This is a genomic window from Hymenobacter cyanobacteriorum (assembly GCF_022631375.1).
Taxonomy (GTDB): Bacteria; Bacteroidota; Bacteroidia; order Cytophagales; family Hymenobacteraceae; genus Hymenobacter; species Hymenobacter cyanobacteriorum.
Window position 1 is genome coordinate 172,183 of the sequence record NZ_JALBGC010000007.1, and the last position, 57,671, is coordinate 229,853.

Genomic DNA, 57,671 nt, shown 5'->3' on the forward strand with positions numbered 1-57,671 from the left:
CGCTACTTATTAAGCTCAACAATAGCGCAAAGCGGGGTATAAAATTTTGGCGTCGATTCGTCATAAAAGGAAAAATAGTGAACAGGAAGCTGGTCAAAAGTACCCAATATGGGCTTTGATAACACCGGTTTGGCCGGATTATGGCTAGGCGCGCCGGGGCAGCTAACAAAAAAGTATTCCAAGCATAACACTTCGTTGGCCATTCCCGTAAAGGGAGCCCGTTTACTTTGCAGTTGTTCAGCGCGCCCAACCGGGGCCGCTCACAGTCAGCAAGAAAGCTTCCACTATCCCGGCCGCGAAAATATTTGCATTGGGCGAGCATATTGGGCTTTTGAACGGTTTTGTTGAACAAACCTCAGTTGCGTCGTACCTTTGTCGCCGCGATATCTACTATTATTATGAAATCTCTGTTTAAGTTCGCTCTTTTATCCGCACTCATTGTTGGTGGCAGGTTGGCCAAACAGCCCGCTCCAGCGACCATGGCACAGGCTACGCCAGTTGCTAATAACGGGTCGGTAGTGCTGGTGCATCAGGTGCTCACTTCGGAGCCCGTGCCGCCAGCCCAAGAGCAAAACCAGCCGCAGCACAGCGGCAACGGCCTAATCGCCGAGCTGTTTTAGCCAGCTTGGAGAACGACTTTTTTAAAGGTCGTTTTTTTTTGCCCACCCCAAAACGATTGCGGAACTTCTTTAGCTAATCCGACTCCAGTTCACCGCTGTGGCAGGCAGGCTTTCGATATGATGGCGGATGGCGGCATTGGCTGGGTTCGTCAAGTCAGGGTCGTTAGTCAGAATGGTTTGAGCCGCCGCCCGGCTCTCGCTCAGAATGCGGCCGTCTTTGGCCAGGTCGGCAATCAGTAAATCCAGCACGCCGCTTTGCTGGGTGCCCATCAGGTCGCCGGGGCCGCGCAGCTTCAGGTCGATGTCGGCAATTTCGAAGCCGTTGTTGGTCCGCACCATCGTTTCGAGGCGGGTCCGGGCATCCTTGCTCAGCTTGAAGCCCGTCATCAGGATGCAATAGCTCTGGTCGGCCCCGCGGCCCACGCGGCCGCGCAACTGGTGCAGCTGCGAGAGGCCAAACCGCTCAGCCGATTCAATCACCATCACCGAAGCGTTGGGTACGTTCACGCCCACCTCAATCACGGTGGTGGCCACCATAATCTGGGTTTCCTTCTTGATGAAGCGCTGCATCTCGTAGTCCTTCTCCTCGGCCTTCATGCGTCCGTGCACGATGCTGATTTGGAACTCCGGAAAGGCCCGGCTCACGCTCTCGTAGCCGTCGGTCAGGTCCTTATAGTCCATCGTTTCCGACTCTTCAATCAGCGGGTACACGATGTACACCTGCCGGCCAATCTTCACCTGCTCCCGGATAAACTCGAATACTTTCAGGCGGTTGGCGTCGAAGCGGTGCACCGTCACGATGGGTTTGCGGCCGGCGGGTAGTTCGTCAATCACGCTCACGTCGAGGTCGCCGTAGAGCGTCATGGCCAGGGTGCGCGGGATGGGCGTGGCCGTCATCACCAGCACATGCGGGATGATGTGGGGGTTTTTCTGCCATAGTTTCGAGCGTTGCGCCACGCCGAAGCGGTGCTGCTCGTCCATAATTGTCAGGCCCAGGTTGCGGAACTGCACCACGTCTTCGAGCAGGGCGTGGGTGCCCACCAGCATGTGCAGGGTGCCATCGCGCAGGGCCTCGTGCAGCACGCGGCGGTCTTTGGTGCGGGTACTACCCGTGAGCTTGCCAATCTGGATGCCCAGCGCGTCGGCGTACTGTTTCAGGCCCACGTAATGCTGGTCGGCCAGAATCTCGGTGGGGGCCATGATGCAGCTTTGCGCGCCGTTGTCGGCCGCCATCAGCATGGCGATGAAGGCCACGATGGTTTTGCCCGAGCCCACGTCGCCCTGCAACAGCCGGTTCATCTGCTTGCCCGCACAGAAGTCCTTGTAGATATCGTGGATAACGCGCTTCTGCGCCCCGGTCAGGTCAAACGGCAGGTGGTTTTTGTAGAAGTCAACCAAGGTCGGCACCTGGTTGAAAATCTGTCCGGCCAACGTCACCTTGCGTTGGTCGCGCTGGCGCAGCAACTTCAGCTGCACGTAGAACAGTTCCTCGAATTTCAGCCGGAACTTAGCCGCGGCCAGCAGCTCGTTGCTCTGCGGAAAGTGAATCTGCTGCATCGCCTGGGCCTTGGGCATCAGTGCATAATGCTCAATCAGGGCCGGCGACAGCGACTCGGTGATGTGGGGAATAGCCAGCTTCAGTAGCTCGCCTACCATGCGCATAATAGCCTTGCTATCGACGCGGTGGTAGTTCTTAAGCTTCTCGGAAGTGTTGTACACCGGCTGCAGGAAGCTCTGGCCGGGTTTGTTCTCGTTCACTTCCTCCAGCTCCGGGTGCGCCATCTGCGGCCGCCCGTTGAACATCGTCGGTTTACCGAAAACGATGTATTCCTGGTTGTTGCGGGTGTATTGCTGCACCCACTTCACCCCCTTAAACCAAACCAGCTCCAGCTCGCCGGTACCGTCGCCCACTTTGGCCGTGAGGCGCTGTTTGGGCCCTTCGCCTATAAGCTCCTTGCCGCGCAGCATGCCACGCACCTGCACGTAAGGCAGGTCGTCGTTGAGGTCGGCTACATTATATATCTGCGTCCGGTCGAGGTAGCGAAACGGGTAGCGCTGAATCAGGTCGCCGTAAGTGAACAAGCCCAACTCTTTGCCCAGCAACTGGGCCCGCTGGGTGCTGCCCACCGAGCGCAGGTGTTCGAGCCGGGTATTGAAAAAGTTACTCATCCTTAGAAGAATGAGGAATGAGGAATGAGGAATGAGGAATTAGTACTGCTGACTCAGCAGCGACAATTCTTCATTCCTCATTCCTCATTCCTCATTTATACTTGAGCGTGTTCAGCATGTGCACCATATCCGTTTTCACGTACTCAATCACGGGGGCCAGCGAGTCATTATCGGTAGCCGTGCGGAAGTAGAGCGCCCCGCGCAGGAAATGGTGCGTGCTGTCCGTTGTGTAAAACTGGAACTGGCTGGGTACCTCGCCCGACAGCTCAAATACCGAGGCGCGCATGCCGCTGGGGGTCTTCAAAATGCGCTCATCGATGGCGGTTGCCTTGATTTCGTGCTTGCCTGTGAGCTTGCGCGCATCTTCCATCATCTTATTGTAGAGGCGGCGGTCGCGCTGCACGTCCATGTACGTAATCTGCACGTTGGCGTGCAGCCTGGGGTAATACACGTTAATCCAGTTCGGCTGGGCCAGATACGAAGAATCCCGTTTGATTACGGCTTCCTTCGAATACTCAAACGAATACGGCCGGTTGCCGGGCAGCTCCTGAAAGCGGTGTGGAGGCAGGTCGATGCGGTTGTAGCCTTTGGGCTTGGGCGTGAAGTCGGGGGCCGACGAGCAGCTTGCCAGCAGCACTACACCCATCAGCAACGGCAGCAGGGAAAAATATCTCATGTAGAAAGCGGCTGGGCCAGAAAACGGCCGAAGCCTTCGTAATCTCAAAGGTAACTGGCAACACAACGAAAAAAGCCCCGGCACAGTGCCAGGGCTTCGTTGCGATAACCGATTTGGCCAGCTGCAGCCAGAAGGCCACGGGCCTGGCCGCCGGCAGTCAGAAGGGCAGCTGGTCGAGTTCCGGCTCCTGCCGAAACGTGTGCTGCGGCTCGGCCACGGCACCAGCAGCCTCGGGCGCGTTGCCCGGCCCCTGCGGACGGCCGCCCAGCATCGAAATCTCATCGGCGATGATTTCGGTGATGTAGCGCGTCTGCTGGTCCTTGTCCTGGTACTGGCGGGTGCGCAGCTTGCCTTCGATGTACACCTGCTGGCCCTTTTTGAGGAATTTATCCGCCATGTCGGCCAAACCGCGCCAGGCCGAGATGTTGTGCCACTCGGTGCGCTCGACGCGGTTGCCTTGCTTATCCTTGTAGTATTCGTTGGTGGCGAGGGTAAAGTGAGCCACGCTCACACCGCCTTCCAAATGGCGCACTTCGGGGTCTTTCCCCAGGTTGCCTACCAAAATCACCTTGTTCACACCGGCCATATTATTGCACGTTAGGAAATACAGAATCAAGAAAGCCACCCGGCTTGCTCTTGCTTCAAAGGTAAGAACTTAAATCGGGTTTCCAAACTATTTTACTAATAATTTTTGCTGAAAAATCTAAAAATATTGGGAATGGCCTGATTATAGGTTTTGCTCAACATAATTAGCAATCAGCTTGGGCTTTGGCAGCGCTTCAACTTGGGTGGCTGAGTACGCCCGCAGGCCCAAATCGCGCAGCACGGTGGCGGACAGCGGCTGCGTGAGCGGCAAATCGTGGAAGCGCGCTTCCAGTTTTTGGTGGCTTAGCACGTGGCGGTAGGCAGCGCTGGGCTCGGCGGCCTGGCTGGTATCAAACTGCGCGCCTAGGGCATCGAGGTGCCGTACTAGTTCGTCGGCAGGTAGTTCGGGCGTGTCGGTTTCGGCCAAGGCGAAGTCGTAAAGCCCCTGCCAAATGTCTTTTTCCCGCCGCTCACGCAGATACACTTGGTCGTTGTGGCGCAGCACGAAGTAGTGGAAGTAGCGCGTGCGGGCCTTCTTGGCCTTGCTTTTCACCGGCAGCAGGGCCACTTGCCCGTGTTGAAAGGCCCAGCAACTAGCCTGTAGCGGGCAAAACAGGCAGTCAGGCTTGGCCGGCGTGCACTGAATGGCCCCAAACTCCATAATGGCCTGGTTGAAATCGGCCGGTACGCTGGCCGGAATGTGCTGGTCGGCCACGGCCTGGAACTCCTTGCGTGAGCTGGGCGCGGCAATGTCGGAGTGCAAGCCGAAAATGCGCGCCAGTACCCGGTACACGTTGCCGTCGAGCACGGCCACGGCCTCATCGAAAGCAAACGAAGCAATGGCTGCGGCTGTGTAGGGCCCAATGCCGCGTAGCTTCAGCAGTTCAGCGTAAGTGCCGGGAAATTTACCTCCGTTTTCGGCCACTACCTGCTGGGCCGTGCGGTGCATGTTGCGGGCCCGGGAGTAGTAGCCCAAACCCTGCCAGTAACGCAGTACTTCGGCTTCGGGCGCGGCGGCCAGGGCTTGCACGGTAGGGTAGGCCGCCAGGAAGGTTTCGTAGTAGGGAAGGCCCTGCGCCACCCGGGTTTGCTGCAGGATGACTTCGGACAGCCAGATGGCGTACGGGTCGCGAGTATGGCGCCACGGTAGGTCGCGTTGGTGGCGTGGGTACCAGGCCAGCAGCGCGGCGGCTAGAAAGGAAGGTTGAAGCGTTTGATTTGCCAAAATTTTGAAAGCGAATAATTTGGGTCAGCCCGTTGTTTCAGAGGGTTGATTGGTAAAACGAAAAAATGGGGTTACCTTTGTGGCCCCAATTCAAGGGCGAACCGCCTACGAGGCAAAGGCTTACGCTGGAATTAGGGACTTTTTTTGCCTGCAACTGTATTTTTTTCAACCACCTAAGTACCATACCAACGTGACGAAAGCTGAGGTAATCGCCGAAATCTCCACGAAGACCGGCATCGAGAAAGCTGATGTATTGATGACTGTTGAAGCCTTCTTCAAAGTCGTGAAAGATTCGATGACCGAGGGCAACAACATTTATGTACGCGGCTTCGGCTCGTTCGTAAACAAGAAGCGCGCTCGTAAAGTAGCCCGCAACATCTCGAAAAACACGTCGCTCATCATCGAGGAGCACTACATTCCGAGCTTCAAGCCGTCGAAAACCTTCGTGGCCAAGATTAAGAACAGCAAGAAGGTTAAAGCCACCGCGGCCAAAGCCTAGTTCATGTAATGGTGAATGGTTAGCGGGGGAATGATAAACAGCGCTTGTTGTTTACTAATTACCCTCAACCAGTAACTATTTAAAAATTGCCGGCCGTGCCGCCGGTGTCTTTTCCGACAGGGAAAGCCCGGCGGCCGGTTTTTTTCAGCCCATGGCAACTACCAGCTCCGCTTCGCATCAATTGGTTCTCGTCGCCGCCGCACTCGTGCTGGCGGGCGGCTTATTTGTGTTGCCCAAAGGCATCATGAAGCCCAAAGAAAGCAAGTCGGAGTTGAGCAAGGACGCCGCGGCAACCGCCAACCGCGACGGCGGCGGCATGGCCACCAACGGCTCCAAAACCGAAGCCTCTTCGGGCCCGGTGCCGGCCACAGCCACCGACAACAACGGCCCCAATGCCGCGGCTCCGCATACCACGACTTCGCCCGCCCAGCGGCAGGAGCTGACGCGGTTGTTGGCCGAGTATAAGGCGGCGCCAAACGCGGCGGCCAAAGCCACGGTGGCGACCACCCTGGCCCGTCGCTACAACAGCGTAGAGCGGTTCGACAGCGCCGGCTACTACCTGGAGCAGGTGGCGTTGTCCAAACCCAGCGCCCAAAACTGGCAGCAGGCCGCCGATGCCTACTTCCAGGCATTCAGCTTCGCGGCAACCGATGAGCGGGTGAAACTGCTCGGTGGCAAGGCGCGGGAACTGTACGCCAAGGTATTGAAGGAGCAGCCCGGCAACCTCGACGCCAAAACTAACCTTGGCATGGCCTACATGGCCTCCGATAATCCCGTGCAGGGTATTTCGTACCTGCGCGAAGTACTGGAAGCCGACCCTCGCAACGAGAAAGCCCTGTATAACATGGGAATACTCGCGGTGCAAAGCAATCAGTACGACAAAGCCGTGACGCGTTTCCAGGATTTGGTGAAAGTCAATCCGAAAAATGTGAACGGACAGTTTTACCTCGGCGTAACTTTGGCCCGCACCGGCGCCAAGGAAGAAGCCAAAAAAGCCTTCCTCACTGCCAAAAGCCTCAGCAACGACCCCTCGCTGGCCGCTTCGGTAGAGGAGGAAATTGCTAAGCTGAAATAGTTGTTAATTGCTTGTTGTCAGTTGTTAGTATTTGAAAGAATACATAATTGCCAACTAGAAACTAACAACGGACAACCAACAACTGACAACGAATACATCAACAACTTAACCCCCAAGCATCATGCCCTGCGGTAAAAAAAGAAAGCGTCATAAGATTGCCACCCACAAGCGCAAGAAGCGCCTGCGCAAGAACCGCCACAAGAAGAAGTAAGCCTCACGGGGCGTAGCGGCGGCCGGCAGTTTTCCTAACGGGAAGGGAGCCAGCCGTCTATCTCTCACGTAGCCTCCCGAGTGGGGCCGCGCAAGTGCTTTTCCCGTGGCTCGCGAGGGAAGCCAGAACCATGCGGTTCTGGCTTCCCTTTGCCGGTTTCGGGGTAAGCGGTTGGCGGTTTGCTGGCGAGGTTACCTTAACTAAATCAAGGCTTTGAGTAATGAATTAGTCATTAATTCTACTCAGGAAGGCGAGCGCATTGCGCTGTTGCAAGACAAGCGGCTGATTGAATATCATTTCGACCGCAACGACACCAACTATTCGGTTGGCGACATCTTCCTGGGCACCGTGAAAAAGGTGATGCCCGGCCTGAACGCAGCTTTCGTAGACATTGGCTACGAGAAAGACGCGTTTTTGCACTACGGCGACCTCGGCGAGCAGTTCCCTTCCTTCACGAAGTGGGCCCGCACGGTACAGAGCGGCCGGGCGCCCAGCGCCGGGCTGGAAAAATTTACGTTTGAACCCGTCCTCGACAAAGTGGGGAAGGCGGAAAACGTGTTCAAGAAAGGGCAGCAAATCGTCGTCCAGATTATCAAGGAGCCGATTTCGACCAAAGGCCCCCGCGTGAGCACCGACATTTCGATGGCCGGGCGCTATGCCGTGCTGATGCCGTTTTCGAACACCATCAGCGTCAGCAAGAAGATTGTGAGCAAGGCCGAGCGTGACCGGCTCAAACGCCTCATTGCCAGTATTAAGCCCGAGAACTTCGGCGTTATCATCCGCACCGTGGCGGAGGGGCGCGAAGTGGCCGAGCTCGACAAGGACATGCAGGACATGGTGGCGAAGTGGGAGCAGCTGTACAGCACGCTGCGCACCGCCAAGCCCAACGACAAGGTGCTCGGGGAACTGGGGCGCACGTCGTCGATGGTACGGGACATGCTGAACGAGTCGTTCGACAGCATTACCGTGGATGCCCCGGCGATGTACGACGAAATGCGCGACTACCTGCAGAAGATTGCGCCCGACAAGCTCGGACTGCTGAAATTGCACAACTCGAAAATCAAGATTTTTGAGCAAACCGGCATTGAAAAGCAGCTGAAAACGCTGTTTGGCAAGACGGTGACGGTGCCCGGCGGCGGCTACCTTGTGATTGAGCACACCGAGGCCCTGCACGTTATCGACGTGAACTCGGGCAGCAAGAGCAACCAAGAAAACGACCAGGAAGCTACTGCACTGATGATTAATATGCTGGCAGCCAAAGAAGTGGCCCGTCAGCTGCGTCTGCGCGACATGGGCGGCATCATTGTGGTCGACTTCATCGACATGCGCTCGGCTGAAAGCCGCAAGAAGGTAGAAGACGCCGTGCGCGACGTGATGAAGCACGATAAGGCCAAGTTCACGGTGCTGCCTATTACCAAGTTTGGCCTGCTGCAGATTACCCGGCAGCGGGTGCGGCCGGCCGAGAACATCGTGACCGGCGAGGTGTGCCCCACCTGCGGCGGCACGGGCAAGATTTCGGCCTCCATCCAGGTGACGGACGACATTGACAACAGCATCGACGACCTGCTGGTGAACCAGAACCAGTCGGGCATTACGCTGTCGGTGCACCCATTCCTGCACGCTTACTACACCAAAGGGCTGGTTTCGCGCCAGATGAAGTGGTACCTCAAGTACTACAAGTGGGTGAAAGTGGTGAAAGACAGTAGCCTGGGCCTCACCGACTACCGCATCGAAGACGAACGGGGCGAGGAAATCCAGCTACGCTCGTCGGCCGCCGCCATGAGCCGCCTGCAGGACCGCGAGGTTGAAATCGTGGATTAAAGCAGCCGGTTTCGGTCGTGACTTGAAACACCAAAAAGCCCCAGCCTCGTGAGAAGCTGGGGCTTTTTGGTGGTGTTTTATTTTAGGCTAGAATTTTATGCCGAGGTCGAGGCCGAACGAGCTGTTTTTGATGGTTACGTCGCTCATGCCGCGCTTGCTTTCGAAGTAGTGGTCGATGTCGACCAGACCGCGGTGGTAGCCGAGGCCGGCGAAAAGCTTGGTGCTTTGGCCCAGCGTATATTCAGCCCCGGCAGCTATTAGTGCGTCGGCGTCGAAGAAATAGACGTAGTCGCCGGCTTTATTTTCGGTCCCATTGGCCGGGTCGGTGTAGAATTTGCTGCCGTTGATGCGCGTGCCGATGGGCACGTTCAGCGAGCCGCCCACCTGGAAATAAAGGCGCGTGGCAGGCGCGATTTCGTTAGTGAAGAGTTTTACTGTGAGCGGTACCTGCAGGTACTGCGTGCTCATTTTGTAAGAGGTCTGGAATGGATTGCCGTTGCCCACGCCGTTGTTGTAGTAATCGGTGTAGCGCACGGTGCCGCCTTTCCCAGCCAGTTCCAGACCAGTGCTGAAGGCGTAATTTTCGCCAAAGAAGTAATCGACCACTAGGCCGCCGCTGAAGCCGAGCTGGCTGCCGTCGCTGGCGAAAGCGTTTTTCGTAGTCGACTCGGCCCGCAGGCTGGTGATGGCGGGCGATACTTTCAGGCCGATTTCGACCTGAGCCGAAACGGTGCCAACAGTGGCGACGAGGGCCAGCAGGGCCAGAAATACTTTTTTCATATGAAACGGATAGTACAATTGCAGAGTAGAACGACGGAGTGCCGGTCGGTTTTGGGCTAATTTTACTCCAAAGTAACGCGCGTGGATACGAATAATTTTGCCTGGCGGCGCTGGCTGCCCATCTTTCTGATTACAGGCCTGGGCCTGACCGCCTGCAAAAGCGGCCCAGCCGAAGGCTGCCGCCCCGATGCGGCCGCTGATGCCGCAACCGTTCCGGTGAAGCTGCAGCGGCTGGAGCCGGCATTTTTCCGGTTGAAAACGCCGGCTGAGGCGCTGCAATTTATGAATGCAGCCCCCCGGTTTGCCCGCTACTACCTGCAGCGGCAGCCCAGCAAAGAGCAGGAGCTAGCGAAAACCCTGGTGCAGCTGGCGACCAACCCGGCGCTGCAGCAGTTAGGCCGCGAAACAGCAGCGGCTTTCCCCGACAGCGCGGCGCTGCGGCACGACGTGAGCGAGGTGTTCCGGCGGGTGCACCATTACTTTCCGGATTTTAGGGTGCCGGCCAGCTACACCTACGTGAGCGGGTTTCTGGCCAAGGACATTTATGTGAACGACAGCTTGTTGGTGATGAGCCTGGACTGGTTTGTGGGACCCAAGGCCAGCAAACGGCCCGACCTGCCGCAGTACATGCTGCGCCGCTACACGCCGCGCGGCCTGATGCCGCTGCTGGCGCAGGACGTGGCCAGCAAGTATAACAAGCACGAGCTCACGGCCAATACCATGCTCGATGCGATGGTGCACGCCGGTAAAACGCTTTACTTCGCCAGCCAGATGCTGCCCTGCACGCCCGATTCGGTGCTGATGGGCTACACCGGCCGCGAAATGATTGGGCTGGAGGGCAACGAAGCCCGCGTGTGGGGCCATTTTCTGGAGAAAAACCTGCTGTATTCGACCACGCCGTTTTTGCTGCAGAAGTACGTGGGCGAGCGGCCCAACGTGCCCGAAATCGATAAAACCTGCCCCGGTCGGGTGGGCCAGTGGGTGGGCCTGCAAATTATTCGCAAGTACGTGGCCGAGCACCCCAACGTGCCGCTGGCCCGTCTGATGGCCGAAACTAACGCCCAGCGCCTGCTGAACGACTCGCACTACCGGCCGAAAAAGCCGTGAGTGAATGGCTGAATGGGTGAATGGATGAATCGCTAAATGTTGCGCATCCATTCACCAATTCACCCATTTACCCATTCAGCCATTGCCTTCATGCACGTTGCCGTTTTCAGCCAGTACCACACCAACCCCGACTGCCCGGCTACCAGCCGGCACTACACGTTGCTGGCGCACCTGGCGAAAACTCACCGCGTCACGCTGCTGACTACGCCCGCCTGGAAAGGGCAGCGGCTGACGCGGGAGTTTCCGTGGGTGCCGGAGGGTGTGGAAATACGGGAGGCAGCTATTCCGTACGAGAATAAGATGGGGCCGGCGCGGCGGGCGCTGGCATTTGCCCAATATGCTGCCTGGGCCGTGCGCGAAGGGCTGCGAATCGATAAACCCGACGTCATCTGGGGTATTAGTACGCCGCTCACGGCGGCTTGGGCGGCGGCGCAGGTGGCGCGATGGCGTCGCGTGCCGTGGGTGTTCGAGGTACAGGACTTGTGGCCGGCTTTCCCGATTGCGATGGGCGCAGTGCCTACCGCGCTGGCCCGGCAGCAGCTCTACCGGATGGAAAAGCGGCTGTACCAAAGCGCCCGGCACATCCTGCCGCTCTCGCCGGATATGACGCGCTACGTGACGGATTTGGGCATTCCGGCTGATAAAGTCATGACTGTGCTCAACGGTACTGACTTGGACTTAGCCGCCCGCGCTACACCCGAAGCGGTGGAGAAGCTTCGGCAGGCGCAGAGCTTGGCCGGTAAGCGGGTGATTCTATACGCCGGTACTTTTGGCCGGGCTAATGATATTCCGACGCTGGTAGCGGCTGCCGAAGCTGTAGCCGCCGAAAACTCAGATGCGGTGTGGGTTTTTCTGGGCCACGGGTTTTTTGAGCCGTTGGTGGCGACGGCGGCAGCGCGCTGGCCGGGGCGTATTCGGCTGGTAGGCGGGCTGGCGCGGCACGAGGTGTTTGCGTGGTTTGCGCTGGCCGATGTTTCGGTGGTATCGTTTCTGGGCCTGCCGGTGCTCGATGCTAACTCGCCAGCCAAGCTCTATGACTCGCTGGCCGTGGGCACGCCAGTCGTTGTCACCAATGCTGGCTGGACAAAAGCGCTGGTTGAGAAGCACGCCTGCGGCTGGTACGTGTCGGCTGGCGATGCCCGGGCCCTGGCCGCGCGGCTGAGCGAATTATTGCGGAGCCCTGAACAACTAGACGCCGCCGGAAGAAACGGCAGAACCTTAGCCAGTCAGGAGTTCGACCGCCGGCAACTGGCTGCGCAGGTGCAGCAGATTCTTGAAGCAGCAGCCCAATAGTTTTGTGCTGGGCGTTTCGGCTTTTGTACTGCCTAGCACCACAGATTGAACTATATGTACTGAAAAACGGCTCTGATATCGCAGCAAGGCTACTTTTCTGGAATAGGTACAAACGCGGCAGCTTTGCCGAATTGCTTCTCGAAGTAGGCGCAACTGGGAGCCAACGGGCAAATACTGCACTTCGGTGAGCGCGCCACGCAGATGTAGCGGCCGTGCAGAATCAGCCAGTGGTGAGCTTTATTGACGTATTCCTCGGGAATGTATCGCACCAGCGCCTTCTCCACGGCCAGCGGCGTAGTGGCCGTTTTCGGCACCAGCCCGAGCCGGTGCGATACTCGAAAAACGTGCGTGTCCACCGCCATCGCAGGCTGGTTGTAGATGACGGAAGCTACCACGTTGGCCGTTTTGCGGCCCACGCCGGGCAGACGCTGCAGCTCGTCAATCTGGCTCGGGACTTCGCCGCCAAAATCATCGGTGAGCATGCGGCCCAGGCCGGCGAGGTGTTTGGCCTTGTTGTTCGGGTATGAAACGCTGCGGATGAAGGGGAAGATGTCATCGGCCGTAGCCGCGCCGAGGTGGGCGGCAGTGGGAAACTCGGCCAGCAGCGCGGGCATCACCAGGTTCACGCGCTTGTCGGTGCACTGCGCACTGAGCACGACGGCCACAATCAGCTCGTAGGGGTTGCCGTAAGCCAGCTCGGTTTTGGGCTCGGGGAAGTTGGTGGTGAAATAGTCGAGGAAGTATTGGAACCGGGCGGCGCGAGTCATGCGGTGGGGGAGTGGGCGGAGCGCAAAAGTAGGTGCATCGTAACCGCTCAAAGAAAGCACGTCATGCTGAACGCAGTGAAGCATCTTGACCGCAATAGTAATTTGATTTACTACTGCGGTCAAGATGCTTCACTGCGTTCAGCATGACGTGCTGCTCTGCAACCAAATTACGCCCGCCAGCGCGGGGTGTGCAACGGCCGCCACAAAAAATCGAAGGGGCTCAGGACTTGCTTAAAAAGGTGCGCGAGTAGCGCAAAATGGCCTCGGAGGTTTCGGGCCGCGGGTTCCGACGTACGCCGTCGAGCGCCCGCTGGGCCAAAAGGAGGTCGGCGCAGCTGGCGGCCAAGTCCGGGTCGTGCTGCAATGCCTCCTCTACCTCGCGCTGCCTTTCAACCGGCAATTCGTTGTATACATACTGGAGCAGGGTCGAATACGGTAAAGTTTGAATCATAATGATGCAGGGAATTTGCGGTCATCTTCTTCCGCAGGTTAATCAGCGCGTAGCGCATGCGGCCCAGGGCCGTGTTGATGCTCACGCCGGTCGCGTCGGCAATTTCCTGGAAGCTCATGTCGCCGTAATGGCGCATCAGCAGCACCTCCTTTTGGGCGGCGGGCAATTCCTGGATTAACGCGCGCAGGCGTACATGGGTTTCTTCGCGGGCCAGCACGTCGTCCGGGCCGTCGTCGGCAATGGTGAGGGTGTTGGCCAGCCGGTCGTTGTCGGACAAGCTCACGTGCGGCGTGCGCTTGTTGCGGCGGAACGAATCGATGGCCATGTTGTGGGCGATGCGGCAAATCCAGGGGGCAAACTTGCCCTCTTCGTTGTAGCGCCCGCTTTTCATGGTGTGGATGGCCTTGATGAAGGTGTCCTGCAACAGGTCCTCGGCCACTTCCTCATCGCGCACGATGAGCAGAATGGTCGTGAACACACGGCTGCGATGGCGCTCCAGCAGGAGGGCGAAAGCAGATTCCTGGCCGGCCAGGTAGAGCGAAATGAGCGCGGAATCGCTCGGTTGCAAGAGGTCCATAAAGGGCTACGGTGAGAAGGGAACGTAGAGCTTTAGGCCATAGTATGCAGTTACCGGTAAATTTTTGGGGAGGCCCGCGGGGACTTGACTGTCAGGCCGCTGGAATCTTTCCAAATGTAGAGAAATGCCGCGCACTTTCGCAATACCCATTGCCGAAAAAATGACAAAATATTTTAGCCAATTGCAAGCAACCTTCCTCAAAACTTCATCTAGGCCATTTTTTTGGTTTTGGCCGTAGGCAAATCGACGAAAAAAAGTTTCTGATTGGCGAAAAAGATTTCGGCCAATTGCCCGTTTCATTCGGCCAGCCATTGATAAGCCGCCGCTTCGTCGGTGAAAAGCGCGGTGAGGTAGCCTTGCTCAATCCGCGATTTGGCGCTGATGGTGGCTACCGAGCTATCGGAGGCCTGCTGCTGCGCGCGTAGCGGAGATGCCAGGAAGGCAATGCGCACGGGCGCAGGGTAGCGGCCCACCAGCCGCGGGAAAAAGTCGTGGTTCATCCAGTAGGTGAGGGCGGGCGTGGCCAGCTCTTCGCGGCGGCGCAGGTCGAGCAGCCAGCGCCAGCAGCCCAGCGCATCGGCGGCGGCGAGGATGGCGAAATAGCCGTCGTGTAGTTCCGTTTCGCTGATTTCGCGCTGCCAGCGGGCTACCACGGCCGGCAGGTCGGGGCGGGGCGTGATGTCGAGGCCGAAGTCGGGCATGGGCGGATGAATGAGCGAGGGGAACTGTGCAAGATAGCCGAAACGCCCGCGCAATACCAGGCTGCGCCGGGGCCGGGCCTACCTTTGCCAGCGGCCGCCGTATGAGGGGGCTTTGCTGCCTATGTTGCCATCCGCTGATTCGGCCCCGGCCCACGACCCTTACGCGGCGCTGCGCGTGCCCGATTTTCGCCGGCTGGTGTCGGCCCGCACGCTGCTTACGGTGGCCACGCGGGTGCAGGGCCTGGTGGTGAGCTGGCAGATTTACCACCTCACCAACAACCCGCTGGCGCTGGGTTTGATTGGCTTGTCGGAAGCCGTGCCGAGCATTGTAGTGTCGCTGTACGCGGGCTACGTAGCCGATTCGGTGCGGCGCAAGAACATTGTGGTGGTGGCGCTGGCGGTGCTGCTGCTGTGCGCGGTGGCGCTGGCGGTGCTGGCCAGCCCTTATGGCATTGGCCTGCTGGCCAAGGATGCGCTCTACACGCTGCCGCTGTACGCGGTGATTTTTGTGAGCGGTATTGCACGGGGCTTTATGGGGCCGGCGCTGTTCTCGTTTATGCCGCAGCTGCTGCCCGACCGTGCGCTGCTGCCCAACGCCATTACCTGGAACAGCACGACGTACCAGGCGTCGTCGGTGCTGGGGCCGGCCATTGGCGGCTACCTGATTGCCGCGCTGGGCGTGGCCAACTCCTACATTGTGAGCACGACGCTGCTGGCGCTGGCGCTGGTGCAGTTTGCCCGCATCGCGGGCCGGGCGCTGCCGCCAATGGAGGGCGAAAAGCTAAGCCTGAAAGACAGCGTGCTGAGCGGGCTGCGCTTCATTTTCAGCAACCAGCTGGTGCTGGCGGCGCTGTCGCTGGATATGTTCGCGGTGCTGTTTGGCGGGGCGGTAGCGCTGCTGCCGGTATTCGCGTCGGATATTCTGAAAGTTGGCGCTACCGGCTTCGGGCAACTGGAAGCGGCCCCGGCCATTGGCTCGGTGCTGATGGCGGTTTTCCTCACCTACTTCCCGCTGAAGCGCCGGGCCGGGCGCAAGCTGTTGTGGGCCGTGGCGGGCTTCGGACTGGCCACCATTGGCTTCGCGCTGTCGAAAAACTTCTTCCTGTCGCTGTTCCTGCTGTTCCTGACGGGCGTGTTCGATTCGGTGTCGGTGATTGTGCGCTCGACGCTGATTCACATCTACACGCCGGAGTATATGAAGGGACGGGTGTCGGCGGTAAATAACATCTTCATCGGTTCGAGCAACGAGATTGGGGCTTTTGAGAGCGGTGGGGCGGCGCGGCTGCTAGGCACCGTGCGCTCGGTGGTCTTCGGTGGGCTGATGACGCTGCTGGTAGTGGCCATCACAGCCTGGCGGGCCGACAAGCTGCGCAAGCTGGAATCGGGCACGAAGTAGGCGGTAGGAAGCACCGGCCCACGGCCGCGCCCGGTGGTCAGAGCCTTCGGCGCATTTGTCCGGCGGCAGTGCCCTATTTTTGCTGAGCTACTGGTTTAGTCGCAGATGGTGGGCAGGTCGGGGTTGGTTGCAAATTGGAACATGGTTTCGAGCTGCGCGAGGGTGACCCGGTCGTTGGAAAGGGGTAGAGCAGACAACTCGGAGCGATGTACCCAACGGGCCTGCGCGGTTTCGGCGGTTTCGGCTTGCAGGGTGCCGCCCGTGGCCTGGCATAGCACGAAGGCCTTGTACACGTACCAGGGCTGCGGTGGGTGGGCGTGGCGCTTCTTGTCGAGCAAGGCCAGCAGGCGCACGGGTTGGGTTTTGAGGCCGGTTTCTTCCCAGGTTTCTTTCACGGCCACTTCGAAGGGCGTGTAGCCGACATCGGCCCAGCCGCCGGGCAGCGTCCAGCGGTTGCCGTCCGATTTTTCCTGCACCATCAGCAGCTCATCGGAGCCCCGAAACAGCACGGCCCGCACATCGACCTTGGGCGTGGGATAACTGGTTTCGTTGGCAAATAAGGCGTTGAGCCGGGCGACGGGCTCGCCGGTGAGCAGCGCCATCAGGCGCAGGCTCAGGCGGTGTACTTCCTCGTATCGTTCGAGGTCGTAGGAATTGGGCTCGTAGGCCAGGCCGGCCTGGGCAATGGCTTGCAGGCGTTGCGCAATGCTAAGAAAGTCAAAAGCAGGGTCCATTTGGGGGGAGGGCAGAAAAATTAAAATGCGTCGCCGCTTAATAACGCCGCGTACTGCTCGGGCGTGTCCACATCGAGCAAGCCCGCCGGAAAAACCACACGTCCCACGGCCGCGCCCCGGCCCGCAATGAGACGCCCCGCTCCCTGCTGCCCTTGCAGCTGAAGTAGCTCCGGCAGCAGCGCGCGGGCAAAAATGGCGGGCACGCCGAGCGTGTCGCCATAAGCTGCGGCCACGATGGGCGCTTGCGTTTGCTGCTGTTGCGCCACCAGCTGCCGCAGCAGCTCTGGCGTTACTAATGGCTGGTCGGTGAGCATAACGAGCACGGCGCGGGGCTGCGCCGGGGCCACGGCCGCCAAGCCGATTTTAATAGAGGAGGCCATGCCTGACTCCCAGTTTTCATTCCGCACAGCCTGGATGGGCAGGCCGGCTACTTCGGCCAGCAATTCTTCATGCAAGGCTCCGGTCACGAGCACCACGGGCGTGCAGCCGCTGGCTACGGCCGTTTCGGCGGCGTGGCGGAGCAGGGTGCGGCCGTGGTAGGGCAGGAGCTGCTTGGGCCGGCCCATGCGGGTGGAGGCCCCGGCAGCCAGCAACAGCAACGCCACCGGCCCCGACGAATCGGGAGCGGTGGCGTTGGGTTCAGATGCAATAAAATCCGGCATTACACAGCTTTCGCGCCTAAGATTTTTTCGGGCGTGAGGGGCAACTCGCGCACGCGCTTGCCTGTGGCGTGGAACACGGCGTTGGCTACGGCAGCCGATACGCCCACCATCGAAATTTCGCCGATGCCCTTAACGCCCATGGCGTTGATGTGCGGGTCGTGCTCGTCGATGAACTCCACGGTCATTTCCGGAATGTCGGCGTTCACGGGAATGTGGTAGTCGGCCAGGCTGGCGTTGGTGTAGCGCGAGAAATGCTGGTCGCGCACGGTGCCTTCCATCAGCGCCGCGCCGATGCCGAAAATGCTGCCGCCAATAATCTGCGAGCGGGCAGTTTTGGCGTTGAGGATGCGGCCCGCGCCGTGCACGCTCACCCAGCGCGTGACGCGCACGGTGCCGAGGTCGGGGTCGACTTTCACCTCGCAGAAGTGCGCGCCGAAAGAGTGCATGGAGTGGTGGGCGGCTTCATCCTTCTTGCTCTGGTCGGCGTTGGCGGCGGCCTGGGCGTCTTCGTAGCCGCTACCGTAGCGGCCCTGGCCGTTGCCTTCCACGTCGCTCATGTCGGCGCGCTTCATCAGGTCGGCAAAGCCTTCGCCTTTTTTCGGGTCCGATTTCAGTTGGAGGCGGCCGGCTTTGGCTTCCACGTCGGCGATTTTGGCGCGGTAGAGGGGCGACTTTTTATCGAGCACCGCCACTTTGATGAGCTTCTGCCACAAATCCTGCACGGCCATGTATACCGACGACGACACCGTGCCGGCGGCCACCGAACCGCCCGAGTTGGGCGCGGTGGGCAGCTTGGTATCGCCCAGTTCGAAGCGGACTTTGTCCATGGGCAGGCCCAGGGCGTCGCAGGCCACCTGGGTCATCACAGTGTAGGTGCCGGTGCCCAGGTCGGTAGCACCCGACTGCACCACGGCGTGGCCGTCGGCGTAGAGGCGGGCGCGGGCCGTGCCCTGCGAGTTGTGCACTGGGTAGCTGGCCGTGGCCATGCCCCAGCCCACCAGCAGGCGGCCGTCGCGGGTGGCGCCGTTTTTGGGGTTGCGCTTGCTCCAGCCAAACAACTCAGCTCCGCGGGCATAGCATTGTTTCAGGCTTTTGCTGCTCCACGGATGGCCATTGGTGGGGTCTTTCTCGGCGTAGTTGCGCAGCCGGATTTCGATGGGGTCGATGCCCAATTGGTAAGCCAAATCATCCATCGAGCTTTCGATGGCAAACGAGCCGGGGGCTTCGCCCGGGGCGCGGGTGAAGGTCGAGGTCATCACATTGGCCCGGGCCAGCTGGTACGAGGCCTCGAAGGTGGGGCACTCATACAGCATGTTGATGATTTTGCTATTCGACTCGGCGTAATTGTCCCAGGGCGACGTGGTGGAGGTTTTCTCGTGGATGAGGGCCGTAAGCTTGCCGTCCTTGGTTGCGCCAAGGCGTAGGGTTTGGGTCTGGTCTTCGCGGTGGCCCATGCCCGTGAACATCTGCGGACGCGTGAGGGCCAGCTTCACCGGCCGGCCCACAGCCTTGGCCGCCTGCACCGTGAGGATGGTGTGCGGCCAGGCCGAACCCTTGCAGCCGAAGCCGCCGCCGAGGTACTTCGTCACCACGCGCACCTGCTCGGCCGAGAGGCCCAGCATGGTGCTCACCGATTTCTGGGTGCGCGTCACGCCCTGCGTCGATTCGTAAATCGTGAGGCGGTCGGGGGCTTCCCAGTGGGCCGTGGTGGCCCCGGGCTCCATCGGGCTGTGGTGGTTGATGGCGTGCGTGTATTTGTGCGTGAGCTGCACCGGCGCGGCCGCGAAAGCCGCCTGCGCATCGCCGCGCTTCACGTGGCCATCTGCTTTGCCATCCTGAATTTTCTCGGGGTCGAAGAGTTGGGCTTTCGGGTCTTCGTAGGACGCAATGGGCTTGTCGGCTGCCACCTGCACTTTCAGCAGGGCGGCGGCATACTGGGCGCGCTCCAGCGTATCGGCGACCACCACGGCCACCGGCTGGCCGGCGTAGTGAATCTGGTCGTCGGTGAGCGGTAAGTAGCCCATGGGCGCGCCAATAGCCTTTTTGCCGTCGGCATCGTTGGGCGTTTTGGCCAGCTTGGGGATGTTCTGGTAGGTGAGAATGGCCAGCACGCCGGGCTGCTTCATGGCCGCCGTGGTATCGAAGCCGGTGATGCGGCCCTTGGCCACGTCGCTGGTTTTGATAACCGCGTGCGCCAGGCCCGGCAGGTTGTTGTACTCGGCGGCGTACTTGGCCCGGCCCATCACCTTGTCGCGGCCGTCCACGCGGTTCAGCGGCTTGCCCACCACGCCGGCGGTGGGGTTGGTTTCGAAAAATTTCGGTTCGGTATCCATGTTTTAAGCTGTTAGCCTATAGCAGTTAGCTATTAGCTTTTTTGTTGGAATTGGTCAGCGATGACTGCTTTGGCGTGAGCTAACAGCTAATGGCTATGAGCTAACAGCTAATAATGCCTGCACCAGCGTATTCTGGGCCAGCTCTACTTTGTAGCGGTTGTCGTCGTGCGGCTGGGCCCCACGCAACGCGGCAGCCGCGGCAGCCCGGAAGGTGGCTTCAGTAGCCGGCGCGCCGGTGAGCACCTTTTCAGCCTCGGGGCTGCGCCAGGGCTTGGTGCCCACGCCGCCCAGCGCCACGCGGGCCGAGCGGATGGTACCACCCTGCACATCTAGGCCCACGGCGGCCGAGGCCAGCGCGTAGGCGTAGCTGGTGCGCTCGCGCACTTTTAGGTAAGTCGAGCGGCGGGCGTGGGCGGTGTTTGGGATGGTCACGGCCACAATCAATTCGCCGGGCTCCAGCACGGTTTCGCGCTGCGGGGTGCGGCCGGGCAGCACGTAGAATTCGGTGACGGGCACGCGGCGCTGCTTGCCTTTGGCGTTTTCCAGCGTCAGCACGGCATCGAAGGCGGCCAGGGCCACGGCCAGGTCGCCGGGGTAGGCGGTGGCAATGCAGGCGTCGCTCACGCCTAGAATGGCGAGGTTGTGGTTGTCGCCGGCAATGGCGGGACAGCCCGAGCCGGGCACCCGCTTGTTGCACGGAAACGCCGCGTCGCGGAAGTAGCCGCAGCGCGTGCGCTGCAGCATATTGCCCCCAATGCTGGCCATGTTGCGCAGCTGCGGCGAAGCCGCCAGCAGCAGCGACTCCGACACCGCCGGGTAGTTCTGTACTACCAGCGGGTGCTCGCCCACGTCGCTCATGCGCTCCATCGCGCCGATGCGCAGCCCGTCGGCCGTCTGCTCAATGCCCTTAAAGGGCAGCAGGTTGATGTCGACCAGTTGGGCGTGTTCCTCTAGGTTGGCCTTCATCAGGTCGAGCAGCGTGGTGCCGCCTGCGATGTAGGCCGACTGGGCGGTGCCGGCCCGGCTGGCGGTAGCTTCTTTGGCCGAGCTGGCCTGGGTGTAGCTGAAGTTGTTCATAGCTCTTAGTCGTTAGTCATAAGTATTGAGCAGGAAGAATTTAATAGAAAATGGCGGCTTAATTCTGTCGCTCATCTCACTACTCAATACTTTTTACTCACTACTATTCTTATCCCTTAAACCCACTCTGCTCGACCTGACGGATGGCGGCCACAATGTTAGGGTAGGCCCCGCAGCGGCAGAGGTTACCGCTCATCCATTCGCGTACGCTGTCGTCGGTTTTGGCGTGGCCCTCCTTCAGGCAGGCTACGCCCGACATGAGCTGGCCCGGCGTGCAGTAGCCGCACTGGAAACCGTCGTGGTCGATAAAGGCCTGCTGTAGTGGATGCAGCTCTTCGCCTTTGGCGAGGCCTTCCACGGTAGTGATTTCCTTGTTTTGCACCATCACGGCCAGCGTGAGGCAGCTGTTCACGCGCTTGCCGTCGACGAGCACGGTGCAGGCGCCGCACTGGCCGTGGTCGCAACCCTTTTTGGTGCCGGTGAGGTCGAGGCGCTCGCGCAGAGCGTCGAGCAGCGTCACGCGGGGCTCGGCCTGCATGGTGCGCACGGTGCCGTTCACTTTCAAGCGCATTTCGGTCACGCCCTCCACTTTTTTCGACATCGCCGTGAGGCGCTCGGCCTGGCTGATGAGCGGCGGGGCCAGGGCCAGGCCCAGCAAGCCGCCGGCCTGCTTGATAAAGGAGCGGCGGCCGTCCTGTTCGGGCTGGGCAGCCGGTTCGGGCGTGTTAGAATCCATCATAGCGGTAACTGAGGGCTGAATTGATAAAGCAAACCGGCTCGGGAGCTTTTGGTTGGCGAGCGTCGAGGCGGGTCGCTCTGCTTTGTTCAACCGCTTAGTACGCAAATGCAATTACCTGCGGTTACCCCGTGCCATGAATTTTTGGTGAGATTCGGCCCAAGCTTTTGTTGACGTACCAAATAACTTGCAGTCAGTAAAAGGACTAAATAAGGCAATTGCTGAGGTTTGTGCCCGAATAAAAAACATCGCCCCTGCAAGCGCGACACCGCGGAAGCAGCAGTAGCCGCTACTCGAAACGCAGGTAGGGGCGCATCTTTTCCACATCTTCCGGCTTCAGCACGGGCACTTTCTTCAAGTCCTCCAGGCTGCGGAAGGGGCCGTGCTGCTGGCGGTAAGCTACAATGAGCCGGGCTTTGGGCTTGCCGATATAGGGGTGCAGGTACATCTCATCGAAGGTGGCCGTGTTCACATTCACGCCCTGCGGAGCGAAGCCGGGGGCCACGAAGGTGTATTTCTTCAAACTGTCGCGCAGGTCGGGCGCGTCGCGCAGCACAAATACTTCGTCGAGTTGGTCTTCGCGCAGGTAGCCGCCGAGCTGGTTGCGGTACTTCACCACCCACTTGGCCCGGCCCGACCCAATGCCGCGAATCTGCATCAGCTGCGTGGTGTCGGCCCGGTTCAGGTCGAAAGGCTGAAGGTTGCGGGGCTTGCGCGGGAATTTGCCGAGCGCGGCCTCGCCGCTGGCGCTGGCGAAAGGCGGAAACTTGCCATCGGGGCCGGGCCGGTTGCTGGCATACTCGCGCTTGGGTGCCTCGTCGGGCAGCTGCATAAAGGGCGCTAGGCGTTGGTATACCGAATCCTCCAGCCCATACATCTTCTTCAACTGAGCTTTGGCTTTAAAGCCGCCGGCAGCCTCACCATATTTCACGATGCGAGCCGCCACGAAATGCGGGACGCCGCGTGCCTCCCAGCCTTCAGCCGTGAGCGTGTTGGGGTCGAAAGGCGCCAGCCGCACCTGCGCCACCACGGGGTAGCGCGCGCCGCTGCGCTCAAACTTTTTGAACTCTCTTTTCGGGTAGCGGCTGGCGAAGCCGGTTTCCAGCGTGCGGTGCGCTTTGAGCTGCGCGGTCATTTCGTTCAGGGCCTTCTGGTCCTCAGCGGGCAGGTAGCTGGGCAGCTCGGGGCGCAGCAGCAGCGGCGCGACGATAAACACCAGCATAAGCAGCAGCAGGCCCACCGTGCCCCGGGCCTCGGCCCGCGAGTAGCCGAAGGAGCGCCGCAGCCAGTGCAGCGGGTTCAGACGAGCCCAAAGCCGGCGAGGGCTCGGCGGGGGTGGCAATGCGGCCATGACGACGCGGTAGAGCCGGCCGAAGCCGACGATGAGGCAGGTGGAAAAGCAAGCGGCGGAAACCAGCCGAACCAGTTTCCGCCGCTGCGGCAAGTTTACAGAAAATCAGCGAAACAGCAAGGCAGTTAAGAGTTAAAAGTGAGGAGTTAAGAGTTGAAATTGCCGGTAACTCTTAACTCCTCACTTTTAACTCTTAACTCAATGTCAACTGCTGGCGCGGGCGGTGCTGGGCGTGCGGCTGGGCCGTACCGATTTGGACGGGGCCGGGCGCTTCACCGTTACGGGCACGGGGCCGCCGGGCAGGCGGGTTTCGGTGGCCACCCAGCCGTAGATGAGCTTCAGGGCCTCGGGCGAAAATACTGGCTGCTGCACGCCGTTTATCATGGGCCACTGGGCCGGGGCGGGCTGGAACAGGTGGTTTACCCCGTCGAGCTTGTAGGAAACGGCCGTGCGGTTGGCCTTGCGCAGGGCACGGTACAGCGGCGTCATGTTGCGCCGAGCGGACACTTGCAGGTCGGAAGTACCATTGAGCAGCAACACCGAGCATTGCACTTTGCCGAGCTGGGCCAACGGGTCGAAATCGAAGAAGTAGCGTGACCAGGGCGTGGTGAGCTGCACGGCGCGGGCGCGGGCCATGCCGGCATCGATGCCCGCGTTGGTGTTGCTGAGCAGGGTGGCCACTTTCAGGCGGGCCTTGGCGTTGTCGGGCGTTTGGCGGATGATGGCCACCGTGCGCTGGTACACGTCCTGGGCGGCTTTCACCTGGGCAGGGTCGGCCCCAATCAGGCGCATGATTTCGCCCTGCTGGCGCAGCAGCACGTCGTAGCCGGGCTGGCCGTAGCCGCCCAGCGACACAGCAAACGCCGGCGCGTGGCTGGGCGTGGCCGCCGCCAGCAGGGCCACGTTGCCGCCTTCGCCGTGGCCAATGAGGCCCACACGGTAGGCCGATACCAGCGGCTGGGTGCGCAGGCAGGTCATGGCCGCCTGGGCGTCGCTCACGAGGTCGGCGGTGGTGGCGTTGGCGTAGGTACCGCCCGATTTGCCCACACCGCGGTCGTCGAAGCGCAGCACGGCCACGCCGTGGCGGGTGAGGTAGTCGGCCAGTTGGCCGAACATGCGGTAGCCGTTCACGTCCACGTCGCGGCCCTGCGGGCCGGAGTCGGAGAGGAGCACGGCGGCGGCAAACGGGCCTTCGCCGGCCGGTACCGTGACGGTGCCCGCCAACTTCTGCCGGGTGACGGGGTTGGTGAAGGTCACGTCATTCACGCGATAGGGCGGCGCGGCCTTGAACTTGGTGGCTGCCACGGCCGAGGCAATGGCGCGCTTCAAGGTCATCGGGGCCGTCACGCCGGGCTGCTTCCAGGTGCCCTGGAAAGTCGCGCCGTTGTCGAGCACCTTGCCTTCGAAGCTGCTGCCCGCCTGCTCGATGCGCAGGGTCAGGTTGTCGCCCTTCAGTTCCACCTCGACGGGCATGCGGCTGATGCGCTGCTGCGGAGCGTCGAGGGCCGCGTAATAGGTGCCGTTGGTGAGCGGCACAATGGTGATGACGAGGGTGATTTCGCCGCCCAGCATCTTCAGTGGACCACGCCACTGGCCGTTGAGGGGCGCAGCAGCGGGCGGGTCGGTAGCCGCAAAAGCGGCGGTAGGTAGCAGGTAGCTTAGTAGCAGGAGCGCGCCAAGTATAAATCGAATCATGGAATCAGCCTGTTTTCAATTTGAGTAGAATGTTGTGGGGAGGCTTTGGGACGTGAAAAATACAACAAAGGTTTCTAATGCCCAATTTCAACTTCCGCAATTATCGAGCCGACGCCCGTTCAAATAAGCCAGCTGATTCCAAAAGCCGATTTCGACGCAGAAGGAAAAATTAACGCGGCGTGTGCTTGGTTATCCAGTCGCCGATGACTTGCAGCGCGGCCGGCGCAAACGTCTCTTCGATGGTACCGTATTCGGCGATGCCGCCGGTGGGCGCGGTTTGAAACAGGTGGTTCAGGCCGGGCAATTCCCTCACGGTCACGTCGCGGTTGTTGGCGGCTTTGAGGCCGGTGGTAGTGGCGGCCAGGTTGGCGGCGGCGGGCACCTGCACGTCTTTGCTGCCGCCCAGGGCCAGCACCGGACAGTGCACTTTGGGCAGGGTGAGGGCAGGACGGTCGGCCAGTAGGTGGCGGTAGGCCGGCGAAATGGCCATTTGCAGCTTTGGCTCGAATTGGGCGGCCGCGGTCGGGTTGTCGGTCAGGTGGTAGAAGGCGAGGAGCTTGGTGCGGGCCTCGGCATCGTTGGGCGTCTGCTGGATGAGCTGCGTCATGGCGCGCTGCTGCTTTTCAATGGCGGCCAGTTGCGCGATATCTGTGGTTTGCAGGCGGGCCAGGGCCAGCGACTGCTGCACAATCAGCTCATCGCCGGCAATGGCGGGGCTGGCTAGCAGCACCAGAAAATTGGGGCCGCCCGGCTGCCCGGCCGCGCCAATGGCCGCCGTGCCACCTTCGCTGTGCCCAATCAGCCCCACCTGGTTTTTGCGGATGCCGGGCTGGGCGCGCAGCCAGGCCAGCGCGGCCTGCGCATCGGTGGTGTAGTCGGCGCTGGTGGCCGTGGCGACGTTGCCGCCGCTCTGGCCCACGCCGCGGTCGTCGAAGCGCAGCACGGCGATGCCGTGGCGGGTGAGGTAGTCGGCGAGCACGGCAAAGGGCTGGTGGCCGAAGAGGGTGGAATTACGGTCTTCGGGCCCCGAGCCGGTGAGCAGCACCACGGCCGGAAACGGGCCCATGTCGGCGGGCACGGTGTAGGTGCCGGCCAGGCTGATACCGGCTTTCTCGTTGCGAAACGTCACGTCGGCTGACTGGTAAGGGAAGGGTGCGTGCGGCTGTTGGGGCCGCTTGGGGCCGGTGGCCTCACCCGCTCCAGCCCGCGTGAGGGTGAGCGGAAATGCCCGCAGCCCCTGCTGCCACTCGCCATTAAGCTGGCGGCCATCGGCCGAGCGGCGACCGGCAAACCGCGCCGCGATGGGCTTGCTTAGGCGCAGGTACACGCTGTCGCCGGGCGCCTGGAAGTCGACCACCAGGCCGGCCACGTTTTGCTCCACAATGTCGAGTTTGGCGGTGCGCGGCCCGCCGGTAGGGTCCTGGAGGTGAAAGGTGAGCTCCAGAGTGGCTACTTCGCCGCTCCAGTCGCCGCTGAGGCTGGGGCGCGGGGCCGTCTGGGCGTGGGCGGCGGAGAAGGGGAGGAGGGCGGCGAGGAGGAGCAGGTGGGGAGAAGTGGGCATGTGGGGGGCGGATACAGCTAGGCGAAGCTACTGCACGAGTTGGCTTTGCCGTTGTGCCCATGATAACGATGTAGAGACGCAACACCTCGCGTCTCGGCATTGAACGAAATCGTTCGACAATGCCTGGGCATTCCGTTCAACGAAGAGACGCGAAGTGTCGCGTCTCTACATCGTTATCATAAACCCCGCCGATGCTGCTGGGGCAACAAGTGCCAGCGCCTAACTTTAGCAGCTATGAAAAGAACCGTAATGCTCCTGCTGACCTGCCTGCTGCTGGCGTTGCGCACCGTGGCCCAAGCGCCGGTGAAGACCGCGCCGGATGATTTGGTGGTGACGGCCGAGATTGTGGGGTATGAATTCGTGGCGGCAATGAGTTCCAAAGGCAAACCTATTCAAGCTGGCAAACCGGTCTTGTCACTTAGTGCTAGAATGGCAATTCGTAATAACACTAGCCATCAAAGAGAAATTGTTGTCATGCGCTGTAGTTGGCATTGGGCATGGGCTTCAAAAGGAGCTTATTCAATTTGTGGGCCTAGCGGTTGTGACGGAAATTCTCCAGAACCTATAATTATCCCAGCAGGTCAGACTGTCGAATTTTATGATAAATTATGTGCGCAGAGCCCAACTGGCTATGCATCAGATAGTGTTAAAACATTTCAGCTAGGATTTATCGATATTATAGACAAAGACTACAAAGCATTTATTTTCAATCAACAGCTTTCGCGCGAGCCAGCGATTTACTGGAGTAATGTGTTGCAGGATGATGCCCGTCCTATTGCTACCGAGGAGGTGAAGCGAAAAGTGAATAGGCGTCAATACGGGTTGTTGGGTAAGGAGGAATAATGCACCCCCGCCCCGCCCGTACCTTCGTAGCCCCGCCACAGCCGCCCCGCCGAAACCTTCCGGCCCGGTTTCGCTGTTAGTTCGTTTATGCCCAAAAAAGACGCTTTGCAAGTTTCGGCCCCCGCCGACAACGCCATTGATAACCTCGACCCGCGCGAATTTATCCTCATCAAAAACGCCCGGGTTCACAACCTCAAAAACCTCAGCGTGGCCCTGCCGCGCAACCAGTTCATCGTCGTCACGGGCCTCTCGGGCTCGGGCAAATCCAGCCTCGCCTTCGATACCTTGTATGCGGAAGGCCAGCGCATGTACGTGGAAAGCCTGAGCAGCTACGCCCGCCAGTTTCTGGGCCGCATGGACAAGCCCGACGTGGACTACATCCGGGGCATTTCGCCGGCCATTGCCATCGAGCAGAAGGTCAGCATCAAGAACAACCGCTCGACGGTGGGCACCAGCACCGAGATTTACGACTACCTCAAGCTGCTGTTTGCGCGGGTGGGCAAAACATTTTCGCCGGTGAGCGGCGAGCAGGTGCGCAAGGATAATGTGGCCGACGTGGTCGATTTCCTGGCCGCGCAGCCCGACGGCACCCGGGCCATGATTCTGGCCCCGCTGCACCGGCCCGACAAGTCGCGGCCCATGAGCAAGGAGCTGGATTTGCTGCTGCAAAAAGGCTACAGCCGCGTGGTGGTGAACGGCGAAACCGCCCAGATTGAGGACCTGATTGCCGAAGGCCAGCCCGAGGTGAAGGGCGACGTCTACATCATGATTGACCGCGCCGTGCTCCGGCCCGATGACGAGGACCTGCTCTTCCGCCTGTCCGACTCGGTGCAAACCGCGTTTTTCGAAGGCCACGGCACTTGCCTGGTGCAGATGTCCGGCGCCGACCGCGAGCCCGAAACCCGCACCTTCTCCGACAAATTCGAACTCGACGGCATTACGTTCGAGGAGCCCAGCGTCAATTTCTTCTCCTTCAATAACCCCTACGGCGCGTGCCAGACCTGCGAGGGTTTCGGCTCGGTGCTGGGGATTGACGAGGATTTGGTGATACCGGACAAGAGCCTGACGGTGTACGAAGGCGCGATTGCGCCTTGGCGCACCGAGAAGCAGGGCGAGTGGCTGAAGCCGCTGCTGAAAAACGGTATCCGCTTCGATTTCCCCATTCACCGGCCATACAACGAGCTCAGCCAGGCCGAGCAGCGTCTGCTCTGGACCGGCAACAAGTTCTTCCAGGGCCTCGATTCTTACTTCAAGTGGGTGAGCGAGCAGACCCACAAAATCCAGTACCGCGTGCTGCAAAGCCGCTACCGGGGCCGCACCACCTGCCCCGACTGCCGCGGCACCCGCCTGCGCAAAGATGCCCAGTACGTGCGCATCGATGAGAAGAATATTGCCGACATTGTGCTACTGCCCATTTCGGAGGCGCTGAAATTCTTCGAGAACATGCGCCTGAGCGAGCACGACGCCAAAGTGGCCGAGCGCCTCGTAACGGAAATTACCAACCGCCTCGGCTACCTCAACCGCGTGGGCTTGGGCTACCTGACTTTGAACCGTTTGAGCAACACGCTGAGCGGCGGCGAGAGCCAGCGCATTTCGCTCGCCACCTCGCTGGGCTCGGCGCTGGTGGGCTCGATGTACGTGCTCGATGAGCCCAGCATCGGCCTGCACCCGAAGGATGCCGAGCAACTCATCGGTGTGCTGCGCTCCCTGCAGCAGCTTGGCAATACCGTGGTGGTGGTGGAGCACGAGGAGAAGATGATGGAGGCCGCCGACCAGATTATCGACATCGGCCCCGAAGCCGGCAGCGGCGGCGGCAACCTGATGTTTCAGGGCACCATGGACGCGTTGTTGCAGGACACGACCACCTACACCGGTCAGTACCTGAGCGGCCGCATGGAAGTGCCTGTGCCCAAGGTCCGCCGCCCCTGGCGCAATGCCTTGGAGCTGACCGGTGCCCGCGAAAACAACCTGAAAAACGTGAGCGTGAAGCTGCCGCTGGGCGTGATGACCGTGGTAACGGGCGTGTCGGGCTCGGGCAAGTCCACGCTCATCAAGCGTATTCTGGCGCCGGCCCTGATGAAGATGCTGGGCGGCGGTGCGGGCGAAAGCACCGGCAAGTTCGACCGCCTCACCGGCGTGAACGGGCAGGTGTCGCACGTTGAGTTTGTGGACCAGAACCCGATTGGCAAGTCGTCGCGCTCGAATCCGGTGACGTACGTGAAGGCCTACGACGCCATCCGGACGCTTTTTTCGGAGCAGCCGCTGGCCAAGGCGCGCGGGCTGAAGCCGTCGCACTTCAGCTTCAACGTGGACGGTGGGCGCTGCGAAGTGTGCCAGGGCGAAGGCCAGGTAAAAATCGAGATGCAGTTCATGGCCGACATCTACCTCACCTGTGAGGGTTGCGGCGGCCACAAATTCAAGCAGGACATTCTGGAAATTAAATACCAGGATAAGAGCATTGATGAGGTGCTGGAAATGACGGTCTCCGACGCCGTGCAGTTCTTTCAGGCGCAGCCCAAAGTAGCCGAGCGCCTCAAGCCGCTGGAAGACGTGGGCCTGGGCTACATCCGCCTCGGGCAGTCGGCCAACACGCTGAGTGGCGGCGAGGCCCAGCGCGTGAAGCTGGCCTCGTTCCTCACCAAAGGCGCTACGCTGCAGCAGGATAAGATTCTGTTCATCTTCGACGAGCCCAGCACCGGCCTGCACTTCCACGACATTGCCAAGCTGCTGGGCGCGCTCAATGCCCTCATCGAGCAGGGCAACTCCGTGCTCATCATCGAGCACAACGTCGACATCATCAAGTGCGCCGACTGGATTATTGACCTCGGCCCCGAGGGCGGCCTGAATGGCGGCCACCTGCTGTTCGAAGGCACGCCCGAGGACATGGTGAAACTGAAAGAAACCAACCACACGGCGCGTTTCCTGGCCGAAAAGGTGTAATGTTGCGGCCCGGTGCCCGCCAACTACGCGGGTGCTGGGCTCATCATCCAACTTTCAGCTGCTTACGTAGGTGAAAGCACAGCTTTTCTTCCCGCATGCCTCTCGCCGCCACCGCTCCCGACCACTACGCCCCACCTCGCCACTCGGCCGCCGGCCGCGCCTGGCGCTGGCTCACGGCTCTGGCCATCGTCGGAGCCATTGCCGTCAATGCTTATTCCGTACTGCGCCCATTTGCCGGGCAAACGCAGGCCGTGGTGTCGGCCAAATACCCCACGCTGCTCACGCCGGCGGGCACGGCGTTCGGCATCTGGGGGCTGATTTTCCTGACCTTATTGATTTACGCGGTTTGGCAGCTGCTGCCGGCCCAGCGCGAGCTGTCGCTGCCCGATGCGCTGGCCAAACCCCTCACGCTGGTGAGCATTGGGCTGGGCGCGTGGGTGGTTTTGTTTGCGTATGAACTGATTGTGCCCAGCGCGGGCGTCATGTTCCTGCTGCTGGCGGCCACGGCCATGGCCTACGGCCGCACCCGGCGACGCATTTTTGCCGATGCCGCGCCGTGGCTGGCCGGCGTACCCATATCGCTGCTGCTGGGCTGGCTTTCGGTGGCTGCCGTCATCAACTTCACCATTGCCATTCGCACACTGGGTTGGCAAACGGCCGATGGCGCTTCCGTCACGCTCACGCTGGGGCTGATAGCGGCCGTGGTGGCCCTCGGGCTGCTGATGAGCCGCGTGTTTCGCGACCTCGTGTTCCCGCTGGTGGTGGCTTGGGCGCTGGTGTGGGTATGGGTGGCGCGCCTGCGCGAAATTCCTGAGCTGGGCTGGGCCGCGCTGATTGGCGCAACCGTCGTAGTCATTGGCGGCTTTATCTTCTCGCGCCTGGGCGGCCGCAAAACCGCCTGGCAGTTGCGCGACGAAGCCGCTGCCGCCGCCGAAGCCGAAATTGCCGCCCGCAACGCCGCCCGCGATTAGAATAACGCGCATGCCCTTACAAGCAGAAACCCCGCTGGTGCGTACCAGCGGGGTTTCTGCTTGTAAGGGCATGCGCGTTATTTCCCTTTCACCGTGAACGTGTTGCTGCCCCGGCCGGGCTGGCCGCCGCGGCCCAAGCCTTCTGCCACGGCTTCGAACGTGCCGCCGCCGTCGGCGGTGAAGAAGTGAACCTCGGCCTCGCCTTTGGCATTGGTGCGCAGTTCGGGGTTCCAGTACAAGGTGCTGATGCGGGTGTCGGCGGGCGGGTTGGTGAGCAGCGAACTGTAGCGCGGCGAATAGAACTCGCGGGCCGGGTAGAAGCCGGGCAGCTTCACGGTGGCAATGCCGGGGGCCAGTGCTTTGTCGGTAGAACGATATTTCGGGTCGGCTCGCTTGGTGTAAATGGCAATGGCTCCGCCCGAACCGCCAAAAATAGCCGCTTCAGCCCCCTTGAATACCTCGACCGATTCGATGTCGTTGGGCGACAGGTTGTTGATGATGTCCAGGTCAACTCGCTGGCCATCAAGGATAAATTGCGGGCTGCCGGCGCCCCGAATCTGTACCGTCATGTTGGGCGGATTGCCGCTGATGGTGAGGCCCGCTACCCGGCCCTGTAGCTTCTGAAGCACGTTGGCTCCGTTCTGCATCGCCGGGTCGTTGGCGAAGTCGATGACGGTGCCGCCCGATGCCCCGTAGAGGCGGCGCGGGTCGTCGGCCGGCACCGTTTGGCGCTTGGCCGTCACGGCCACGTTGGCCAGGTTGATGTTGCGCATCATGGCGCGCTCGGGGTGCAGGTCCAGCTCGGCGGCCTGCACCTGGCGGCTACGCCGCACCAGCGTCGACACGGCCGCCGGGGCCGCGCTAAGGGGGGGCAGCGTGGGCAGCGGTTGCGCAGCGGGTACGGGGCCGGCATCGGGCATGATGAGCACGTTGGAACCGCCCTGCGAGCGCCGCCCCTGCAGGGTGATAACGGCGGTGTCGCCCACCGGGAAGCCGGAAAAGGCAAAGCGCCCGTCGGCGCCGGTAGTGGCGGTTGTCACGTTTTTGGCGGGCCGGGTCTGCAGGAACGTAATCTGGCTGTTCGGAATGGGGCGCTGGCCGTGCTCGCTCACCACCTGGCCCACCAGGCTCAGCTCCTGCTCGGGGTTGAAGCGAACGGGGGGGGCCTGGCCGGCCAGTACGGTTTTCCACACGAAACGCCGCCAGCCCTGGGTGAGCAGCAGGTCGTCGAGGTGCTGGGCCGTCGTGGCCGACGGCGTGCGGAAATAGTAGCCCGGGCTTTCCACATAGCCGGTGAGGTCGGACGTTAGCAGCAGGTTCGAGGCAATGGTTTCGGCGTTGGGGTCGAGGGCGCCCAGGGCGGCATCGTTCACGCCCACCGACAGCGTCGCGGCCACGGGCTGGCCGGCGGCATCGGCTACGCGCACCGTGAGTTGTACCGGGGCGTGCGCGCCGTAGCTGGGCTGGTCGGGGGTGATGCTTACGCGCAGGCCGGCGGCCTCGTCGGGCACGAACGCCAGGCGCTCGGCCTGGGGCGTGCCGGCGGCATCGAACAGCGTGAAGTGCACGATGCCGGCCGGGTAGTTCTTCTTGGGCATGCGCCAGGCGGCGGGCACGTCGCCCACCAGCGGGCGCGGGCCAGGGTAGGCGACCACGCCGCGCACCTGCGTGAGCAGCTGCACCGGCCCGGGGGCCGCCGCGCCGGCCGGCCCCCGGTAGCGGGCTTCGACCAGGAAGTTTTCGCCACTTTCCACCACGTGCAGCGAGTAGCCGCTGGGCTGGGCGGCGGGCAGCGGGTAGTCGGCGGTGCTGCCGTCGGGCAACGTCACGCGGGCACGGTAGCGCTGGCTGGCCCCGGGCACCAGGCTAAAGCGGCCCATGCCGGCGTGGCGGCTGGCAAAGGTGGTCAGCACCGTGTTTTGGGCATTCAGCAGCTGGCCGCGCACGCTGAGGCTGCGGCCGCTGGCATCCATGGCTTTAAAGGCCACCACGGCAGGCAGGCCCTCAATCAGGTCGCCGCCCTCGGCGAAGAACTGCACGTCGGGGCGGGCGGCAGCGGCAGCGCGGGCCTTGCCGGCGGGCGTGGTGGGGGCGTTGGGCACCGCAGCTTCCTGCGGGCCCACGGGCGAAGCCGGCCAGATGCTGAGGCGGCGGCTGTACACGAACTCGTCGCCGGCGTTGCGCATCCAATTGGTGTAGGCGCGCAGCACGTAAGTGCCGGGGGCCAGCGTGTCGGCAATCAGCAGGTCGCCGCTGCTGCGGCCACCCTTCAGGCGCAGGGTGCGGCGAGCCACCACACGTTTCTCGGGCGATAAAAGGTCGACGTGCAGCACCTGGCTGAGCGAATCGAGCTGGTGCTGGGCAGCATCGACGATGTAGGCGCTGAACCAGATGGTTTCGCCGGTGCCGTACACCGGTCGGTCGAGGTGCAGGTAGGCTTTTTCCTGGCGGGCGGCCAGCAGGTAGTCGGTGAGCTGACGGGCTACGCGGGGCAGCAGGCTGTCGTCGGTGGGCCGCAGGCGGAAGGCGCTGAGGCCCGCCGCTACGGCCAGCGTGGTAAGCAGGAGGATTTTTTTAGCGCGAGCAACAGGCATAGAACAGCGAAACCAACGGCGGCCACAAAGCCAACCAACGAAGAAAGGACGAGTTTACGACGTAAAGATGGCGACACTGTGAAGGCCGCGCGTGCGCCCTGCGCTGGCTATCACCAAAAAAGCCGCCCTGAACGCATCAGGTCGGCTTTTCGCAATGGTCTTATAGTGCCGGCTTGCCGCTACTCCCGGCTGCAGCGGGCCGTGAGGCTCACATGGGCATCGGTGTACACCACCAAGTAGTTGCCTTGGGACAGGGCCCCCAGGCTCAGCGGCGTGGTGCTGCCGCCCACCGCGGGCTGGGCCGTTGCCACGCGCTGGCCCAGCAGGTTATACACCGTCAGGCGGGCATCGGCACCGGAGCGCGGGTGTTCCACCGTCAGCTGCTCAGCGGCAGGGTTGGGGAACAGCCGCAGCGGCTCGGCAATAGCGCCGGTAGGCCTGGTGGCCGTCACCACGCTCACTAAGCCGTTGAGGTAGTTTTCGAGGTTGGTGTAGCCGTTGGCGGCCACGTTCTGGCGGTCGGCCGGGTTGTTGGGATTGAGGCCGTTGGCGGTTTCGTAGGCGTCGGTCATGCCGTCGTGGTCCGAGTCGGCCGGGGCGGGGCCGCAGGCGAGGGCCGGCCACGCGCCCTGCGTGGTGGCAATGGGCGTGTGGGCCGGAAAACCGCCCTGCACGTCGATGATGCCGCCGGTACGGTTCTGCACTTCCTGAATGATGCGCTGGTCCACGGCATCGCGCACGGGCAGCACGCAGCCCACGCTTTGCAGCACCGAGGCGTAGGCAGCCGCGGCCGTCTGGGTATTCAGCGGCGCAATGTTGAAGGGCGCAAGCACTTTCGACTGGGTGGTATCGGCCAGGGTGCCGCCCTGCATGGTGGCCCCTTTCCAGTTGGCGGCCGTGATGGCGGGGTAGCCATCCACGTAGTTGCCGGCCAGGTAAATCTGGGCGTAGGGCAGCAGTGGGGCAGTGGTCTGCTTGTAGGGGTTCACCACTTTCGAGCGCGAGCTGCTGCTGGTGCTGGGCCCCGACTTGTAGTAGTTGTTCACCATGTTGTAGTTGCCGCCCTCGCCGCCGTACACGTTGTTTGAGCCCCAGTCGTAAATCACGTTGTTACGGAAGTCACAGTTCTCCGAGCCCACGGCCGCGCCGTAGCGGGTGCCGTTCCAGCGCGGGGTGCGGCTGTTGCAGTGCGCAAACAGGTTGTGGTGGAACGAGGCCCGCCGCCCGCCCCAGATGCCGCCGTAGCCGTGGCGCTCGTAGTCGGTGTCGCCGGTTTCGAAGTGGTAGGAGTAGTTCAGCGGCTCCGAAATCAGGTTCCATTGCAGCGTCATCGAGTCGGTGGTGGCGCCATAGAAGGTGAAGGCTTCGTCCTCGCTCCAGCTCATGGTGCAGTGGTCGATGAGGATGTTCTTGCGCTCGGTGGCACTGAAGGCGTCCTCGTCGCCGTTGCCGTTGGTCATGCCCAGGCCCGACTCCTGCGGGTACCGGTCGCCGAGGCGGAAGCGCACGAAGCGCACCACCACGTTATTACCGCTCAGGCTCACCTGCCGGTCGGCCAGGCAAATGCCGTCGCCGGGGGCCGTCTGGCCCGCCAGCGTGGTATTGGCTGGAATGTTCAGCCGGGCCGTGAGGTGAATGGTGCCGCACACCCGAAACACGACCGTGCGCGACGGTGCCGCCGTGGCCGACTGGCTCAGGGCGTAGCGCAGGGTGCCGGGCACGTTGGTATCGGCCAGGCTGGTTACTTCAAATACGGTGGTGGGCACAGCGGCCCGGCCCCGGCCGCCGCTCACGAAGCGGCCCGCGCCCTCGGCCCCGGGGAACGCCAGCTGCTGCGCCAGCCCCGGAGTTGCAGCCCCGAGGCCAGCCAGCGCCAGCCCAATGCCCAGCACAGCAGGGCGCGATGAAAAAACAGCAGGAAAACCAGCAAACCAGGTCATTGCGCGACGGCCGTAAAAAGCGAAAGAACTGCCGGGCCGCCCCACTCACCACAAGCGGCGGCCCGGCAAATTCCACGATAATATTACGGGCGGCTGGGGGCGTGCCGGGCCTTTTCGGGTAGTTTTATTCGCGCAATCGTTGCCGGGAACGATGCCAGTTTGCGGCATGAAAAGCCGGTGAGGAAAAGGGGAGGGGAGCTGCCAAAAAGCACGTCATGCTGAGCTTGTCGAAGCATCTCTCCCGCGCCGTCTGTCATCCTGAGCGCAGCGAAGGACCTTACCACGCTAGCACCAACCGCTCAAACGTGATAAGGTCCTTCGCTGCGCTCAGGATGACAGGTGCTCGAACACCTAGATTCCAAACCTACTCCTTCTCAAACACCGCCGACACCCAGCTGCGCAGCGTGCGGTGGCGCTGGTAGCGCAGGCCGTGCTTGCTGGCTTCGGCCTGAATTTTCGGGAGGTCTTCCTCGTAGAAGCCGCTGAACAGGATGGGCCGGCCGCTGGGCAGCAGGCGCGCATACTCGTGCATGTCCTCCAGCAGCACATTGCGGTTGATGTTGGCCAGAATCAGGTCGAAAGGCTCCTCGTTTGCCAGCGTCTCCACGCCGCCCAGGCGGCACTCGATGCCGTGGCAGTGGTTTTCGGCGGCGTTGTCGCGGGCGTTTTCCACGGTCCAGGGCTCGGTATCCACGGCCAGCACCTGGCGGGCGCCCAGCATTTCGGCCATGATGGCCAGAATGCCGGTGCCGGTGCCCATGTCCAGCACGCGCAGCCCTTTGTGAGACACGTCGAGCTGGTTTTCAATCATCAGGGCCGTGGTTTCGTGGTGGCCCGTGCCAAACGACATGCGCGGCATAATCACAATGTCGTAGTCGACGCCGGCCGGCTCGGGGTGGAAGGGCGCACGCACCGACACGCGGTCGGCAATGATGAGCGGCTGGAAGTTTTTCTCCCACTCGGCGTTCCAGTTCTGGCGGGTGATAACGCGGTGCGAGTGGCTGAGCTCGCCCTGGCCCTCGTAGCGGCTCATGATTTCGGCCACCGCGTCGGGGTTGAACACGTCTTCGGTGGTGTAGGCCTGGAAGCCCTCATCGGTGTCCTCAAAGGTGTCGAAGCCTACTTCGGCCAGTTCGGCCACCAGAATGTCGGCCAGCTCGCGCGGGGCCTCGACGGTCAGTTCAATAAAATCCATTTCGGAGAGTTAAGAGTTAAAAGTTAGGAGTTAAGAGTTGCAATGATGGAGCTAAGCAGCGCTTGCGGGCGTCTTCAACTCTTCACTTTTAACTCCTAACTCTTAACTCACACAAAGGTCGCCCAAAAAATCAGGCCCCGATGCCGCGCCACAGCCGGCGGCGCAGGTTGCCGTCGTTGCGCAGCACCGCCCGCACGGGGATAATGGCCGAAGCGGCGATGAGCAGCGCCAGCGCAATGCGTGCCCACCACCACGGCATAAAGTACAGCGCCGCCGCCGTGCCAATGGTGGCAAAGCTCATGAGGGTGCTGGCGTTGCGGTTGTTGCCAAACTGCACCACCTTCACCACGTGCTTGGCCTGGTAGAGGCTGCCCCACAGCCCCAGGCTGGTGAGGGCGGCCGCCCCCAGCGGCAGCAGCCCCAGGTAGGGCCAGAACGCCCGCGGAAACAAGGCCAGCAGCAGCGCCGCCGTGAGCAGGCAGTCGATAAGCACCACCGGCAGCACCAAGCGCAGGTACAGCAGCAGCACCCGTTTGGTCAGGCCCAGGCGCTGAATTTCGTTGGCCGCCAGCGTGCGCACGAAGCCAAACAGGTTGTTGTTGGCGTAGGTGAAGCCCGCCAGTGGCACCAGTGCTAGGTAGAAAAACGACTGGCTTTTCAGCTTGTTGCTGTTGGCATCCAGCCCCACGAGGTTGATGCCCAGTAGCACCAGCTTCAGCACCAGCCCCATCAGCAGCAGGCTCCATACTTTGGTGAAGTAGGCGCGCTGCTCGGGAGAGAGCCGCGCCAGCAGCGAGCCCGAAGCCGCGGGAGCTGCCGCCGAAACCGCCGCATCGGGCAGGTAGCGGGCGCTGAAGTACGGCCCCAGCCAGTAGAGCTGTACGGCCCCCAGCAGCCAGGGCAGCACCGCCATGCCCACGCCCAGCGGCGTGTTGTAGGAGGCCTCGGGGTGCGCCAGCCACCACAGCATCAGGCCCAGGCTGGCCAGGTGGGCCAGCATGAGCGGGTGCCGCCAGCGGCGCAGCGCCACCAGCAGCCGCAGGTTGAAGCTGAACACCGTGGCCCCCAGCACCAGCAGCAGGCTGAAGCCCGGCACCAGCGCGTGGCCGGGCGCTACCAGGGCGGCCACCACCAGCGTGGCCACCACCAAAATGCGACGCAGCGTTATCAAATCGAGCAGGAAAGCCGCCGCCACATTCCAGCGGGCCGAGATGGGAAAATGTTCGGGCACCACCCGCGCCACCGGCCGCAGCGCGGGCAGGAAGTCAACCAGCAGGGCTGAGGCCAGCCAGGCCGCATTTAGCCCCACCAGCAGGGTGGGCAGGAAATCGGCCGACTCCTCCAGCGCGTCGGCGTGGCTGAGCAGGGTGCCCAAGCCCGCGCCGTAGGCCATCATCAGGGCCAGCAGGAGCAGGGCCATGGTGCGCTCGCCGCCATCGGCAGGCCAGAGCACGGCGCGCAGGCGGCGCCGTAGTAGGTAGGGCAGGAAGTGGCCGAGGCGGCTGCCGGTGCCGCTGGCGGGCGCTAGCGTTGCGAAGTCAGCCATGTCAGGTCCTGGGCTTGGTTGGTGGCAGGGTGCAGCAGCTGCAGCAGGGCATCGCCGAGGTCGGCGCGCTCGCCGTGGGCAAATTCGTCCATCGTGCCCCAGAATTTCACTTCGCTCTCATCAATAATGAGCAAGTGCGTGGCCAGCTGCTCGATGTGGCCCAGGTTGTGCGACGAGATGAAGGTGAGGGCCTGCGGCTGGTAGCTGCGCAGCAGGCTCAGCACGCGGTCGGCGGCAAACACGTCGAGGCCGTTGAAGGGCTCGTCCAGAATCAGCAGCTCGGGGCGGTGCAGCAGGCACGAGGCAATGGCCACGCGCTGCTTCATGCCGGTCGAGAACGTGCTCAGGCGCTTGCCGCGCACGGTGTCGTAGTCTTCCAGCAAATGGGCCAGCAGGCTGGCGATGCGGGCCTGCGCATCGGGCAGCTCGTAGATGCGGGCCACGAATTGCAGGTATTCTTCGGCCGTGAGCTCCTCCACGAGGTAGCCCTGGTTCACGAGCGCGCCCATGCGGCGCTTCACTGCCACGGGAAAGGTTTCGCCCATTGCTTCACCGTCGATGACTATCTGGCCCTGGTTGGGCAGCAGCACGTTGGTGAGCAGATTGAAGAACGTGCTTTTGCCCGCGCCGTTGCGGCCTAGCACGCCCACGCACATGCCGGAGCCGGCCGTTAGGCTCAGGTCGCGCAGCACGGTTTTCGGCCCGAAGGTTTTGGTGAGGTTTTGTAAAGTTAATTCCATGGAAAGGAAGGCGTATTCAAAAGGAGATAGATAAAAAAGAACGTCATGCTGAGCGCAGCCGAAGCATCTCGCGTGCAATGGCAACTCAATCGTTGAAACAGCGGGAGCATTACGCAGGTAGGGTGCGGGGCTGGCCCCCGCCCGGCGTTGAACGACTCGTTATAGATTCGTTCAACGCCGGGCGGGGGCCAGCCCCGCACCCTACCTATAAGTAACCCTACTGCTTGCAGCCGGCAAACGAGCGCACCGTGGTGTAGTGGATGCTGAAATCGGCCCGGCTGCGGTCGGTCACTACCAGCAACACATAGTCGGCAAAGTCGCGGGCGGGGGCATCGGCCCACAGGCCGGGCTTGTCGGCAAACAGCTTGTTCTGCTCCTTGAACACCAGCACATCGGCGAAGGCTTCCTCCGGCTCCACGTACACCGTGCCGAAGCAGTAGCCGCGCCGCGCCGGGTCGGTTTCGAGGTACACCGAGCCGAAGATTTTGCACGGCTCGAGCGGGCCGGCCGCCGGGGCTTTGGCCGGCGCGAAGGCCAGCAGGAAACTCAGGAGGAAAGAGAGCATGACTGAAGTGTTGAGTTTTGAATGTTGAATGTTGAGTGGCAAATGCCGCGCCGCGTTACGTTTTAACTCAACCCTCAACCCTTAAAATTCAACACTTTTTAAAACGACTCGATGATGGTGGTGAAGTCGGCCGCTTTCAGCGAGGCGCCGCCGATGAGGCCGCCGTCCACGTCGGGCTGGCTGAACAGTTCTTTGGCATTTTGCGCGTTGGCCGAGCCGCCGTAGAGGATGGTGGTGTTCAGGGCGGCTTCGGCGTCGTAGGCGCGGGCAATGCGCTCGCGGATGAAGGCGTGCACTTCCTGCGCCTGGGCGCTGGTGGCGGTGCGGCCCGTGCCAATGGCCCAGATGGGCTCGTAGGCCACGACCACCTGCGCAAACTCCTCGTTGCTGAGGTGGAACAGGCCGTCGGCCAGCTGCTTGCCGATGTAGTCGAAGGTTTCGTCAGCCTCACGGGTTTCGAGCGACTCGCCCACGCAGAAGATGGGCTTGAGGCCGGCGGCCAGGGCGGCTTTCAGCTTCTGGGCCAGCAGGTCGTCGGTTTCGTGGAAGTACTGGCGCCGCTCGGAGTGGCCCAGAATCACGTATTCGCAGCCCACCGAGGCCAGCATGCGCGCCGACACTTCTCCGGTGAAGGCGCCGCTTTCCTTCTGGTGGCAGTTCTGCGCACCCAGGTGGAAGCCGCTCTCGGGCAGGTGCTGCTTGATGCCCGCCAGGTAGGGGAAGGGCACGCACAGCACCACCACGGGCGCGCCGGGCGCGGCCACGGCCGGGCCGGCCAGGGTGACAAGTTCGGTTACCAAAGCCTGGCCCTCGGGATAGGTCAGGTTCATTTTCCAGTTGCCGGCAACAAGGTTCTGGCGCATAGTCGGGAGGTTCAAAGGGTGAGGGAAATTGGAGGGCGCAAAGCTAGGGGGCAAACGGCCGTTGGCGAGTGAACAGAATTGTCTTGCCGCACTGTATTCCGCAGGGCAGTTTACCTCCACAAAAAAAATAAAACCCCCGCCGAATATCGGCGGGGGTTTGCTCCGAAAATGCGGAAGGAAAGAGCTTATTCCACGCTCAGCGGGCGGCTCAGGGCCACACCGTCCACGGTCAGGCGGCAGGTGTAGAGGCCGGGGGCCAGCTTAGCGGCGTTCAGCTCGGCGGTGTGGGGGCCGGCGGGGCGCGGCTCGTTGTGCAACAGCTCGGCTACGCGGCGGCCCAGGTTGTCGTACACGGCCAGGCTCACGGTGGCGGGCTGCTTCAGGCTGAAGGGCAGCTGCGTGAGGCCCGAAGTGGGGTTGGGGTAGGCCGGCGCGAAAGCCGCGAAATCGGTGCTCACGGTGCGCGTGGCCGTGGGCACGTAGCCCACCAGGCTGGGGCCGTAGAAGTCGTCGAGGTAGATTTTGCGCTTGGCCAGCGTGTTGGGGGCCACCAGCAGCACAATCTCGTTCAGGCCGGTGTTGGGCGTGGCGCTGGGCGTGTTCACGTAGTTGAAGCTGAGGGTTTCCCAGGCGTTGGTGGCGGTGGTGGTAGCGGTGTACTCCGAGTTGCGGCCGGCGGGGTAGTTGGTGGCTCCCGCCACGGTCGAATCCTGCAGCGTAATCTGGAAAGCGATGCCCGGCGCGGGGCTGAACACCTTCAGCGTCATGTGCACGGTGTTGTTGCGAAAGTTCGTCACGTCGGCCAGGGCCGCGCCGCGCGGCTGCATCACAAACGAGTCGTACTGGTTGGTCGAGCGGGTGTAGCGGGCCACGCGGGCGCTGGTGTTGCCGGCGCTCACCGAGTTGTTCAGCGTGTCCAGCTTCAGGCCGCCCGACGTTTTGTAGGCCACGTACTTCAGGGCGCGGGTGCCCTCGTAGTTGTCGTAGAGCTGGCGCACGGCCATATTGCTCGGGGGCGGCGTGGTCGAGAGCAGCTCCGGGCCCATCAGGTCGTCGAGGTAATAGGTCGCGGCGTTGTTGGTGCCGGGCGCTACCAGTAGCACCAGCTGGTCCACGTCGGCGGCCGTCACGGTGGGGTCGAAGTTGCCCGTGCTGGCGGCGGTGAAGGTGAACGTGAGGGTTTCCCAGCCGTTGACCACGCTGGTGGTGGCGTTGAAGTCGCCGGCGTACTTGCCGTTGGGGTACTGGTTGGTGTTCGACTTGGTGCTGTTCTGCAGCACGGCCTGCACCACCACGCCAGCGGCGGGGCTGCGGAATTTTACCGAAATTTTCTTGGTGCCCGCCGCGTAGGCCGACACATCGGCCATTTTAGCGTTGTTGGGCTTCACCACAATCACGGCGTACTGCTGGGCGCCGTCGCGGGTGTAGAGGGCGCAGGTGCTGCTGCTGTTCACCGCATTCGTGCCCGGGTTGGGGGTGTTCTGGGTGAAGGTGCCCAGCACGGTGGGGTAGCTCACCAGCCGCGTGGCCTCGAAGTTGTCGTACAGCGTCTGGGCCGAGGCCGCCGCGCCGCTGGCGACCAGGGCCGCCGTGAGAATCAGTTTCGTAAAGTTGCGCATGGGAAAGTGGGAATTGAGGGTGAGGAAATGGGTTGTAGCTATTGGTTGTTGGCGGTTGGCTATCGGTTTTCAGTAAGAGCTTTTTCAGAAGCCCAAAAACCAATGGCCAGCAACCAGCATCAGGATTTGCTCATGTGGTAGAACCGCACGTAGTCCACCAGCATCTGCTGGGGGAAAGCGGCTTCGTCGATGCCCTTCTGGCCGCCCCACTCGCCGCCCACGGCAATGTTGAGCAGCAGGTGAAAGGGCTGGTCCCAGGGCCAGGTTTCCCAGCCGGTGTTCTCGTTGCGGTGGGCGAAGTAAATCTGGCCATCAATCTGGGCCGTGATGGTTTCCGGCGTCCATTCCACCGAATACACGTGGAAGGCCGTGGTGGCATCGGGCAGTTTGGTGATGCCGGTTTTCTGGGTGTTGATGCGGAAATAGTACGCCTTGCAATGCGTGGTGGCGTGAATCACGTTGGGGTCGTAACCCACGTGCTCCATGATGTCGATTTCGCCGTTGTCGGGCCAGCCCTTGTTGCCATACGGGTTCTTGTCGGGCAGCATCCAGATGGCGGGCCAGGTGCCGCGTCCGCCCGGAATTTTGGCCCGTACCTCAAACCGTCCATACAACTGGCTGCCGCCCTTGCCGCGCGACACCAGCCGCGCCGACGTGTAGGGGTTGCCGGCCACCAACGCCTCCTTGTGGGCTTCGATGATGAGGTTGCCGCCCTCGACGCGGGCATTTTCGCGGCGCTTTTTGGTGTAGTACTGCTCCTCCTTGTTGCCCCAGCCCGAGCCGCCCACATCGTAGGTCCACTTGGCCGAGTCGGGCAGGCCGGCGTAGTTGAACTCGTCGCTCCAGGCCAGCTTCGTGAACGTGTAGCGCGGGGCCGCCGGCGGGGTGGCCGGAGCGGCGGAGCCGAAAAAATGGCCCAGCAACAGCAGGCCCGGGAGTAAGGTTGAAATCATAGGAAACGCAAAAGGACGAAATTGGGCGGGCCGCCGGGTGGCAGCGCACTACCCATCGGGGGCAGCCGCGTCTGGCCTCACCGTGCCAGACGCAGCCACCACCCTATCCGGCAGGTTGTTTTGTTCCCACCAAGCTTCCTGCCGGAATAACAGGCAAATTGTTTAGCAGCGAGATGTGAGCGGTGAGAATCACCGAATCGGGTGTTCGGCGAGCACATTCTTACGGCTCACTTCTGACTGCTCGTTACTTGTACTGGTAGTAGCGCACGTAGTCGACCTGCATCTGCTGCGGGAAAGGCGTCGAGGCATTGGGGTTGCCCAGGAAGTCGCCGCCCACGGCAATGTTCAGAATCAGGAAAAACGGGTTGTTGAAAGGATAGCCGCCACCGTTCACGTCGCTGGGCGTGAAGGTGTAATAGAGCTTGCCGTCGAGGAAAAACCGCATCTGGTCCTTGCTGCGCACCACGCTGAAGGTGTGGAAAGCATCGGAGAAGTTGCCGCTGGGCAGCACCTGGTCGGGGCCGCCCTTATAGCCGTGGCTGCCGTCGGTTTTAGGGAAGTGCATGGTGGTCAGGAACTTGTTGGGCTCCTGGCCGCGCAGCTCCATCATGTCGATTTCGCCGCATTTGGGCCAGTTGTTCTGGTCGATGTCGGCCCCCAGCATCCAGATGGCCGGCCAGATGCCCTGGCCCTGCGGCAGCTTGGCGCTCACATCTACGCGGCCGTACTTGAAGGTCTGCTTGTTCTTGGTGAGCATTCGGGCCGAGGTGTAGTCGCGGCCGCCCTGGCTCTGGCGCTTGGCCACAATCACGAGGTTGCCGTTGCTGACGTAGGAATTGTCGGGCGAGGTGGTGTAGTATTCCAGCTCGTTGTTGCCCCAGCCGCCGCCGCCGGTGTCGTAGCCCCACTTAGAGGGGTCGACGGCGCTGCCCGCAAATTCATCGCTCCACACCAGCTCGGTGTACTGGGTGTAGTCGCGCGCCTCGGCGTTGGTTTCCGTGGCGGTGGGCACCGGCGTGGGCGCAGGCGGCGTTTTGTTTTCGGTGCAGGCGGCCAGGCCCAAACCCAGGGCCAGCGCGAAGCTGGCCCGGGCGTAGCGGCGCAGGGGAAATGCGGAAGCAAAGGGATTTTTCATACTAGCTGGAAGACGATGCGTGCCCGTTTGGTTCGGGCAATAGCAATAAAAAGCAATTCAATTATTTAACAACGAACTTCATAGTGAACACCAGCGAGGCCGTGGAGCTGCCGGCGCGCAGCAGCATGTGCTGGTTGTCGATTTCCAGGATGCGGTAAGTGCGGTCGGGGGCGTCGGTGACGCCGATAACCGGCATGGGCGTGGCCGGGGCCAGCTCGAACTGCGCCTTGCCCGCGCCCGTGGCCGCGCTGAAGGTGAAGTTGGTGTTGTTGGTGCGCGGGGCCTGGCAACCGCCGCCGCCGGCCACAAAGGTTTCGGCCATGGCATTGTACTGGAACACGTTGCCCGACGTGAAGGTGAACTCGTCGTCGGCCTGGCAGGCGGGCAGGCTGCCCGCCGCGCCGCCGGCGTAGTAGCCCGTGGGGTCGGCATCGCTGGGGCCCACCACAATGGTGGCGGCTACGCTGTTGTCCAGCTTCCAGGTGCGCGACGAGCCGCCGGTGAGCAGCTGCTTCACCTTGTCGACGGCCGAGAGCTGCGGCATGTAGGTGATGACCGTGAAGGTGCCGTCGGGGTTGGTGCCGCGCAGGCGCAGCTTGGCCGTCGATGCCTCAACGATGTCGTACGTCTTGTTCACCACCGAGTCCGTCACGCCGATAAACGACTTGTTGGTGAGCAGCACAATCTGGCCCAGGCCCGCGTTGGGCTTGTAGATGAAGCTGGAATTGGGCGTGCGGGCCGTGCCGCAGGTGCCGTTCGAGTAGGTCTGGCCGTTGGCACCGCCCGCGTCGTAGCTATACACGTAGTTGCTGGCGAAGCTGAATTCGTCGTCGAGCTGGCAGGCGTTCAGGGTGCTGCCGTTGGTCGAGCTCAGCACCGTGGTGCCGTTGGCGGCCAGACGCACGATGGCGTCGGGCTGGTTCGAGATGGTCCAGGACGTGGCGCCGCTGCCGCTGCAGGCCGTGAGGGCCGAGAAGCCGGCGTTGGTGCAGGGCGAAGGCACCGCCACGTTCTGGGTGCTCACGGCCGAGCCGCCGGCGCCGGCCGCGGTCAGCTGCACCTTGTAGGTGCCGCCGCGCTGGTAGGTGTGGGTCACATCGCCGGTGCCCGAAGTGGTCGACCCGTCGCCAAAGTCCCACTGGGCCAGGAAGCCGTTCTGGGTGGTGTTCTTGAACGTGACCACCACCGGATACTGGCTGGTGTTGATGGTGTAGGTGAAGCCGACCGTGGGAATGGGGCCTTCAAGCTTGGCATCTTCGCCCGCTTTTTTGCAGGAGGCCAGCAGCAGCGGGGCCGACAAAAGCGCAAAGGCTGCCGCGCGGATGATATTTTTCATGAGAAGGGAATGCGGTGGGAAGTTGAAAATGAGAAGCCTGCAGCACTGCCCGGGCCAGCTGGCAGCCCGGGCGGCACTGGGCCCGGCTAGTAGCCGGGGTTCTGCTTCAGGCCGGGGTTGGCGTCCAGCTCCGATTGCGGCAGCGGGAGCACCAGGTTTTTCTCGGTCGGAATGCCGCGCGTAATGCCCAGCGTTTTCAGGTAGTTGGCCTGGGCCGTCATCACCGGAATCAGGCCGTATTGGGTGCCGTTGTAGCGCTTCAGGTCGAACCAGCGGTCGAACTCGAAGGCCAGCTCGTACTTACGCTCCTTCAGCACGGCCCCCGTGAAGTCGGGCGTCGCAGCCGTCAGGTCTTTGGCCGAGGCCACATCCAGGGGCAGCCCGAAGGCGCGGCGGCGCACTTTGTTGATGGCTTCGAGCCCTTCGGCAGTCGGCCCCACGGCTTCGGCCAGAATCAGGTGCATCTCGGCCAGGCGCAGCACGGGCACGTTCAGCGGCGAATCCCAGATGTTGGTGTTCACCTTGCCCACAAACCACTTGCGCACGTTGTAGCCAAACGGCGAGCCTGTGGCCCGGGCCGTCTGCACTTTGCCATCCGGAAACACGTCGCCGGGCACAAAGATGGTGGCGGCTTTGCGCGTGTCGCCGGCTTCGTAGCCAGCCACGAAGTCGGGCTCCGGCACGTTGAAGCCGTAGCCGCTGCCGGGCGTCTGGTTGGCGCCGCGCGGCCCAAAAAACTCGTTCATGGCCGAACCCACGCTGTTGCGCTCGTATTCGTTGCGGCCGTTCACATACTGCACCTCAAACAGCGACTCCTTGGCGTTGTTGTTCTCGTTGGTCACCTTGAAGTTGTCGGCGTAGTTGGCCCACATTGTTTTGCCCGAGCCCGAAATCACGGCCCGGGCCTGCACGGCGGCTTCCGCCTTCTTGCCCTCGGTGATGTACACCTTGGCGAGCAGGCCGGTGGCGGCCCACTTGGTGGCGCGGCCCAAATCGGCTCCGGAGTAGGAGTCCGGCAGGTTGCCGATGGCCGCCAGCAGGTCGCGCTCAATCTGGCCGTACACCTGCGCCACCGGGGTGCGCGGAATGTTCACCTCGGCCGGTGTGGAGGGCGGGGCCGTGAACAGGGGCACGTCGCCGTAGGCCCGCACGAGGTCGAAATAGAACTTGGCCCGCAGAAACTGCGCCTCGCCCAGGCAGCGTTTCTTAATGGTTTCGTCCATCGAAATGCCCGGCACTTTCTGCAGCACGAGGTTGGCCCGCTGCACGCCAATGAACGAGCCGCCCCACAGGCGGTTCACCACGGTGTTGGTGCTCGGGATGCTGAATGCTTCCAGCTGCTTGTACTCGATGGCGTCGTTGCCGTCGTCGCCGCCCGACACCGAGTTGTCGGCCATGATGTCGAAGGCCCACATGGCCAGGTTGTACTGGCCTTCCTTGGTCAGCTCGCTATAGGCCGCGTTGGTGGCCTGAATGGCGTCTTGCTGGGTCTGGTAAAAGTTGGCATCCGTAATCTGGTCTACGGGCGCCTCGGCCAGAAACTTCTCGCCGCAGCCGGCCAGCAGCCCCAACGAGAGCAGAAAGGCGGCGCAGGTGATTTTTGAAATAGTCATGATTGGAGAGGTGGGAAGGTGAAGGAATTAGAACCCGATGTTCAGGCCGCCCATCAGCACGCGCGTTTGCGGGTAGATGCCGAGGTCGACGCCACTGGCGCTTACTTCGGGGTCGTAGCCGGTGTACTTGGTCAGCGTCAGCAGGTTCTGGGCCGTGAAATACACGCGAATCTGGCTGGCCGACACGCGGTTCATGATGCTGCGCGGCAGCGTGTAGCCAAACGTGAGGTTCTTGAGGCGCACGTAGGAACCGTCCTCGATGTAGTGCGTCGATACCCGCAGGTTGTTGTTGGGGTCGCCGTTGATGGCGCGGGGCACGTCGTTGCTGGTGCCCGGGCCCGTCCAGCGCGTCAGGATGCGGGTGGTGCCGTTGGTGGTGCTGTACAGCGCGCTTTCCGTGATGTAGCGGTTGAGGTTGTACACGTCGTTGCCCTGCACGCCCTGCACGAAGATGCTCAAGTCAAACCCTTTGTAGTTGAACGTGTTGGTGATGCCAAACGAGAAGTTCGGGTTCGGATTGCCAATGAACTTACGGTCGGCATCGGTGATGACGCCGTCGCCGTTCAGGTCGCGGAACTTGATGTCGCCGGGGGCCGTGCCCGCAAACTGGTAGTAGTCGGCCTTGGCCGGGCCCGACTTCGCGCCGGCGTTCAGGGCCGACAGCTCTTCTTTGGTCTGAATCAGGCCGTCGGCCACAAAGCCGTAGAACGAGCCGAACGCCTGGTTGATGTCGTAGCGCACAATGGTGCCGCTCAGCGAGCCCAAGCCGTTGTACGGAATGCCCGCGCCCAGCGACTCCAGGCGGGTTTTGTAGGCCGACACGTTGAAAATAGTCGACCAGTTGAAACCGCCTTCCACGCCGTTGAAGTTGTGCGTGGTTACCCCCAGGTCGATGCCCCGGTTGTAAGCAGAAGCCGCGTTGCGGTTCACCGATTCGTAGGTGCCCGACACGAGCGACGGCGGTACCGGCGCAATCAGGTTGGGCGAGTTGCGGTTGTAGAGGTCGAGGCTGGCTTCGATGCGGTTATCGAGAAAGCCCATGTCCAAACCAATGTTGGTCTGGTCGTTGTATTCCCAGCGCAGCTCCGTGTTGCGCAGGCGCGTCGGCGCCCCGCCCTGGTTGATGGCCCCGTCGGGGCCGAAGGGGTAGGTAACCCCAAAGTTGATGGAATAGAGGTAGGCGAAGCGGCCGGCGTTCAGCTCGTTGCCCACCCGGCCGTAGCCGGCGCGCAGCTTCAGGTTGCTGATGGTGGTGTTGCCTTTCAGGAATTCCTCTTCCGAAATGCGCCAGCCCACCGAAGCTCCCGGGAAGATGCCGAATTTCGACCCGGCCTGGAAGCGCGACGACCCGTCGCGGCGCACCGTGGCCTGGAAGATGTACTTCCCGCCGTACTCGTAGTTGAGGCGGCCAAAGTAGCTGGCCAGGCGGCGGGGCTCATCCACGGTGCCGCCGTTAGCGAGCAGCGTGTTGATGGGGCCGGAGTTAATGGTTTGCAGGTCGTTGCGCAGGTACAGCGAGCGGTAAGCCGCCACGTTGCTGAAGTTGAACTCCTGCGCCGACTGGCCCACCAACAGCGTTACCTGGTGCTTGTCGCCGAACAGGTGGTCGTAGGTGGCCGTGTTCTCAATCAGGTAAGTAGGGGAGTAGCTGGACGTTGCCGAGCCGCCCGCCGTGATGTAGCGTTGCGTGTAGCCGGCCAGCTCGGGGCCCTTGGGCGCGAAGCTATTGAAGTTGTCGAAAATCAAATCCGCGCCCACGTTGGTGCGGAAGCGCAGGCCTTTCAGCGGCTCCAACTCGGCATAGAACGTGGTGATGGCCCGGTTGCGGGTGAATTTCTGGTTGGTGCGCAGGGCCGTGGCCAGCGGGTTTTCCTCGGTGAAGTTGTCGGAAGCGCTGTTGGGCTGGTACCAGTAGCCATCGGGCCGGTAGGCCTGCACCGTAGGCGGAATACGCAGCAGCTGTTGCACGGCGCCGTATTCGCCGCTGTTGCTCGTTACCTGGCGGTCGCTCAGGTGCGTCAGGGCAATGCTGTTGCCCACTTTCAGCATCTTGCCAATCTGCACGTCGCCGTTGGCGCGCAGCGTGAAGCGCTCGAAGTTGGTGCCCACAATCACGCCATCCTGCTGGAAGTAGGTGCCCGACAGGGCGTAGCGTGCCTTGTCGCTGCCGCCCGTGGCCGACAGCGAGTAGTTCTGCATCGCCGCCCGGCGGAACAGCAAGTCCTGCCAGTCGGTGCCAGCACCCAGCGCTTTGGGGTCGCGCAGCTTGTCCAGCGCAATGGGCTTGCCGGCTGCAATCAGCGACTCGTTGTTGATGGTCGCGTATTCTTCCGCGTTCAATAATTTCAGCCGGCGCGCCACGGTCTGCACTCCGCGGTAGCCGTCCAGGTTGATGCTCGTTTTGCCGGCCTTGCCACGCTTGGTCGTGATGATGACAACCCCGTTGGCCGCCCGCACGCCATAAATAGCCGTGGCCGAAGCATCCTTCAGAATATCAATGCTTTCGATGTCGTTCGAGCTGATGGCGTTTAGTTGGTTGTCGCCACCGTCGGGCAGTGGGAAGCCATCGACCACGTACAACGGGTTGTTGTTGCCGGCCGAGGTAATGCCCCGCACCCGCACCGACGTGCCCGCCGCTCCGCCCGGCGCGCCGCCGTTCGAGGTAATCGTCACGCCCGACACCTTGCCCTGAATGGCCTGGGTCACATCGGGCACGGGCTGGCGCACCAGCTCCGCCGAGTTCACCGACGAGATGGCCCCCGTCACGCTGCCGCGCTGTTGGGTGCCGTAGCCCACCACTACCACTTCGTTCAGCTGCTTGGCATCTTCGCGCAGGGCAATGGCATAGGCCGGCGCACCAGTCGTCACGGTGGCCGTCTGGGTGGCGTAGCCCACAAAGCTGAACACCAGCGTGCTGCCCTCGGGCGCATTCAGGTTGAACACGCCATCGGAGTTCGTGGTGGTGCCCAGCGTGGTGCCGCGCACCAGCACGGTTACGCCGGGCAGGCCGGCTCCGTCGGGCCCGGTTACGCGCCCGCTCACGGGCACATCGGCCGCGGGGCGGGCCAGGGCGTGGGCGGCCACCGGTGCGGCCGCTGCCCCCGCCAGCGCGGGCAGGCTGCACGCCAGCAGCACAGCTGCGGGGCGCACAAGGTTGGTTAAGTACACGTTTCTTTTCATGGTGGGCTGAAAGAGTGGTGGTTACAGAATGGTGAAGTGCAGAGAAAAAGTTGAATGCTGATAAAGCCTAGCGCCCCGGCGTGAGCGCCCCGGTGCTGCCGGGGGCGGCGGTGCCGGCCTGGGCCAGCGGCCCGCCCGCGTAGCGGAAGCGCACGGCTTGCGAGCCCACGCGCAGGGTGTACCAACCGGCCTCGAGCTGGGGCCGGCCCTGGCCATCGGGGTAGCTCAGGTCGCGGCGCGGGTCGATGTCGAAGGTGAATTCGCGGCTCTGGCCGGCGGCCAATGCTTGCTTCTCAAAGTGGCGCAGCTGGCGCACCGGCCGCGCAATGCGGCCCACCTCGTCGGTCAGAAACCAGAGCACGGCCTCCTGGCCGGCGCGGGCCCCGGCGTTGGCCACGCGCACCGTGGCGCGCAGGCGGGCCGTGGGGCCGGTCAGCACCGAGTCGCTCAGGGCCAGGCCCGAGTAAGTGTAGGTGGTGTAGCTCAGGCCCTCGCCAAACTCGGTCAGCATCGAGCTCTTGTACTTGGGGCCGCGCTGCTCAAAGCCGGCGCCAAAGTCGCTCAGGTCGAGACTGTTCTCGTTGTTGTCGTGGTGGTAGTTGGTGGTGTGCCCGGCAAACTGCGGGTAGGTGAAGGGCAGCTTGCCGCTGGGGTTGGTTTTGCCGCTGATGATTTCGGCCAGCGCCACGCCGCCGCCATACCCCGGCAGCCCCGCCCAGATGATGGCCGGCGTAGCCTCCGCCACCTGGCGAATGATGCTCGGCCGGCCACCAATCAGCACCAGCACGGTGGGCTTGCCGCTGGCCTGGGCGGCCCGGGCCAGCGCCTGCTGGTCGTCGGGCAGGGTCAGGTCCGAGGTGTTGCCCATGCCTTCGGTGTAGGGGCGTTCGCCCAGGGCCAGCACCACGGCATCGGCCCGCCGCGCGGCCGCCGAGATGCTGCTCATCAATGACTTGCCTTTTGCATCGCGGTAGGGCAAGGTTTCTACGGTAGCCTGGGGGTACTCGCGGCGCAGGGCTTCTACCAGGGTCGGCACGTCTTTGGGGTAGGCTTCTTCGGGGCGGCCCTGCCAGGCCAGCGTCCAGCCGCCGCACAGGTTGGCGCGCGAGTCGGCCGAGGGGCCCACCACCAGCAAGCGCTTCACGCGGCTGGGGGCCAGGGGCAGGGTGTTCTGGTCGTTTTTCAACAGTACTACGCCTTCGCGGGCGGCACTCACAGCCTGGGCGCGCAGGGCCGGGTCGCCCACGCGGGTCAGGCGGTCGGCGCGGGGCATGGGGTTCTCAAACAGGCCAATTTCGTCCTTCATTTGAAGCACCCGGCCGGCCGAAAGGTCGATGCGGGCCTGAGTCAGGCGCCCTTCCTGCACCAGTTCTTTCACGATGCGGCAAAAGTTGGTGGTATAAGGCGTCATGGCCATGTCCACCCCCGCGTCGATGGCCATCCAGGTGGCTTCCTTCTCGTTGGCAGCTACTTTCTGAATTCGCACCAGCCGGATGATGTCCTCCCAGTCGGTCACAGCCACACCCTTGAAGCCCATCTGCCGCCGCAGCAGGTCAGTAAGAATGGCTTTGGAGGCATGCACAGGCTCGCCGTTGATTTCACCCGAGTTAATCATAATGGATTTCAGGCCGGAATCGATTGCGGCCTGAAACGAAGGCCGGAAGAACTCCTGCAGCCGCTGGTCGGGGATGAGGGCGTTGGTGCGGTCCCAGCCATTGCGCGGGTCGGAGTACCCCAGAAAGTGCTTGCCGCAGCCCGCTACTTTATAAGGCGCAATCTCCTGGTTTGTTTGCAGCTCCTTCACAAAAGCTGCGCCCAGCGTGGCCACCACCAGCGGGTCTTCGCCGTAGGTTTCGTAGAAGCGGGGCCAGTATACATTCACCCCCAGGTCGAGCACCGGCGCAAACACCCAATGGTGGCCCAGGTCGGCCGATTCCAGGATGGTAGCGCGGGCCGTTTGGCGGGCCAGTTCGGGGTTGAAGGTGGACCCGAGGTTGATGTTGTGCGGAAAGATGGCCGTGCCACTCACGTAGCTGGCCCCGTGCATGTGGTCGATACCGTAGATGATGGGGATGTGCAGCCGCGACTCGCGCATGCTGATGCGCTGCAGCGTGGCCGAGTAGCGCACCCACTGGGCCGCTGGCACTGCCTCGCCGTTCAGGAACGAACCGATGTGAAACTCCCGCACCAGTGCCGCCAGCTTGGCCGAGTCCAGGGCCACGTCCTTCTGTACCCCGGTGGGGTTGATGGCCGTATTGGCCAATTGGGTCATCTGCCCGATTTTCTCTTCCAGCGTCATCTGGGCCAACAGCTGCCGCACGCGCGGGCTGAAGCTGGCGGCGGGCAATTCGCTGCTGCTGGCCGCCGCTGGCGTGATGGGCGAAGCCGGGGGTGTGGCTACCGTTGCCACGGGGGCTGCAGCGCGCTGGCAAGCGGCCAGCACCGTGCCTGCGAACAGCAGCGAGCCGAGGCCTGCCTGCCAGCGCAAACGGAGCGAGCGAGTGCCAGCCGGCCGAACCGGACCAGAAGTAAAAAGCAAGTTAAACACAGCGTAAGGGTGGGAGTTGTGGCCCAAATGTAGATGCGTGTGTTTTGCAAATGCAAGCCGTAAAATGCCTCAAATGGCCTGAAAATGGGGTTTTTGGGATGTGGATTGCCAAGTGCTTTACGCTTGGTGCACACGTCGGCGCGGGGCATTAATAGCCCTGTTGTTCCGCTGGCGGGTTTTCCGCTTTCGGACCGAGAGGCTAAAAAACAATGAAAAAAATGTCTGTTTCAGCAAAAAAAAATGGCCCCAAAAGCAAATAGCGTTTTCACTATCTGATTTTGGGGCAAATACTACTGCCTGCCGCTAAAAACTGCCGCTGCCTTTCCGCAAACGTTACCGGGTGCTGGCAGGCGTTCAGGCCTGCGCTTCGGAAGCTTCCAGGTCGGCCGTTTCCACGTCGGCGGTGGCGTCGAGTAGTACGTGGGTCCAGGGTTCGCCCTCTTCGTAGTCGGGGGCCTGGCGGCGGCGTTGCAGAGCGGCCAGCACCTTCTGGGCAAAGGCCCAGCTGGTAGCTGGGCGCAGCTCCAGCACCCGGGCCAGCTCGGCAGGGGGGTAGCTCCCGCGGTGGGCGTGCAACAGAAACACGGCGTAGAGCGCCTTCACAATGGAGAACTTACACTTCTGCAGCAGCGTGCCCGTGGTGGCCGACTCCACATAGCGGCAGCGGGTGCAGCGGCGGGCGTAAGGCTCGCGGGCCTCGCAGCTTTTCTCGTGTCCGCACTTGCGGCAGCGGTAGGGGTGCTGAGCCCATTTCAGGTCGGCCAGGTAGCGCAGGCAGGCATCCTTGTCGGGGTATATCTGGCTGAACTCGCCGAAGTCCACCTCGCGGGCATCGATGCGGGCCGCCTTTTCGGCGTGCAGGTCGCGGCTGAGCTCCAGGTTGAGCTTGGCGATGGCGTCGGACTGCAGGGCCAGCAGGCCGTTGGCTTCGAGCAACTCGCGGTTCTGGGCGGCCACGGTTTCGTGCTGGCGGCGCAGTTCGGCGGTGCGCTCGGCTACCTGGGCTTCGAGCTCGGTGTTGAGCTGGTCCTTCAGCAGCTGGTTTTCGTGCAACTGCTCCACCAGGCGGTCCTGGGCCTGGTGCTTTTTGCGCATCTGCTTGAGGAGGCGCTGCTGCGAGAGTAGCGTCAGGTCCATCAATCCCTTCAGCTTTTCGCCCAGCGCATAGCTCAGTATCACTACTTCCAGCACGAAGGCCGCATTCAGGCTGTACACCGTGTAGGCGTTGTTGTAAAAGTCGAAACCCAGCTTGCGGCTGATAAGGAAGATGAGACTGATAGCCACCAGGGCCTGCGCCAGCAGCAGGTAGCGCGCCGGTTTCAGGCCCGTGCGGTAGGCCTGCCAGCCGGCGTAATACAGCAGCCCGTACGGCAGCAGGTACAGCCAGAAGCTAAAGCCCGAGTGCACCAGGCCCACATCGAGCACCAGCAGCGCCGCGCTGCCCCCCAGCACCCAGCGCCCGAAGCGGTGCAGCCCGGGCAGGCGCGAGGCCGTGTCCAGAAACCGGCTGGCGTAGGTGCCAAACGTGAGCAACAGCAGCACCGGTGCCGCTGCCCCGATGAAGTGGTTGAACCCCGGCGCGCCCGGCCACAAGTACTGGAACCCCAGCCCGTCTTCCGACAAAAACAGCAGCGCCCCGCTCAGCACATATAATACGTAGTAGAAATAGGTGCCCTCCTGCAAAAAGAAGTACAGGATGAGGTTGTACACCACCATGATGAGCAGGATGCCGTAGAAAATGCCCAACAGCCAGTATTGCACCGACAGCTCGGGTATCAGCCCGGCCCCGCTGTGCACCATGGCCCGGAAGCTGGTCTTCGTGTCGGAATGCAGGCGCAGGTAGTACGTCACCGTCTGGCTGGGCCGGGGCGGCAGGTCGAACAGGAAGTTCTTGTACGGGTGCGGGCGCGTGGCAAACGAGCGGGTGGCCCCGGTGGCCACGCTGTCGTACTCGGTGGCGCTGCCCGGCCGGGGCCGGTAAAACAGCGCCTGCCCAATGTGCGAGTCGTACAGCTCCAGGTACCACGCGTCGGATTCGATGGGTGCGTGGCGCACCGTCAGGCGCAGCCAGTAGTTGCTGCGCGGGTGCTGGATGTTGGGCGGCTGCCCCGAGCCGCGCAGCCGCCGAAACCGGCCAGCCCAGGCCGGGCTGCGCACATCGGCCAGGGTAAGGCGGCCGGTGGGGTCTTCCAGAATGCTGTAGTACTGGTCGTCGAGGTAGATTTCGGCCTGGCCGGGGTGCACGGCCAGCGTGTCTTCGGGCAAGGCGGCGCGGGCCGGCCCCGCCAGCAACCCCAGCAGTAACCCCAGCAGCCAGATGCGCGCGCGGTTGCTGTAATGCTTCTTAACGGGCCGTGCTACCAGAGCACGCCGTTTCTCGTGTCGGCACTGATGAGTGAGTAACCACATACGGCCCCTAAAATACGAAAATCCGCCCGGCAAACGGCCGGACGGATTTTCGGTATATCAGGCAACTCGTGTCAGAGGCGGAACTGGGCGCTGAATTTTACGCCAAAGTTCTTGTGTTCGGGGTGGCGGTCATCGATAACCGGTGGTTGGTCGCGGTACGTAACGCGGTGCAGGAAATCGACCCGTAGAAACTTGAAGATGTTCTCGATGCCGTAGCCAACCTCCACGTAAGGCTCCTTAATGGTGTCGGGCAGGCGGTTAGAGTTGCCGTTGGCATTGCGGGCGCGGTCCGACAGGTTGCCGTAGAGCATGTTGGCAGTGCCCACCAGGCGCCAGTTTAGGGCCCGGATGCCGGGAATAGCATTCAGCAGCAAGCCTTCGAAATGCTGGTCGAGGCGCACCGACACTGACCGGTCGGTCACGAACTCGAAGTAATTCATCAGGTTGAAAGCGTTGGGGTTATAAAAAATCGTCTGGTTGCCCAGCGGGGCTTTCAGGATGATGTAGGGCAGCGGCGTGGGAATGTAGTTGCCCTCGACGCGGTAGTTGAGCCGGCCCAGGTAGCCCACCGACACGCTGTGGCTGATGGCCAGGTTGAGCTTGTGGTACATGTTGTGGCGTCCGTACCACTCGATGGAGCCCAGCGTGTAGCGGAAGTTGAATACCGGCCAGCGCTTCAGGCCTACGGCGCGGCGGCGATTCTCGCTCTGCACCAGGGTTTCGTCGGGCGCGTAGCGCGATTCCGACACCAACTCGCTCAGATGCAGAACGTCGGAAGGCGGGGTGTCGTTGGAGCCTTTGAAGCGCGCTATTTCCAGTTCAAACAGCGGGTCGATGAACTGATAGCGGGCCGTCAGGGTCTGGGTGAACCCGTGGAATAAGTCGCGCTGCACGCTCAGGGAAGCCAGGTCGCGCAGGGCAGGCCGTTGGAAGCGGCCCCAGCGCGAGGCGGCCAGAAACAGGTTGTTGTTATCGAGGAAATCGTTGTCGAGTAGCGCGGTCTGTTCCACATCGTGCTTGAACTCGGCCGAAAAAACCGTCCAATGGCGGCGCTCGGCAATGTAGCTCTCGCGCACCCCGTATTTGAACCGTCCATCGTTGGTGCCATAGGCCACGTAGGCCTGCGTCAGCCAGTCGCGGCTGATGAGGGGAGTTGTCCGAAATCCAATCCGAAAGCGACTGCCTTCAAAGTCGTTGTGGGCGTAGAGCGTCGAGATTGGCCCGATGTCGAGCTTGCCCACGCGCTTGTAGCCGTTCACAAACAAATCGACCCAGTCGAGCAGGTTGCGCACCGAGGGCAGGGCTTTGGCCGAATCGAGCACGGCAAAGGTCTGGCGCTCACTCAAGCTTAGCGTATCGGGGCGGTGGGTGTCGAAGTAGCCCCCGGCCCCGCCTTGGGGCAGCCCGGCCAGCAAGCCGCCGGCGGGGCTTTCCACCACCGGCTCCATCAGCGACGACACGATGGGCTGGTCGTAGAAACCGGCCTCGTCGTGCAGCTTGTTGCGCACGAAGTTGCTGCTCACAGTGGTGTAGCGCACCAGCATGGCCGCCTGTTTGGCCGAGGGCCGCACGCTGATGAGCAGCTTGGTGCGCGTGGGCAGGCCAGGCCCCTCGCCGGGCGACGTCAGCTCCTGGGCCACGCGCAGGTCGTTCACGAAGTTGATGTTGGCCTCGGGGCTGGCCACCAGGTCGAGGCGGCGCAGGGCATAGCCTTCCTGCGTAATCCAGATAGTGCCTTTGAAAGCCAAATCGTGGCTGCGCTTGGGCGTGACGGCAATTTTGTAGCAGAAGTCCTTGCCCACAAACACCGAATCCTGCAGCTCGTAGTCGTAAGTGCCGCGTCCGCCCTCGGCAATGGGCGAGATGAAGTCCTTGCCCAGCACGTTCTGCCAGTTGGGGTAAAAGTCGAAATTCTGAAAGTTAGAGCCCAGCATCTGCGACAGAATGGAGCCCTCGCGCGGGCCTACGCCGCGCATCTGCTTGTGCAACAAGTCTTCGCGGCGGCGCAATGGGTTGTTGCGCTGGTACACCCGCGAGCCTACTTCCGACGCAAACACGGGCAGCGGCGCATCGGGGTCGCCCACGGCGGCAGCACCCTGGCGCACGGCCAGCGCCCGAATGTCGCGGATGGCCTTGCGCTTGTTGAGGGCGGCCGGCAGGTCAATCAGGCTGGTTTCGATGCGGTTGTACGAGTCGTACTCGGCCGCTTTCAGCGAGGTGCGCTGGTTTTCGGGCTTGTGCTTCTGCACCTCGCGCAAAATGCGGAAAGCCGGGTTTTCGGGCTGGCGCGAGCTCACGAAGACTTCGCCCAGGGTTACGCCACCGGTTTTCATCCGGAACAGCACCGTTTGCACGGCCGCATCGCTCAGTTTGCGGCGCTGGGTAGCAAACCCAATGGCGGACACCGCCAGAGAATCGGGCGAACCCGTGACGGCGAGCTTGAACTTGCCGTCGACATCGGCCGTGACCCCGAAACTGGTGCGCGGCACGAAGATGGAGGCGAACGGCACTGGCTCGCCGTTGGCGGCTTCCACTACCTGGCCACTGATAACGATGCGCTGGGCGGCGGCGGGCAATGC

The 57,671-nt window shown here is 62.3% G+C and carries 43 protein-coding genes (1 of these 43 running past the window's edge); 10 read left to right on the plus strand and 33 right to left on the minus strand.

The features are described 5' to 3' along the window. The first annotated feature begins 479 nt into the window (after positions 1-479). Entirely contained in the window at positions 480-620 is a 141-nt protein-coding gene (locus MON38_RS21755) for a hypothetical protein (RefSeq protein ID WP_241938266.1), read from the plus strand. Positions 621-689: 69 nt separating this feature from the next. Here the strand turns inward: MON38_RS21755 and recG are convergent, their stop codons facing one another. The 4 genes from recG to mutY all read right to left on the minus strand — a co-directional run bounded on the left by recG (position 690) and on the right by mutY (position 5,275). Further along, on the minus strand, positions 690-2,789 hold the full coding sequence (recG, locus tag MON38_RS21760) for an ATP-dependent DNA helicase RecG (protein WP_241938267.1): 2,100 nt from the start codon (positions 2,787-2,789) through the stop codon (positions 690-692). Positions 2,790-2,880: 91 nt separating this feature from the next. After that, positions 2,881-3,465: a gliding motility lipoprotein GldD gene (gldD, locus tag MON38_RS21765; RefSeq protein WP_241938268.1), complete on the minus strand. Its 585-nt coding sequence runs from the start codon at positions 3,463-3,465 to the stop codon at positions 2,881-2,883. 157 nt (positions 3,466-3,622) lie between these two features. Next, entirely contained in the window at positions 3,623-4,051 is a 429-nt protein-coding gene (locus MON38_RS21770) for a single-stranded DNA-binding protein (protein WP_241938269.1), read from the minus strand. A 141-nt stretch (positions 4,052-4,192) separates the two neighbouring features. Beyond that, positions 4,193-5,275 (minus strand): A/G-specific adenine glycosylase, encoded by a 1,083-nt coding sequence (gene mutY / locus MON38_RS21775; protein WP_241938270.1) that lies wholly within the window; start codon positions 5,273-5,275, stop codon positions 4,193-4,195. 154 nt (positions 5,276-5,429) lie between these two features. On the opposite strand from mutY, the gene MON38_RS21780 reads away from it, so the two are divergent. From MON38_RS21780 to MON38_RS21790, 3 genes are all read left to right on the plus strand, one after another. Continuing rightward, entirely contained in the window at positions 5,430-5,774 is a 345-nt protein-coding gene (locus tag MON38_RS21780) for an HU family DNA-binding protein (protein WP_479684414.1), read from the plus strand. Positions 5,775-5,925: 151 nt separating this feature from the next. Then, positions 5,926-6,849 (plus strand): tetratricopeptide repeat protein, encoded by a 924-nt coding sequence (locus MON38_RS21785; protein WP_241938271.1) that lies wholly within the window; start codon positions 5,926-5,928, stop codon positions 6,847-6,849. A 424-nt stretch (positions 6,850-7,273) separates the two neighbouring features. Next, entirely contained in the window at positions 7,274-8,881 is a 1,608-nt protein-coding gene (locus tag MON38_RS21790; protein WP_241938272.1) for an Rne/Rng family ribonuclease, read from the plus strand. A gap of 87 nt (positions 8,882-8,968) precedes the next feature. On the opposite strand, the gene MON38_RS21795 is transcribed toward MON38_RS21790, so the two are convergent. Next, positions 8,969-9,661, minus strand: a complete 693-nt coding sequence (locus tag MON38_RS21795) for a porin family protein (RefSeq protein ID WP_241938273.1) — start codon at positions 9,659-9,661, stop codon at positions 8,969-8,971. A gap of 81 nt (positions 9,662-9,742) precedes the next feature. On the opposite strand from MON38_RS21795, the gene MON38_RS21800 reads away from it, so the two are divergent. Together MON38_RS21800 and MON38_RS21805 are read left to right on the plus strand one after the other, a co-directional pair. Further along, positions 9,743-10,768: a gliding motility protein GldB-related protein gene (locus tag MON38_RS21800; protein ID WP_241938274.1), complete on the plus strand. Its 1,026-nt coding sequence runs from the start codon at positions 9,743-9,745 to the stop codon at positions 10,766-10,768. Positions 10,769-10,858: 90 nt separating this feature from the next. Continuing rightward, positions 10,859-12,061 (plus strand): glycosyltransferase family 4 protein, encoded by a 1,203-nt coding sequence (locus MON38_RS21805; RefSeq protein ID WP_241938275.1) that lies wholly within the window; start codon positions 10,859-10,861, stop codon positions 12,059-12,061. Between the two features lie 89 nt (positions 12,062-12,150). Here the strand turns inward: MON38_RS21805 and nth are convergent, their stop codons facing one another. The 4 genes from nth to MON38_RS21825 all read right to left on the minus strand — a co-directional run bounded on the left by nth (position 12,151) and on the right by MON38_RS21825 (position 14,557). After that, entirely contained in the window at positions 12,151-12,828 is a 678-nt protein-coding gene (nth, locus tag MON38_RS21810) for an endonuclease III (protein ID WP_241938276.1), read from the minus strand. 220 nt (positions 12,829-13,048) lie between these two features. Next, complete coding sequence (locus MON38_RS21815; protein WP_241938277.1) at positions 13,049-13,279, minus strand: anti-sigma factor; 231 nt, start codon at positions 13,277-13,279, stop codon at positions 13,049-13,051. Beyond that, positions 13,218-13,856, minus strand: a complete 639-nt coding sequence (locus tag MON38_RS21820) for an RNA polymerase sigma factor (RefSeq protein ID WP_241938278.1) — start codon at positions 13,854-13,856, stop codon at positions 13,218-13,220. The genes MON38_RS21815 and MON38_RS21820 overlap by 62 nt, the downstream gene beginning before the upstream one ends. A 296-nt stretch (positions 13,857-14,152) precedes the next feature. Then, positions 14,153-14,557, minus strand: a complete 405-nt coding sequence (locus MON38_RS21825; protein ID WP_241938279.1) for a hypothetical protein — start codon at positions 14,555-14,557, stop codon at positions 14,153-14,155. Positions 14,558-14,678: 121 nt separating this feature from the next. Here MON38_RS21825 and MON38_RS21830 point away from each other — a divergent pair, with 121 nt between their 5' ends. After that, positions 14,679-15,953, plus strand: coding sequence for an MFS transporter (locus MON38_RS21830; RefSeq protein ID WP_241938280.1), 1,275 nt, complete (start codon positions 14,679-14,681; stop codon positions 15,951-15,953). 95 nt (positions 15,954-16,048) lie between these two features. On the opposite strand, the gene MON38_RS21835 is transcribed toward MON38_RS21830, so the two are convergent. The 8 genes from MON38_RS21835 to MON38_RS21870 form a co-directional block, all read right to left on the minus strand. Then, positions 16,049-16,687, minus strand: coding sequence for an NUDIX hydrolase (locus MON38_RS21835; protein WP_241938281.1), 639 nt, complete (start codon positions 16,685-16,687; stop codon positions 16,049-16,051). Between the two features lie 20 nt (positions 16,688-16,707). After that, the gene (locus MON38_RS21840) at positions 16,708-17,349 is read right to left on the minus strand and encodes a nucleotidyltransferase family protein (protein ID WP_241938282.1); all 642 of its coding nucleotides are present in this window, start codon (positions 17,347-17,349) and stop codon (positions 16,708-16,710) included. Beyond that, positions 17,349-19,682, minus strand: a complete 2,334-nt coding sequence (locus MON38_RS21845; protein WP_241938283.1) for a xanthine dehydrogenase family protein molybdopterin-binding subunit — start codon at positions 19,680-19,682, stop codon at positions 17,349-17,351. Before MON38_RS21845 ends, MON38_RS21840 begins: the two co-directional genes overlap by 1 nt. A gap of 93 nt (positions 19,683-19,775) precedes the next feature. Further along, a complete protein-coding gene (locus MON38_RS21850; RefSeq protein ID WP_241938284.1) occupies positions 19,776-20,759 on the minus strand; it encodes an FAD binding domain-containing protein in 984 nt (327 codons plus the stop codon). Positions 20,760-20,868: 109 nt separating this feature from the next. Then, on the minus strand, positions 20,869-21,498 hold the full coding sequence (locus MON38_RS21855; protein ID WP_241938285.1) for a (2Fe-2S)-binding protein: 630 nt from the start codon (positions 21,496-21,498) through the stop codon (positions 20,869-20,871). Between the two features lie 286 nt (positions 21,499-21,784). Beyond that, positions 21,785-22,846: a ComEA family DNA-binding protein gene (locus MON38_RS21860; RefSeq protein WP_241938286.1), complete on the minus strand. Its 1,062-nt coding sequence runs from the start codon at positions 22,844-22,846 to the stop codon at positions 21,785-21,787. 204 nt (positions 22,847-23,050) lie between these two features. Beyond that, complete coding sequence (locus MON38_RS21865) at positions 23,051-24,541, minus strand: alpha/beta hydrolase family protein (protein WP_241938287.1); 1,491 nt, start codon at positions 24,539-24,541, stop codon at positions 23,051-23,053. A gap of 169 nt (positions 24,542-24,710) precedes the next feature. Next, on the minus strand, positions 24,711-26,102 hold the full coding sequence (locus MON38_RS21870; protein ID WP_241938288.1) for an alpha/beta hydrolase family protein: 1,392 nt from the start codon (positions 26,100-26,102) through the stop codon (positions 24,711-24,713). 234 nt (positions 26,103-26,336) lie between these two features. Here MON38_RS21870 and MON38_RS21875 point away from each other — a divergent pair, with 234 nt between their 5' ends. The 3 genes from MON38_RS21875 (at position 26,337) to MON38_RS21885 (ending at position 30,856) form a co-directional block, all read left to right on the plus strand. Next, positions 26,337-26,945, plus strand: coding sequence for a hypothetical protein (locus MON38_RS21875; RefSeq protein ID WP_241938289.1), 609 nt, complete (start codon positions 26,337-26,339; stop codon positions 26,943-26,945). A gap of 87 nt (positions 26,946-27,032) precedes the next feature. After that, the gene (gene uvrA / locus MON38_RS21880) at positions 27,033-29,885 is read left to right on the plus strand and encodes an excinuclease ABC subunit UvrA (protein WP_241938290.1); all 2,853 of its coding nucleotides are present in this window, start codon (positions 27,033-27,035) and stop codon (positions 29,883-29,885) included. Positions 29,886-29,980: 95 nt separating this feature from the next. Beyond that, positions 29,981-30,856, plus strand: a complete 876-nt coding sequence (locus MON38_RS21885) for a hypothetical protein (protein ID WP_241938291.1) — start codon at positions 29,981-29,983, stop codon at positions 30,854-30,856. Positions 30,857-30,933: 77 nt separating this feature from the next. Here the strand turns inward: MON38_RS21885 and MON38_RS21890 are convergent, their stop codons facing one another. From MON38_RS21890 to MON38_RS21965, 16 genes are all read right to left on the minus strand, one after another. Next, entirely contained in the window at positions 30,934-33,450 is a 2,517-nt protein-coding gene (locus MON38_RS21890; protein ID WP_241938292.1) for a TonB-dependent receptor plug domain-containing protein, read from the minus strand. A gap of 179 nt (positions 33,451-33,629) precedes the next feature. Then, positions 33,630-35,390 carry a T9SS type A sorting domain-containing protein gene (locus MON38_RS21895; RefSeq protein WP_241938293.1) on the minus strand — a complete coding sequence of 587 codons (1,761 nt, stop codon included), beginning with the start codon at positions 35,388-35,390 and terminating at the stop codon, positions 33,630-33,632. Positions 35,391-35,754: 364 nt separating this feature from the next. Further along, positions 35,755-36,585, minus strand: a complete 831-nt coding sequence (gene prmA, locus MON38_RS21900) for a 50S ribosomal protein L11 methyltransferase (protein WP_241938294.1) — start codon at positions 36,583-36,585, stop codon at positions 35,755-35,757. A 130-nt stretch (positions 36,586-36,715) separates the two neighbouring features. Further along, positions 36,716-38,131, minus strand: a complete 1,416-nt coding sequence (locus MON38_RS21905) for a hypothetical protein (protein WP_241938295.1) — start codon at positions 38,129-38,131, stop codon at positions 36,716-36,718. Beyond that, positions 38,110-38,871: an ABC transporter ATP-binding protein gene (locus MON38_RS21910; RefSeq protein ID WP_241938296.1), complete on the minus strand. Its 762-nt coding sequence runs from the start codon at positions 38,869-38,871 to the stop codon at positions 38,110-38,112. The genes MON38_RS21905 and MON38_RS21910 overlap by 22 nt, the downstream gene beginning before the upstream one ends. 217 nt (positions 38,872-39,088) lie before the next feature. After that, positions 39,089-39,436, minus strand: a complete 348-nt coding sequence (locus tag MON38_RS21915) for a 7(1) septoil knot domain-containing protein (protein ID WP_241938297.1) — start codon at positions 39,434-39,436, stop codon at positions 39,089-39,091. Between the two features lie 98 nt (positions 39,437-39,534). Continuing rightward, a complete protein-coding gene (gene tpiA, locus MON38_RS21920) occupies positions 39,535-40,299 on the minus strand; it encodes a triose-phosphate isomerase (RefSeq protein WP_241938345.1) in 765 nt (254 codons plus the stop codon). Positions 40,300-40,484: 185 nt separating this feature from the next. Beyond that, a complete protein-coding gene (locus tag MON38_RS21925; RefSeq protein ID WP_241938298.1) occupies positions 40,485-41,918 on the minus strand; it encodes a T9SS type A sorting domain-containing protein in 1,434 nt (477 codons plus the stop codon). 119 nt (positions 41,919-42,037) lie between these two features. Next, on the minus strand, positions 42,038-42,871 hold the full coding sequence (locus tag MON38_RS21930) for a glycoside hydrolase family 16 protein (protein WP_241938299.1): 834 nt from the start codon (positions 42,869-42,871) through the stop codon (positions 42,038-42,040). Positions 42,872-43,115: 244 nt separating this feature from the next. Beyond that, on the minus strand, positions 43,116-44,006 hold the full coding sequence (locus MON38_RS21935; RefSeq protein WP_241938300.1) for a glycoside hydrolase family 16 protein: 891 nt from the start codon (positions 44,004-44,006) through the stop codon (positions 43,116-43,118). Between the two features lie 61 nt (positions 44,007-44,067). Then, positions 44,068-45,342: a PKD domain-containing protein gene (locus MON38_RS21940; protein WP_241938301.1), complete on the minus strand. Its 1,275-nt coding sequence runs from the start codon at positions 45,340-45,342 to the stop codon at positions 44,068-44,070. Positions 45,343-45,428: 86 nt separating this feature from the next. Beyond that, positions 45,429-46,955 (minus strand): RagB/SusD family nutrient uptake outer membrane protein, encoded by a 1,527-nt coding sequence (locus MON38_RS21945; protein WP_241938302.1) that lies wholly within the window; start codon positions 46,953-46,955, stop codon positions 45,429-45,431. 27 nt (positions 46,956-46,982) lie between these two features. After that, positions 46,983-50,135, minus strand: coding sequence for a SusC/RagA family TonB-linked outer membrane protein (locus tag MON38_RS21950; protein WP_241938303.1), 3,153 nt, complete (start codon positions 50,133-50,135; stop codon positions 46,983-46,985). Between the two features lie 67 nt (positions 50,136-50,202). Then, positions 50,203-52,683: a beta-glucosidase family protein gene (locus MON38_RS21955; protein WP_241938304.1), complete on the minus strand. Its 2,481-nt coding sequence runs from the start codon at positions 52,681-52,683 to the stop codon at positions 50,203-50,205. Between the two features lie 354 nt (positions 52,684-53,037). Then, entirely contained in the window at positions 53,038-55,092 is a 2,055-nt protein-coding gene (locus MON38_RS21960) for a 7TM diverse intracellular signaling domain-containing protein (RefSeq protein ID WP_241938305.1), read from the minus strand. Positions 55,093-55,163: 71 nt separating this feature from the next. Continuing rightward, on the minus strand, positions 55,164-57,671 hold the 3' portion of the coding sequence (locus MON38_RS21965) for a DUF5686 and carboxypeptidase-like regulatory domain-containing protein (protein WP_241938306.1). The gene runs 39 nt beyond the window's last position; only the last 2,508 of its 2,547 coding nucleotides appear in the window; its start codon lies beyond the right edge, outside the window — the gene reads right to left on this strand; it ends in the stop codon at positions 55,164-55,166.

What these genes read in the sequence shown, in the direction of transcription:
- MON38_RS21755 (WP_241938266.1), top strand. Translation starts at nt 480, where the DNA reads ATGGCACAGGCTACGCCAGTTGCTAATAACGGGTCGGTAGTGCTGGTG.
- recG (WP_241938267.1), bottom strand. Translation starts at nt 2,789, where the DNA reads ATGAGTAACTTTTTCAATACCCGGCTCGAACACCTGCGCTCGGTGGGC.
- gldD (WP_241938268.1), bottom strand. Translation starts at nt 3,465, where the DNA reads ATGAGATATTTTTCCCTGCTGCCGTTGCTGATGGGTGTAGTGCTGCTG.
- MON38_RS21770 (WP_241938269.1), bottom strand. Translation starts at nt 4,051, where the DNA reads ATGGCCGGTGTGAACAAGGTGATTTTGGTAGGCAACCTGGGGAAAGAC.
- MON38_RS21785 (WP_241938271.1), top strand. Translation starts at nt 5,926, where the DNA reads ATGGCAACTACCAGCTCCGCTTCGCATCAATTGGTTCTCGTCGCCGCC.
- MON38_RS21795 (WP_241938273.1), bottom strand. Translation starts at nt 9,661, where the DNA reads ATGAAAAAAGTATTTCTGGCCCTGCTGGCCCTCGTCGCCACTGTTGGC.
- MON38_RS21805 (WP_241938275.1), top strand. Translation starts at nt 10,859, where the DNA reads ATGCACGTTGCCGTTTTCAGCCAGTACCACACCAACCCCGACTGCCCG.
- nth (WP_241938276.1), bottom strand. Translation starts at nt 12,828, where the DNA reads ATGACTCGCGCCGCCCGGTTCCAATACTTCCTCGACTATTTCACCACC.
- MON38_RS21815 (WP_241938277.1), bottom strand. Translation starts at nt 13,279, where the DNA reads ATGATTCAAACTTTACCGTATTCGACCCTGCTCCAGTATGTATACAAC.
- MON38_RS21820 (WP_241938278.1), bottom strand. Translation starts at nt 13,856, where the DNA reads ATGGACCTCTTGCAACCGAGCGATTCCGCGCTCATTTCGCTCTACCTG.
- MON38_RS21825 (WP_241938279.1), bottom strand. Translation starts at nt 14,557, where the DNA reads ATGCCCGACTTCGGCCTCGACATCACGCCCCGCCCCGACCTGCCGGCC.
- MON38_RS21830 (WP_241938280.1), top strand. Translation starts at nt 14,679, where the DNA reads ATGTTGCCATCCGCTGATTCGGCCCCGGCCCACGACCCTTACGCGGCG.
- MON38_RS21835 (WP_241938281.1), bottom strand. Translation starts at nt 16,687, where the DNA reads ATGGACCCTGCTTTTGACTTTCTTAGCATTGCGCAACGCCTGCAAGCC.
- MON38_RS21840 (WP_241938282.1), bottom strand. Translation starts at nt 17,349, where the DNA reads ATGCCGGATTTTATTGCATCTGAACCCAACGCCACCGCTCCCGATTCG.
- MON38_RS21845 (WP_241938283.1), bottom strand. Translation starts at nt 19,682, where the DNA reads ATGGATACCGAACCGAAATTTTTCGAAACCAACCCCACCGCCGGCGTG.
- MON38_RS21850 (WP_241938284.1), bottom strand. Translation starts at nt 20,759, where the DNA reads ATGAACAACTTCAGCTACACCCAGGCCAGCTCGGCCAAAGAAGCTACC.
- MON38_RS21855 (WP_241938285.1), bottom strand. Translation starts at nt 21,498, where the DNA reads ATGATGGATTCTAACACGCCCGAACCGGCTGCCCAGCCCGAACAGGAC.
- MON38_RS21860 (WP_241938286.1), bottom strand. Translation starts at nt 22,846, where the DNA reads ATGGCCGCATTGCCACCCCCGCCGAGCCCTCGCCGGCTTTGGGCTCGT.
- MON38_RS21865 (WP_241938287.1), bottom strand. Translation starts at nt 24,541, where the DNA reads ATGATTCGATTTATACTTGGCGCGCTCCTGCTACTAAGCTACCTGCTA.
- MON38_RS21870 (WP_241938288.1), bottom strand. Translation starts at nt 26,102, where the DNA reads ATGCCCACTTCTCCCCACCTGCTCCTCCTCGCCGCCCTCCTCCCCTTC.
- MON38_RS21875 (WP_241938289.1), top strand. Translation starts at nt 26,337, where the DNA reads ATGAAAAGAACCGTAATGCTCCTGCTGACCTGCCTGCTGCTGGCGTTG.
- uvrA (WP_241938290.1), top strand. Translation starts at nt 27,033, where the DNA reads ATGCCCAAAAAAGACGCTTTGCAAGTTTCGGCCCCCGCCGACAACGCC.
- MON38_RS21885 (WP_241938291.1), top strand. Translation starts at nt 29,981, where the DNA reads ATGCCTCTCGCCGCCACCGCTCCCGACCACTACGCCCCACCTCGCCAC.
- MON38_RS21890 (WP_241938292.1), bottom strand. Translation starts at nt 33,450, where the DNA reads ATGCCTGTTGCTCGCGCTAAAAAAATCCTCCTGCTTACCACGCTGGCC.
- MON38_RS21895 (WP_241938293.1), bottom strand. Translation starts at nt 35,390, where the DNA reads ATGACCTGGTTTGCTGGTTTTCCTGCTGTTTTTTCATCGCGCCCTGCT.
- prmA (WP_241938294.1), bottom strand. Translation starts at nt 36,585, where the DNA reads ATGGATTTTATTGAACTGACCGTCGAGGCCCCGCGCGAGCTGGCCGAC.
- MON38_RS21905 (WP_241938295.1), bottom strand. Translation starts at nt 38,131, where the DNA reads ATGGCTGACTTCGCAACGCTAGCGCCCGCCAGCGGCACCGGCAGCCGC.
- MON38_RS21910 (WP_241938296.1), bottom strand. Translation starts at nt 38,871, where the DNA reads ATGGAATTAACTTTACAAAACCTCACCAAAACCTTCGGGCCGAAAACC.
- MON38_RS21915 (WP_241938297.1), bottom strand. Translation starts at nt 39,436, where the DNA reads ATGCTCTCTTTCCTCCTGAGTTTCCTGCTGGCCTTCGCGCCGGCCAAA.
- tpiA (WP_241938345.1), bottom strand. Translation starts at nt 40,299, where the DNA reads ATGCGCCAGAACCTTGTTGCCGGCAACTGGAAAATGAACCTGACCTAT.
- MON38_RS21925 (WP_241938298.1), bottom strand. Translation starts at nt 41,918, where the DNA reads ATGCGCAACTTTACGAAACTGATTCTCACGGCGGCCCTGGTCGCCAGC.
- MON38_RS21930 (WP_241938299.1), bottom strand. Translation starts at nt 42,871, where the DNA reads ATGATTTCAACCTTACTCCCGGGCCTGCTGTTGCTGGGCCATTTTTTC.
- MON38_RS21935 (WP_241938300.1), bottom strand. Translation starts at nt 44,006, where the DNA reads ATGAAAAATCCCTTTGCTTCCGCATTTCCCCTGCGCCGCTACGCCCGG.
- MON38_RS21940 (WP_241938301.1), bottom strand. Translation starts at nt 45,342, where the DNA reads ATGAAAAATATCATCCGCGCGGCAGCCTTTGCGCTTTTGTCGGCCCCG.
- MON38_RS21945 (WP_241938302.1), bottom strand. Translation starts at nt 46,955, where the DNA reads ATGACTATTTCAAAAATCACCTGCGCCGCCTTTCTGCTCTCGTTGGGG.
- MON38_RS21950 (WP_241938303.1), bottom strand. Translation starts at nt 50,135, where the DNA reads ATGAAAAGAAACGTGTACTTAACCAACCTTGTGCGCCCCGCAGCTGTG.
- MON38_RS21960 (WP_241938305.1), bottom strand. Translation starts at nt 55,092, where the DNA reads ATGTGGTTACTCACTCATCAGTGCCGACACGAGAAACGGCGTGCTCTG.